Source organism: Streptococcus sp. HCA-5024, from assembly GCF_037890265.1.
Lineage (GTDB): Bacteria > Bacillota > Bacilli > Lactobacillales > Streptococcaceae > Streptococcus > Streptococcus lingualis.
On sequence record NZ_JBBKBR010000003.1, the window covers coordinates 57,672 to 115,342 of the forward strand.

Below are 57,671 nucleotides of genomic sequence, written 5' to 3' on the forward strand. Positions count from 1 at the left end.
AGGAAGAGCAAGAGCAGTTGGACGCCTTTAGCCAACAAAAGAATGCTTTCTTGCAGCAACTGACTTCCGATCCCCTCTTTTGCCAATACCTCCAAAACTGCCAAGCCTTATCGGGTCAGATCAGCGATGATGAATTGCTCAATGATCCCAAGTATCTCTCTGCTACCCTGATCTTTCTTCGAAGCAAGGGAATCGCCTTTCCCAAACGTTTCCAGGAGCTTTTAGGAGCCAAGAAACTACCTGCTTTCACCATGGACTGGCTTGAAATTCTCCTGCAAGGTCTGCTCTTTCAGGTGCCTCACTGGTACAATCTACCAGAGGAATACGAGAAGCAAGTCCTCCATGAACTAAAAGCAGCCAGCTTGATCGATCGAAAACAAGTTAAACTAATCCGCAACAAAAAACAAGACCTACTGCTCAACCAATCCCTCGGAAAACTCAATGTGGTTCGAGAGATTTTCAAGGCGGAATACCAAGCTCTTGGAAACCGACTGCGCCAACTGGTCTTAACAGACTATATCCGCCAAGATTTTGAAGTTCATCTCGGGGATAAGGACGCCCAATTTACTCAATTGGGAGTACTCTCTTATTTCGAATCCATTCGCAGGGAAAGCTTAGAGCAAGCAACTCCTCCTGCCATTGCTGTCTTGACCGGTAGCATCGTCATCATCCCGACAGTTGCTAAGCCAAGACTAGAAGAGCTACTTGGAGGGAATCGACTGACTTACCAAAACGTCGGCCAATTATCTCCAGATGACTTTCTCAAGGTTCGCTTGGTTGGTTCTCAACATGATTTGGTGACAGCCGTGACCCAGCTCTTTCAAGAAGGGCTCATCCAAGTCGTCATTGGAACCAAGTCCCTTCTAGGAGAAGGCTGGGATGCTCCTTGCGTCAATTCCCTGATCCTAGCGAGCTTTGTCGGCAGTTTTATGCTCAGCAACCAAATGCGAGGTCGTGCCATCCGAGTGTGGCCTGAGGATCCAGAAAAGACTAGCAACATCTGGCACCTGGTCTCCATCAATCTTTCCCTAAAGAAATGGTATGAAAAGTCCGATCTTGAAAAGGAAGAAATCGAAGCCATCACTGATCAGTTGAAAGAATACAGTCCTGATCTGGAGCTCTTAGAAAGACGGATGAAGCAATTTTTAGGTCTCCATTACAAGGAGCCCTTCATCGAATCCGGTATTGAGCGTCTAGCCTTTGACAATATCCGCTATACCAAAAAACAGTTGCAAAAACTCAATGAAGAAACCTTAGAGCGCTCCACCCATCGTCAAGAACTCCGAGACGGCTGGCAAAAAGCCCTGCCTATTCTGGAGAATATGGAGATTGCAAACGAGGTCCAAGTGGATAAACACTTCCTGCCCCTGGCCCTATTTTTTGACGCCAGGAAGCTAGCTCGTTGGCTAACGGCCGCCACTTTGACCGATGCTTTCGCCAACTTTATTTACTATTCATATAGAGGAGGATGGAATAAAGGGTCTCTTATTCTTCTATTCTTCCTAGCTGTTCTCGCACTCCTTGCCTGGCTCCGCTACTATCTTTATAAGAGCCCTTATAAACGGCTAGAAGTCTTTGGTCAGGCTATCCACCAAGCTCTGCTCCTCTTTGGGCATATTCAGACTCAAGAGACCCGTATCCAAGTCGTACGAGACAGAAAGGATGCCATCAACACGCTAATCTATATGAAAGGCGGAACCATGCGGGAGAAGGAACTCTTCTCGCAAACCATGATCGAGTTTTTCGCTCCAATTGAAAATCAGCGCTATATCCTGAAAGCACAGGAAAAAGTGTCCGATCAGACAGAATATTTCGCAGTACCAAGCCTCTTTGACAAACGGAAAGAGGATGCCCAAGCCTTTGTGGAACAAATCCGAAAGAGTCTGGGCAAGTATGACCTCGTCTATACCCGAAGTGCCGAAGGCCGTGCCATTCTCCTTGATGCGCGCATCAAGGCCCTAGCCAACAAACAAGAGCGCACCTTCACCAAGAAACAAGTGATGTCGGATTTGAAATAAGATTTTATTTCACTACAAAAAATTCTAGTAGACAGCCTCTACTAGAATTTTTTTGTTAGTCAAGTACAATCATAGCCTTAATAGTCTTACGTTCATCCATGTCCTTATAAGCTTGGTCGATATCTTCCAGTTTATAGCTTGAGGTAAAGACACGACCCGGATTGATATCACCATCAAGGACCGCTTTTAACAAAACTTGTTTGTCATAAGTAGTAACTGAGGCTGCTCCACCTGCCACTGAGATATTTTGAGCAAAGGTCGAACCAAGGGCACGGTTATTGTAATGAGGAACGCCCACAAATCCCATGCGCCCTCCATTATGGAGGACTCCGAGAGCTTGCTCAACAGCTGCTTCTGTACCGACACATTCGAGAGCTGCATCTGCTCCGCCTCCAAGGATTTCACGGACCTTGGCAATCCCTTCTTCACCACGCTCAGCCACAACAGCTGTCGCACCTGACTCCAAGGCCATTTGTTGACGGTCTTGGTGGCGACTCATAAGGACGATTTGCGATGCACCACGCATCTTAGCTGCAATGACAGCACATTGGCCAACAGCACCGTCACCAATAACGACAACCTTGTCACCTTTTTGCACATTAGCTACACGCGCTGCATGATAGCCCGTCGGCATGACATCAGCCAGCGTCAAGAAGGATTTGAGCATGGCTTCTGTATAATCAGATGGTTGCCCTGGAATTTTGACAAGGGCCCAATTGGCAAAGTGGAAACGGATGTACTCTGCTTGCACCCCGTCAGACCAGTTGGTGCCGATATGGCGGTCACAAGTCCCATCATAACCAGCACGACAGGCATCACACTCCCCACAACCATGGGTGAAAGGCGCGATAACAAAGTCTCCTGGTTTAACCGTTGTAATGGCTTCTCCGATTTCTTCGACGATACCAATAGCTTCGTGACCACTATTTTGATGACCTGCTTCAATATCAGGATTGCGGTAGCTCCATAGATCGGATCCACAGACACAGGTGCGAACGATACGGAGAATGACATCATCTGGCGCTTCGATCTGTGGACGTTCCACTTCTACAAGGCCCACTTGCCCAGCTTCTGTATAGACTGTTTTCTTCATAGGGACGACCTACTTTCTATTGCTTACTTATCTATAGTATACACTTTTTATCGAGCTTCTGCTCATACCAAGTCGTCATTAATGGTGGTGATGATCATGCCCATGACCTTGATCAGTTTCCAGGTCTTCGATATTTCTCTTGTGAGCTCGGTGGGTTGCCAAGTCTTCATCTACCTCAATGGTGACGTTTTGAAAACCGCAGTCTTTGAGCAAGTCTCGGATAGACTCTTTACAAACCTCCATGTGGTTGACATGCTCTAGACAAACATGGACAATGGCGTTTTTTTCCAGGCCATCCATGGTCCAGAGGTTTAGCTGATTGATACTAGCGACATGGTCCAACTGCTCCAAATCCGTCTTGATCTTCTGGATGTTCACCCCTTCTGGCACGGCATCGAGGAAAATCTTGAGCGTGCTCCAAAAACGTGGAATGGCTTTTGATAGAATAAAGATGGAAATAGCAAGTGATAAGAGAGGATCCAGAATATACCAATCGGTAAATCGGAGAACAATGGCCATTAGGATGACAGCCACCCAGCCCAGAGTATCTTCCAGAAAATGCAGGCTAAGAATGGATTCGTTCTTGGTTTGCCCCTTGCGAATGACCAGACTCGCTAGCACATTGATGCTGACGGCAATAATTCCAAGCCAGAGGATGCCCTCATCGTTGACAGGTTGTGGATGAAAGAGTTTCGTTATATTTTCCAAAATGACTAAAACGGATCCTGTCATGAGAATCACAGCTGTTACCATGGCCCCTAAAAGGCTAAAACGCTTATAGCCCAAGGTATAGTGGCTATCTTCTTCACGATTGGAAATACTCTCCAAAAAGGCGGAGATCCCAATAGCAATCGCATCCCCCAAGTCATGGACCGAATCCGCCAAGACCGCACTGGATCCAAAAATCCCTCCTGCAATAAACTCAACAATGGCATAACTCAAATTCAAGAAAAAAGCGATCCAGACCGCATGTTTTGTCTTCATAATCCTATTTCCTTTGTTATAATAGATTCATGAACATCATGTTCATTATCATTATCTAACATTCACAACAGAAAGGATAGGGGCAAACCGTTTAGGGTGTACGTTACTGAACAGTTTGTTCTAAGTGTCCATATGACAGCACAGGATCGTCGCATCACCAAAACTCGAAAAGCTATCTATCAGGCTTTCTTACACTTACTCAACCAAAAAGACTACGAGGCCATCACGGTTCAAGAAATCATAGACCTTGCTGATGTGGGGCGCTCGACCTTTTACAGCCATTACGAGAGTAAGGAGTTACTACTGGATGAACTCTGTCAAAAACTCTTTCACCATCTCTTTGAGCGTGCTGAACACCTCTCACCACAAGACTACCTGGCCCATATCTTTCAGCATTTCAAAAAAAATCAAGACCATGTGACCAGTCTCTTGCTCTCTAAAAATGATTATTTTATCCGGCAACTGCGAAAAGAGCTAGAACATGATGTCTATCCAATGGTGGCTGATGAACTCATCAAGACCCATCCTACTATTCCTCATTCTTATCTCAAGCACCTTGTCGTTACTAACTTCATTGAAACCCTCAGCTGGTGGTTGAAAAAAGGCAAGTCCTACACCGAACAAGAAGTGACCCAGTTTTATTTGGAGATTTTAAAAGTGGGGTCGAACTAGAAGGGAGTATTTTCAATGACCAGCGTACAATTTTACTTTCTATTTCCATCACTCTTCATGCTTCACGAACTGGAAGAAATCGTTTGGATGCCATCCTTTGTCAAAAAAATATCAATCCAGTATCCAAACAATCGAATCCTATCTTATTACACTCCTTTTGCTTTCAATGCCATTGTCTTGGAGCAATTTCTGATCCTAATAACGTCGCTATATCTTAGTTACCAGTTTAACAACTATAGCATTTACGCAAGCATCATAATCGCTTATATCTACCATGTCTTAGGACATCTGATTCAGACAGTCGTTATTCGAAAATATGTGCCTGGATTGTTGACGGGCATTTTAACGAGTTTGTTTGCTCTTTGCAATCTCAAAAATGAATTTCCAATTAAACTTTATGGTTACTCTCTTTTTACCTTATTGGTTATTATTTTAAATCTTGTAGTATCATTTATGATTCTTCATAAAATCAGTCATAAAAAATAGTACTCAGGCAATCATATCTTAGAAAGGAAACCCTATGTTCTTCCCCATTCTTCTCGGCTTTTTTACAGCCCTCTTTGCCCTTGCTTTTGTTCTTCTTCACTTATTGGCCTCCCTTTCAGAATTTAAAAAGGGAAATCACACTCTAGGAAATACATTTCTCCTCATCGGAAGTAGCCTTGCGACCTTATCTCTCACCCTCTACTTCTTTTTACCGATTGTCTCTCTAGTCCTTTGGTTGATCGGCTGTGGTTTGATTTGCTACGGAGCCTATTGGAATGGGAAACACAAAGGAAACTTCCATCCAGCCCACCACCTGATTCGGGTGGGCATCGCTCTGGTCCTTACCATCTTGTTAGCCTTGTTATAAGAAAAGCTCAAGTTTTTAAAAAACTTGAGCTTTTGTAGTTTCTATTTGTTAAGCCATCAACAGCATGAGAATAGGGATCACCACCATGGTTGCGAGGGTCGTCTCTGTCACCATGACAGCTGCATAATCACTATCAGCTCCGTAGAGTCTGGCAACAACTGGCGCATTGGTCATCACAGGCATGGCAGACTGGATGATAAATACTTGCTTCATCAGGCTTGGAAGAGGCATCCAGTAAACGATAGTCGCCATCAAAAGAGGGGCAACCAGGAAGCGACCTAGTAGAATCAATAGCTGATCTTTTCCCAGAACCAACTGCTTCACGCCTACATGAGACACCGACAAGCCGATGAATATCATGGATAAAGGGGTTGTTAAATTGCCCAGATACTGCAAATCACTGGCTAAAAAGGTAGGGAGCTTGATATGAAGGATCACCAAGACTAGCCCTAAGAGAAAGCCCATGAGAGGAGGAGAAAAGACTTTTTTCAGACTCGTTTTGAGATCAAACTGCGCTTCTCCCTCACCATCCTGCTGGATGAGATAAGTTCCCAAAGTCCAGAAAAAGGTCGTATTACACATGTAATAGATCAAAACATAGGGAATGCTGGCTTCTCCAAAGAGGGCTTGGTTAATGGGAAGCCCCACGAAAATCGTATTGGAATTAAAAAACATGGAAATAAAGAGGCCACGACGGTCTTGTCTTACTGCAAAGATCCTTGCTACTGCTGTCGCGATGCCAAGCAAAATAACCATAGACAGGGCAGGAAACTGCAAGGCTGGCAACATTTTAAGTAGATCTGCTGCTGTGAAGCGCTGCGTGATGGTGTAAAGCATATAGCAGGGAAGAGCAACTTGAGTGACCAATTTAGCAAGTAGGCCACGCGACATGTCATCGAACCAGCCTTTTTCACCAATGACAAAGCCCACTAAAATCATGCCCAGGATGACGAGGATACCTGATATACTCCTCAAAAAGATCTCCATGTTTTCTCCTTTTACTTCTTTGAAATGAGAGTTTTTCCACAAGGTCTCAAAAACTACTCTAGTATATCACAAAAAGAGGTGAAGCAACATGCCCACCTCTTGTATTTTATTGATTGTTACTAGTAGCCTTTCTTAGCTGCCTTACTCCATTGGTACCAACCAACGAGACTGTTGATAAGGTAAATCAAGAAAAACCAATAAAATGGTGGGGACTATGGCGAAAATAGATGATTCAGGTAAAAAGAAAGTTCCAGAATTGCGATTTAAAGGATTCGCGGATGAATGGGAACAGCGTAAGTTGGGAGACGAAGTTCGAATAGTGATGGGACAGTCTCCTAATTCAGAAAATTATACTGATGATCCTAATGGGCGCTAAAAATGCGAAGACCTATGAAGACCTATTTTGTATTAGTCAAACAAAAGATCCAAAAGAAATGGTATATGATTATGACCATGAAACAAAGTAAAATCAAACCGAGTGATCTGAGGAAGCACCCGATGATCATGAAACGTTATTAAACACAAAAGTCACCCATGTGAGTTCTTGCCAGAAGCTGAAGTTAATCCTTCAACCTGGAAAACCCGCAGAGGTGACTTTTTCTATACATCTCGATTTTTCTGGCAATAATCATTAACCGATAAATATGTCTGTGAATCACCCAACGACTCCGCTATGTCCATAATCCGCGGTGGTAGTAATCCCACTCGCTGGACAAGTTCGTGATCGCTGAACAATTCCCGTGGACTGCCGGCGAAGCCAAACTTCCCGTGTTCCATAACATACACCGACTCAAACTCGGCGGCGACCCAATCCATGTCATGGGTGATGGTCACAACTTGGTGGCCCGAATCAGCCAACTGATGGAAAATTGCGGTCAACTTGCGCCGGCTTTCCCAATCAAGCGACATCATCGGCTCATCAAATAAATAAATCGCCGGATCCACTGCCAAAACTGTGGCAACGCTTAACAGCTTGCGTTCCGACAATGACAGGTCATATGGACTTTCAGCTGTTTTATCATCCAAGCCAACTCTTTTTAGAGCCGCTAAAGCCCGCCTCGTAATCGTGTCGCGGTCATCCATGACCTGCGCGACACTCCACTCCACCTCTCGTTGAACGGTCGGGTTGAAAAGCTGATCGTCAGGATTCTGAAAAGTAATCCCAACCTTCAGTAACTTTTCGACTGGTTTAAGATCATTAAAATTTTCTCCATCGATCTTAATCACACCGGTTTGTGGTGTCAGCAAGCCCGTCAACAATTTGAAGAGCGTTGATTTGCCGGCACCATTTTGGCCGACAATCGCCACCATCGGATCGGCGAAGTGTTTGTCTTCAACATCCAAGCTAAAGGACCGTTCCGGATAAGTGAACGTCAGGTGGTTCAGTTCAATTGTGGGCATAAAAAACCTCCTTCAGTTCAGCGTCATTCACCGGATACCGGCCATCAGCCAAGTGCCAATCCATTTTTTGAGCAAGTTGCTGGATTGTCGGGGCTGGAATCTGCCAGTCAGCTGCCAAATGATTAAACACCTCACCCGGCCTGCCCTGGGCTACCATTTGACCCTCATGCAGCACCCACACAACGTCGGCGACTTCGCACAAATCGTCAATTTCACTGGTGACAATGAAGACAGTCGTCTCTTTGACTTGGGCCAGCCATTGGAAAAATTGTCGGCGGCCAAGGGGATCCATCTGACTGGTCGGATCATCCATAATCAAAACAGCCGGGTTAGTCGCAATCGCCGTGGCAATTGCCAACCGCTGGCTCTGACCACCGGAAAGGCTCTCGGGACGCAAATTCAACTGTTCAATCAGCCCCATTTGCGTGGCAACTTCTTCAACCCGTTTTTGAATCAGTCCTTCAGCCATTCCCTGATTAATCAAGTCAAAGGCAATTTCATCGGCAACCGTGTCTGCCAACCCGCTTAGTTGGCCAGCTGGATTTTGCAGTACAACTCCATTCATGGCATTATAAACGGACCAATTGTCGGACACTCGCTGGCCAAACATGTGCCAGTCGCCCTCAATCTCAGCAGACACCATTTTGGGAATGACCCCTGCCAGCACACGGCACAAAGTCGATTTGCCGGAGTGGCTATTCCCGATAATCCCAACCACCTGGCCGGTATGAACCTCCGCGTTAATCTGACGCAGTTGTGGTTGCTCAGTACCCGGATAACGGGTGGTCAAATTTTCAATTACAATCCGTTTATCTTCGTCCATATCTTCCACCCAATCAATAAAATTGCCAATCCAGTCAGACCAATGTGCAGCGTCCGCGACAGGCGATACTCGCGCTGGGAGGTTCTGACAGTCCGGTTGAGATTATCAAAACCTCTCAGCTGGAGAGAAATCGACCGCGTCATCGATTGATCCAAGGTCTTAATCACCAATGGAATTAGAACCGGCAGGACTGACTTTAATTTCTGAATCAACGTTTTTTGCGGATTGGTTCCGCGAACTTTTTGTGCCTGCTGGATTTTCCGCATATTGCGCATCATTTCCGGCAAAATATAACACACCGACATCAGAACGTAGACTGTTTTATAAGACAATCCGGACAGTTCCAAATAGGCCGCGTTTTCTGAAATACTCGTGGTCACCATAAAAAAGCCACTGGTCAAAATAATCACCAATACTCGACAACCCAGAGTGGTGGCGTAAATCAGGCCTTCTTTGTAGAACGACACCCCAAGCACAGAAAACAGCACAGTTTGATTCCGACTGTAAAATAACCCTTGGATGATCAGCATGGTGCAAATCATAAACAGGCTGAATCCCAGCGCCTTAAAGATGGTAGAACTCAATTTGGAAAATAACAATAGCAGTGTTGCGACAAGAATTAATCCGGCCTGAAGCAATAAATTCATACTGGAAAAGCTCAACAACGTCATGTCCAAGATGAACAAGAGCTTAGTAATCGGATCGATCACCTGGTACCACTTGAACTTGAGCCGTGGCGCTCCAGAAATCAATGTTTGATCAGTCATCATTTATCACCGCTAAAGAAGTGCACCATCCGCTTCGGCAGCTGACGATAGATGAAGAATGCCAGGTAGGCCACACAGACTTTATCCAAAATATCCAAGACAAACTCATCGGTAAATGATGCCAGCCACTTTGGTGCATGATTGGCAGACATTACCGCAAACAATGAGTCACCCCAAGCGATACCGGTCTGACCACCCCAAAAGATGACGTTGAGTGGCGTTGAAATGACAGCTGAAACGATGGCAATAATAATAGCAGAAACAAATACTCGTCGCGCTGACGAGAACCACCCATTGGCGTGCAAAACTCCGACAGCAATCCCAATTCCGATGCTGGTAATCGCATACACGGTTGAAATTGGCGATAAGGTCAGCCCATAGATCACGTTGTTGATGAAACCACTGATGGCACCGGCAACCGGCCCAGCCAACATGCTGGCAAGAAAGGTTCCCAAAGACCCCAGCCAAACGGGCAACTTTAACCCCTCCGCCAAGGCTTTGGCAACATAGTTAATCCCCACGGCAGCGGGAATCAAAGTCATGGTGGCAGCACTTAACTTAAATTTCCACATACTGGTACGATGAATCGGTTCTGTTTTCATAATTTTCTCCTTTTGTTTTTAAAGAGCCGTGTCTGTTTAGACTTTCGGACGCAACGCTCTATAGATTTTCGATTTGAACCGCTTCTCCTTTCACAGATCCCTTAGTCGACATCAGGGATTTTCTTGAAAATGATTGTTCAACAGTTCACAACTAATCATACTCCGATTTTCATAGAAGTCAAGAATTTTCTGAATTTTTTTTGAAAACGTTCGGGAATTAAAAAATAGAGCAAGCGCCCATGAGAATGATCGCAAGACAATTATAAGAGGCCACTATAAAAAAACAAACACCATCTCTGGTGTTTGTTTCATTTTATAAAGGAAGCACTAGCTTATTTTTTCTTTTTCTTCAAAATATAAGCTGCAATGCTTGCCAAGACAAAGGCTAAAACTAGGCTAATAATAGAGATGGTCGTACCTGTATTTGGTAAGAATCCTAAGATCTTGCCTGGTTTCTTCGGCTCTGGTTGGCTTGGTTTTTTAGGTTCAGGTTGACCCGGTTTCTTTGGTTCAGATGAACTTGGAGGAGTTGGTTGTTTTGGAGTTTCTTTTGGAACATGCTTGTTAGTAATCACAACATTTCCTTTACCATCCTCGTCGTTACGAGCTTCATAGCCCTTTGGAACACTGACTTCTCTCACTGTATAAGTGATGGTGTTTCCATTTGCTTTTTCATCTAAATCTGCAAAGGTATGGGTCCACTTGTTTTCAGCTGACAATTCTACTTCTTGACCGACTTTTTGATCATTGGCATAGAGTTGAACGTGAATACTCTTCGGACGAATTCCATCCTTGTCATTCTCATCATCCCACTTCTTAGTGACCGTGACGCTTGTCTTACCAGGTGCATGGGTGTTGGTAATGGTATAAGCAGCCTGATCAATTGTAGTCGTATATTCAGCTACCTTCTCTTCTTGAAGAGTATAGACGATTTCTTTTCCATCCTTGAATTTTGGTAGTCCTGTGAAGCTTTCTTTCCAATCTGTCGCATTCGTGAGTTCTTTTTGAGCAACTTTTTCACCATTGGCAAGAAGATTCACAACGATACTTGCTGGACGAAGACCATCTTGATTGTCTTGGTCATTCCAAATCTTGGTCACTGGAATATCGATCACCGCTGGCGTATGCGTATTGGTCAAGATCGTGTGAGCAGCATCAGAGGTATCCACAGTGACTTGGTAGCCTTCAGGAACAGAGACTTCTTCCACACGATAGCTGATCGCTTGGCCAGCTTTCTTTTCAGGCAACTTGCTGAAGGTGTGAGTCCACTTATTATCCGCAGACAATTCAACTGGGTCTCCTACTTTTTCATCCCCAGCATAGAGTTGAACCTTAATGGATTTTGGACGAAGACCATCTTGGTTGTTGGCATCTTCCCATTTCTTCGTGACTTTCATCTCTGTCAAAGCTGGTTCATGCGTATTGGTCAAGACAACATTGGCCTTGTCCTTATCATTTACCGTTACTTTGTAACCATCTGGGACAGTTACTTCTTTGACTGTATATGCAATTGCTTTTCCAGCTGCCTTGGCATCAAGGTTTTCAAATGCACCTTTCCAGTCATTCGCAGCTGAAAGTTCTAATACTTGATCGGTCGCAAGACCATCTTTGTACAATTGAACTTGAATGCTGGCTGGACGAAGGCCGTCTTGGTTGTCTCCATCTTCCCACTTCTTGCTCACTTCTACTTTGGTCTTTTCTGGTTCGTGCGTGTTGGTCACGACTACTTGACCTGGATTGCTTGCTTCGACGGCTTGTGTGTAGCCTTCTGGAACATCGATTTCTTTGACTGTATAGTTGATAACTTGGCCAGCTTTCTTCTCATCTAGGTTTGAGAAGGTATGGGTCCATTTGTTATCTGCTGACAATTCAACAGCCTTACCAACCTTTTGATCACCAGCATACAATTGAACCTTGATTGTTTTTGGACGAAGGCCATCTTGGTTATTGGCATCCTTCCAGTTTTTCGTAACAGTCAGGCTTGTCTTACCTGGTTTGTAAGTATTGGTAATTGTAGTGCCATCAATCTTAGTGGTGTAATTGTCCACTTTGTCTTCTGTCACTGTGTAGACAACTTTTTGTCCATCTTTATAGACTGGTAGATCTGAGAAGGTATGAGTCCATTCATCTCCTTCACCAGTCAGATCAAGAGCTTGAACCTCTGTTCCATTTGCCAAGAGGTGAACTTTGATGGTAGATGGGCGAAGACCATCTTGGTTTTGTGCATCATCCCAGACTTTCTTGACTGTAACCGTCGTGGTCTCAGGAGTGCGCTTGTTAGTGATGGTGGCTTTTCCATCTGTGAAGCTAGCTTCTTCTGTATCGACCGTATAATGAGTCGGAACTTTCACTTCTTTAACAGTGTAGGTATTGAGTTTGCCATCACTGTCTTTATCTGGAAGATTCGTAAAGTGGGCTTTCCAGTCTGTTGCGGCTGAAACCGTGACTGGTTTTCCTTGAGCTTTGCCATTCTTGTAGAGTTGGAATTCCACACTTGCTGGGCGAAGCCCTTCTTGGTTGTCTTGGTCATCCCAAACTTTTGAAGCTTCAAGATCGATATACTTGATATCTGCTTCATTCGCGATTTCTAGAGGAAGAGCTTTTGAGCCGACAGCTTTTCCATCCACCGTGACGTGGTAGATTTGCTTGTCTGCATCATAGGTCACAACCACTGCATGTTCTGTTTCATCCAACTTGTAATTTGCAGGTGCCTGTGTTTCTTTGAGCGTATAGGTTCCTTCTGTCAAGGTACTGAATGAAAGTTCCCCTTTTTTATCAGAAGTTGCCGTCGCAACAACCGCGCCATTTGCATCAGTTAAGGTAAATTCAGCACCTTCAAGAACTTTCTTAGGATCATCCTTGTCCACCTTCTTGACTTGGAAAGCAGCCGAGAAGATTTGTGCAGTTACGGTATTAGACTCACGATTTCCTTCATGACCTTTCGCCTTGTAACCAAATTGGTTATGGGCTTGGACTACACCTGAACGACCACCGTTGTCTTCATTATCTTTGGTGCGTTTTTGCATCAAGTCTTTGACGTCTTTGGTCAACTCCGTTGGATTAACAACTGGGACACCAAAGTTTGCTTCGCTACGTGCTGGGATCGTCGTTCCTTTATCCGCCACAAACTTGATACCTGTCACTTGACTGTAATCAGCTACGGCTGCCGTCCAGATATCCTTATCTGCTGCCTGCTCCATGGTGTCACTTGTGACACTAGGATCTGTCGTGTAGTAGACTGTCCAGCCTTCAGGAGCAGCTATAGGTCCACGGAGGCTAACCGTATATTCAGTCAAACGATTTGAACCATCTAGGGTATTGACATCGTGTACTTTTGGTAGAGCATCGTAAACAACCGCGTCTTCGACTGGCTTATCTGTATTGTTTTTAATGGTGATCTTGTAGTTAAAGGTTTCACCAGGCTTGAAGGTACGAGTAACAGTAGATGCATCGGATAGATCATCATTTTTAGCGATGTATTTGCGGGCATAGATCCCTTCAGCTGCGACAATTGTATAGTTTGATTGAGCATAAGGAATCTTATCCGTTGTTGAACCATTCCCGTTTAGGTCATACACGTCTTCGGTAACTCGATCAGGGTTGGCATTTTCAAGATCGTGGATTCCGTCTCCTGCCACATATACTTTATTGGTGAAGGTTCCACCGTCATCTTTTCCTTTTAAATCGGCCACGATAAACGGTAAACGCACACGATTAAGATCCATAAGAGAAGCTTTAATAAACTCTTTTTGGTCCAAATGCATCACAATAGCGGTTCGACCTGAATTGTGGTAATTTTCAATGACCTCGTAGCTCTTAAGGAATTTCATCCCTTTTTCACTAGAGGCAAGGTTTCTCTCAAAATCTTTAAAATCGACTTTAAGGGTATTCGGATCATAAAGATCAATAATCCGTAGGTCTCCATAATTCTTATCAGGATCTAAAACTACTTTGGTTGCCATCAAACCAAAACGAATATTTTGTCCATCAGTATAGCGAACATCATTGTAATCAGTCCTTTTTGCAATTTCAAAGCTTTCCTTCATAGGAACCAGCTTAAAGCTCCAATCTGCTGACTGATCTTTGGCAACGTTTGACTGTGTTTTATAAGTCACACGGCCTGTATTCTTGTAGACATTTTTGGTCGCATCGTTTTCATCATAACGCGTCTTTTCAGGATCCTTGAAGCTTGTATAGCTATTGAGGGTAATTCCCTGACCAGATTGAAGGACAAAATCATCCTTCATTTCCATCCGCCAGCCCACAACGGTTCCATACTTGGTCAAATCAATTAGACCGTTCCCGTCTTTATCTGCTTCTGACTGAATTTCTTTCGTACTACCATCTTCCATAGTCAGGATGATTCGTTTGACAATGGTATGGATTTGTTTCCCAATCCCATAGTTTCCTTCCATCAGGCGACTATAATCGATCCTGGTAAACTTCAAGCGAGGGTCCACAGTCTCATCGTAAAAAACAAAATTCTTCTGAGGTGAAGGGGTGTTATTATGAAATTTTAGAATCCACTTGTAATTAGCAGCCTTGTAGTCTGTTGAATCATAAACATCCCCATCCGCCCGTTTGGCAAAGCTTCCGGCTCCTTCAAGGTCACGTGAAGTCAAACGGAAAATAAGGGAATCTTCCGCTGTAATATCTGGTTCGCCCTCTCCACGGTTGGCAGGAATACCTACTAGACTACCCGTGTTGGTCAAATCCTTGATAAGGACGTCTTTGATAGTTTGGTCTTTTTCTAAGACCAAATCAGGGAATTTCAAGTAGAGGTAACTAGTATCCTTGATTTTGGTCATAAATTCTTGGTGATAAGCTGCTGGATTGTCGTTTGCATCCGCCTTGAAAGTCTTCGTAACGGTACCATCTCCATTGTCTATCCAGCCTTCAGACTTGGTTGTATCAAGAACAGCTGTGCGAGTCTTCCCACTCTTATCTGTATAGGTTGGTAACTTATCAGTGATCGTTGCTGATTCTAACTGACGGTATTGACCACCGTATTGACCACGCATTCCGTCCAATTGGAAGGCAAATGGGACAGAAGATGGTGTTTCAATATAGTTCTTTCCATCTGCACCTTTGACAATACCTGGCATTGCTTCCGCATAGTCCTTAGACATGGCTTCGTTCAAGTTTTGGTTGATGTACTTGGTGAAACGATAATCGTTGTACTTAGGCTTCCAAATGATATCATTGAGCGCTGTTTCTTGCCCATTGATGTTCAATGTTCCTGTGATATCTAGCGAGTAATTCGTCGGTGGATACCCGATTGTAAACTTCCCAATAAAAGGTAAGGTCAACACTTCTGATTTTTGGTAATTGCTAAAGTGAAGGGTGACTTGATAGTCATCACCAACTTTTGTTACCGTTGGTTTATCATGCTCTGAGGCACTATTAAAGTCTGGAATGCTGACTTCTCTGAGGTACTTGCCTGGTACTTTCAAAGTAATCGCGACATCGTTAATGTCGGTTGTCAAATTTTTTGGGGTAATCTGGATATAGCCAGACATGGTATCCCCTGTAAAATAGGACATGCCACCTGGATGGTCTTGTTTGTCCCCATACAAGAGGGTAACATCCAAGGCCCCGTTATCTCCAACTGCTAGCTGGTTGGCATAGGCAGTTACAGCCCCTTGACCAATCTGGCCTAGCATCATGAGAATCGTTAAAATGACAAAACCTTTGTTCAAAAAGTTTTTCCATAATAAACTAAGCTTTTTCATGTTTTATCTCCTTACTTTTCTTAGCCTTCCAAAAAGGCCCTCCCTTTAATTTTATCAATTATTTTTTAGAATATCTATTGCTTTTCAAATTAAATAATAAATATTTAATAATATAGACATTGTTTGCACTAATGTCTATATTATAAGTCACTATCTGGTAATGATTTCCCCGTCCTTCTATCCAAGGGCAATCAAATGAAACATCTATAAATGAGGTGAAGCAGGCCTAACAATCCTTATCCCCCCTTAATTTGTCCATACAAAAAACCTCAAACACAACTGTTTGAGGTTTGTACACCCTGCTATTGGTTGGTTATTTCATCTAACTCTTCACCATTTGAAGGAATCTTTTGTTTTTCCCTTCTATCTCGTACCCACAGCATGGCCACTCCAAAGAGATGGCTTCCAAACAAGGCCACCACAAAAATCAGCTTGCCCCTATCGGGATAAGAAAGAGGGAGAGTCCTAAAGCCATAGCGTGCCAACTCGATAAAGATCGGATGGGAAAAGTAAAGGGCCATACTCATCTGTTTTAAATACTGCAAATCATAGCTTTTCAAAAAGGACGATCGCAGGCAGGCATTGACAAAATAAACGGTCACAAAGGGAAGGAGAAAGAAAAAGTTCTTATCGATTCCTTCATGTTGAAAAATGATGATCCCTTCTAGACAGAGCAAACCAAAGGCAAGAGCTACTTTTTGCCAACGGTGAACCCTAAAGCTTGGTGAATCAAAATGATCATACAGATAATAACCCATAAAGATAAAAATAGGCGTATAGAAGAGACCATTTCGCGCTGTGAAAAATAGGTTGCTATAGAGCTGGTAGCCTTTTAGAAGACTCGTGGTGTCCAGATAAGCCGAATAGGTCTCGATCAAGCCCCAGCAATAAAGGAGCAAGGTGATCACACCCGTCCAAACCATACCTAGGCGTTTGACCAATTGATTGACCAAAAACAAGCCCAGCAAAAAGGCCGGGATATACCAGAGTTGGTAGCACATTCCCAGATAGATCAGTGCAATGAGAACACCTGCTGGAAAAAAATAGACAGGGAGTTTGAGGCTAGAAAAAAAGATCCAGGCATATGGTAAATAGACACAACTCCAAAATAGATAGGTTTTAACAATTTTGACCAGATAGGCCTTCATTTTCTTAGAATTCCCTAGGGATTGCTTGAGGAAAAAGCTGGCACAGACGATAAAAAATGGCACCGCTAGCCGGCCGAGCATACTCTTGAGACCAAAATGCAGTGGCTCATAAGAGGTTAAACGACCACTATGCACCAAAATCACTGCAATCGCAAAGAGGTATTGAAAAAAGCTGATACTAGAGGTGTTATAGAGGGGATTCTTTTGCATATTCCTACTCCTTGCCCAAAGCAGTTTCTATGGTTATTTTAGCATGAAAGGGAAGGCCAAGCAAGGAATCTTACATCCTTATCTACCTTTTTTCCTCTATTTTTGATATACTCAAAGCATGCATAAACAAACGATTATTGATTTTAAAGAGCTTGGATTGCGCCACCTTTTCACCAAGCCTATAAAGGAATTAAAAACTAGAAACCTCGACCAGGTAGAGGCTCTTCTTAGAGAAGTCGAAGCCTACCAGGAGCAAGGCTTTTATGCTGTTGGCTATGTCAGCTATGAGGCTACTCCTGCTTTTGAGAAGAAGTTTGCTGTCCATCCAGCACCTCTTATGGGAGAGTATCTCCTCTATTTTACGATCCACGAGGAGGTCGAAACCCTTCCTTTCCCAGAGCACTATGAAGCTGTGGATCTTCCAGCCAATTGGAAGGAAGAGGTAGAGGCGCCTGCTTATCAAGAAGCCATCAAGACGATTCATCACCATATCCGCCAGGGTGATACCTACCAGGTCAACTACACCGTCCAGCTTTCTCAAGAGCTAAAAGCAGATCCTTTGGCTATATACAATCGCTTGGTGGTAGAGCAGAAAGCCCATTACAATGCCTTCATCCAGCACGATGATGTCTCCATCCTCTCCATCAGTCCTGAGCTCTTTTTTGAGCAAGACGACCGGCTACTGACCACGCGCCCCATGAAAGGAACGACGCACCGTGGTCTCACCAACCAAGAGGATCTTCAAGAGGCTGCTTGGCTAGAAGCCGACCCGAAAAATCGAGCAGAAAACATGATGATCGTCGACCTCCTCCGCAATGACATGAACCGGATTTCGGAGATTGGAAGTGAGCAGGTGACCCATCTCTGCCAAGTCGAGCAATACTCCACTGTTTGGCAGATGACCTCGACCATTGAAAGTCGCTTACGAGCTGAAATCGACCTGATCCAAACCTTCCGAGCTCTCTTTCCTTGTGGCTCGATTACAGGAGCACCGAAGATCTCCACTATGGAAATCATCCAAAAGACGGAGAAGTCTCCTCGAGGTGTCTACTGTGGAACGATCGGCATCCTTCTTCCAAAAGGGAAACGGATTTTTAATGTAGCCATCCGGACCCTTCAAATGCAGGGGGATCAAGCCATCTATGGCGTGGGAGGAGGCATCACTTGGGACAGTAAATGGGAAAGTGAATACCAGGAAACCAAGCAAAAATCAGCTGTCCTTTACCGGCAAGAGCCTCACTTTGAGCTCCTGACGACCGGCCGCATCCACCAAGGAGAGTTGACTTTCTTAGACAAACATGTAACACGCTTGAGAGAAGCTAGTCGCTACTTTGCCTATCCTTATGATGAACCCAAACTCCTGAAAGAACTTCAAGAAGAGCTTGCTCATTTGGAATCCAACCTTGACTATCGTTGTCGGATCGCCTTGCAAAAAAACGGGACCTTTCACCTAGTAATCACGGAGCTGACAGACTTGCCCGCTAGCTATCTACAGGCCCAACTGACCGAGCAAAAGCTTGATTTAGCGACGCCATTTACTTATTTCAAAACGAGTCAGAGAGACCATCTCAGCCAGTCAGATCACGAGCAAATTTTCCATCTGCCAGATGGAAGCTTGCTAGAGACGACGATTGGCAATCTGGTGCTGGAGATAGAGGGACAACTCTATACCCCACCGGCTCACCTCCCCTTACTCGACGGGATTTACCGCCGCCATCTTCTTGAGACCCAGCAGGTTGAAGAAAAACTCTTAACTCTGAACGATTTAACAGACGCCGATCGTATTTATGCCTGCAATGCTATTCGTGGTCTCTACGAACTTGATTTTCAAAGAAAGGATTCCTGATGAAACTTATTTTTTTACATGGACTAGGGCAAGATGTCCTCTCTTGGCAAGGAGTCCAATTTGCACTTTCACCCTTGCACTCCAAAACTTTTGATATTTTCTCCCATCCAAAAGAAAGCTATCAGGAAGTTAAAGAAAGGTTGACGGAGCGCCTCCAGCAAGAAAGCGAACCCTTTATTCTGGTAGGACTCTCACTAGGTGGCGTGCTCGCTCTGGATCTCTCCAGACAAGACTTCCCGCAACTCAAGGGCTTGGTCCTTGTAGGAACACAATACAAACTCAACACCAATCCCCTCTATCGGCTCCAGATCCTTCTCTTTCGTCTACTTCCCAAGCATGTCTTTGAAAAACAAGATGCCAATAAACAACAGATGCTTCAAATCTTGACCGAATTAAAAGGGCTCAATTTAACCGATACCGCTAAAGCTTGCCCTCTCCCTAGCTTGGTGATTTGTGGTAGCAAAGATTGGGCCAATCAATCTTCTTCAAAAAAATTGGCCAAGCTCCTGCCAAAAGGTCGCTATCAAGAAATCGCAGACGGAGGTCATCTACTCAATACCGAGAAACCCTATGAACTCGCGCAAGCCATCAAAGAGTTTGTTGCTGAATTTTAAAATGAAGAGGCTAGCTTTAAAAACAGTTGCTCTTAATATAGATAAAGTATATTTTCATGTTACATAACTTAAAAAATCAAGAAATTTAAAGAAATGTTTATTTTTAAAGTTATGCATGAATTTCTTGAGGCTTTCCGCCGTGAGAAAAGTGCCTGAAACACAATTATTTCAGGCACTCGGGAGTTTTGAGACCTTAGACTCAAAACTAAGTCATGGAACTTCTTTGAAGTTCGCTGACGTCCGTACTCACCTAAGGAAAGCCTCTAGGAAAACTTAGTCTTAAAGTCACGGCTAACTTTTTAAAAGTTAGTCGTTTTTTTAGAAATATTTGAGAATTGCTTGATAGTTATTTGAAAAGCAAGCTGTATACTAAGAGTGTAAAGAAAACAACTAGTCATTTGGACGAAGGAGAAAACCATGGAAAAAGTATTAGAAATTTCCCATTTGAGTAAAAAATTTGGTCAACAATACGCCTTAAATGATGTGAATCTCACCATTCGCAAAGGCGACGTTTATGGCCTGATCGGTAAGAACGGGGCTGGGAAAACTACCCTCATCAAGATCATCACCCAGCTGATTCAAGAAACTGACGGAAGCGTCTCTCTCTTTGCTTCTACAAATCGCTCCCAGTGGACCCAAGCCTTGAAACGGGTTGGATCTGTCATTGAAAGTCCCGTGGCTCACAAGCATATGACCGCCTATCAAAACCTGGTCTACTATTGCAAGGCTCGCCATATTCCCAATCCCGACCAGGTCATCAAAGAAACCTTGAACTATGTTGGCCTGAATAATACGGGTAAGAAGAAATTCCGTGATTTTTCACTCGGGATGAAACAACGGTTGGGAATTGCGATTGTGCTCATTGCCAAACCCGACTTCCTCATTTTGGACGAACCCATCAATGGCCTTGATCCAGTCGGAATCAAGGAATTCCGTCAGATGATCAAACGCCTCAATGATGAACTCGGCATGACCATCCTCATTTCCAGTCACATCCTCTCCGAACTCTATCTGGTTGCCAATCGCTTTGGCATTGTCGACCAAGGACGCCTGATCAAAGAAATTAGCAAGGCTGAATTCGAAGAACAAGGAGAAGACTACATCATCCTCAAGACAAGTCAGCTAGCCCTTGCGAGTCAACTGATCCAGGATCAACTCCATCACCGCATCAAGGTCATCGATAAGGATGGAGAAATCCATATCTTCGGACAGACTCACGATATTAAAGTCATTGTCAAAACCCTCGTTCAAGCCGATATTGACGTGGACGAAATCTACTATGCCCGCCAAGATCTGGAAAAATTCTTTACGGACTTGGTAGACTAGTCCAATCACCGTCTTCCTCTATTACCTATCCCACATATTTCATTTAGGAGATTTATCATGTTGCATACCATTCAAGCAGATTTTTACAGACTTTTTCGCTCCAAAGGTTTTTGGATTACAGAAGCCATTCTCGTTCTCAACATCCTGTCTGGAGTCATCTTTGGAGCTACTGGCCACGTCGGCGTCAATACGGAATCCAAATTGCCCCAAGCGACCGAAGTTTGGACAGGCTTTAAAGCTTTGACCAACTACTCTTCCAGCATCAGTGTGACTATCCTCTTTACCATTATTGTCATCACCTTGGTCCTGGGAACAGACTTAACGCAAAACTTATACAAGAATAGTCTGGCCTATGGCGTTTCGCGCACCAGTTACTACTTTGCCAAAAGCGCCGTTGTTCTGACCATTGCTCTCTTCCAATTTCTTGTTTCTTATGGTCTCGTCTTCTTGATCGCGACGCTCTACAATGGACTTGGCACCATGCCAGAGCACTTCCTTGCTCATTTTGGACTGACCGTGCTGATTCAGTTCCTTTCCACCTTGGCTTGGGTCAGCATCATTTCCTTCCTTCTTTATGCCAGCCAATCCATCACCTTGGCCTTCGTTGGCTACTTCATTGGAAATATCCTCTTAAGCCTTCCTGCGCTCTTCCTTAAAGATATTGATATTCTCCACTATCTAAACTTGGAATTCCAATATTCCATGGTACAGAGCACAACAGCAACAACCAACACCCTCTCGATCGCCCTTGGATTCATCCTTGTTTTCGGCTTCCTAGGACTGGCTACTTTTAAACACAAAGATTTATAACAAAAAGACTTGAGCAGTGCTCAAGCCTTTTTTCTTAGTGTAATGGTCAAGATAAACCAGTCTGCCTCCGTTGCCAGTTGCAAGTCCCCGCCAAAGATCTCTACAAAATTTTGAATGATATAGAGACCCAAGCCAGATGACTCTTCTGTATCCGAGAGATTTTCAGAGTAGAATCGACTAGCCAATTGGTCTAAGTGCTGGATCGGTTGTTGCACAATATTGCGCAGCTCGACCCGAATCGTGTCTGCATCCGACATCAAGGTCAAACGGGCCTGCTCCTTTCCATGCTTGAGGACATTGCTGAGCATATTTTGCAAGAGGCGCTCCCAAAGCTCCGGATCCGTAGCATAATGAAGATGCTCCTCTATCTCCACTTCTAAGGCAATCCCCGCCTCAGACAAGCTATCATAATACTGGAACAACTGCTGGGTCAGGACTTGGCTGAGATTAACGTCTGTAAGCCGAGGCTGAATAGCTCCCTCCATCAAGCGTCTGTATTCCAAGAGAGATTCCAGGCGTTTTGAGACGACTTGAAGATTGGAAGCAATTTTCTTCAGCTTTTCCTCTTCCTGCGTCCCACCCTTGATGATTTGTTGGGTATAGCCAGATGCAATGGTCAAAGGTGTCCGAATATCGTGAGCAATATTACTGATGGCCATATCCAAGGTTTTCTTCTCTTGAAAGGCAATCCGATTGGTCCGCTCGATCTGATCAAAGAGATCACTGACCTGCTTGGTCAAGGCGACCAATTCTTTTTTTGAGACCTGAGAGGTCAACCGTACCCCACTCCCATTTTGGAGCTTCTTTTGAATTTGCTCCTGCAAATCTTTGAGAGCAGAGAGTAGGCGAAGGTAACCCAGTCCCAAGAGAAGGACAAGGACGACTAGAACTAGAACCAATCCCCACATTACTTGTCTCCTTTCAAGCGAACTCCCAAGCCCCAGACGGTTTCAATATAGTCCTCATCTGGATCGAGCTGGGCAATTTTCTTTCGGAGGTTGCTCAACTGGGCATTGAGCGTATTGTCTCCAGGCAGATAGACTTCTTCCCAGACCGCTTCATACAACTCTTCTTTGGTAAAAATCTTCTTTGGATGCGCCAGCAAGGTTTCAAATATTTGAAATTCTTTTTTGCCCAAGCGAAGCGTCTGTTCACCAGATTCCAGTTCAAATGTTTCTGGATTCAAGAGCAGATTTTTAAAGGAAAGCTTTTGCGACGCTTGAGATTCCTGTGCCGGAGAGACGTGATTTCGCAACTGCACCGTCACCCGAGCGGCCACTTCGTCCAGATTAAAGGGCTTGACAATATAATCATTGGCACCTGCAAGGAGGTACTGGCTAATGAGGTGTTTATCTCCAAGAGCGGTCATCATGATGACCGGCACCTGACTCTGCAAACGGATCTCCTCCAGAACCTGATCGCCATTTTTACCAGGAAGCATGATATCGAGAAGGACCAAATCAACAGCTTCTTGCTGGAAGAGCCGTAGCCCTTCTGTACCTGAAAAAGCCTGAAGGACCTCATGGCCTTCACTTAAGAGACTGTATAAAATTTCTTGGATATCATTATTATCCTCGATTAATAAAATCCGTGCCACTTGCCTCGCTCCTTTTTCATTTAAACTCCAAATCATTTCTATTTCTCTAGCCTATCAAATAAAGGGACCTTCGTCAATGAAAATCTGATAAAATTCTATTGTCCCCAGGTAGATCTGCATGTTAGGTCATCACAAGATGAACTTGACGATCCTTTCTTTCAAAGGGTATAATAGGACCAATGACACAATAGGGAGACTCATCTATGAAAAATAATGCTAAAACTAAAATCAGTCTTGTATCCATCCTTGTCATCCTGGGCGTTGCTGCAAGAATGATGCGAGTCATCCACCGCCAGCAAATCAGGGAGCAAAACAGACAAACCATTCAAACGACTAAAAAGGTTGCAGAGTTTCAGAAAACACTAGACGAGGAAGAAACGAAGAAACGGAACGAAACCTTCAACAAGATTTATAATGAATCCCTTGTTCGGAATAAGTTTGAGAATTGGCAAAAAGTCGATGAACTCCATGGTTTGGGACAAAGAACTGGGCAATTTTATATCTATAACTTTGAAAAAAAAGAAGAGATTCTCTTAGAGAATACTGATCAAGCATTTGTTCTACCTATTCGAGACAAGAGTGACAACGTCACATTTCAGGCTATCTTTGCCCACAAGGACGGTCAGTGGCACATCATGAAGCCAGACGGAAGTTCACAGTTGCAACTAGGAGCAGCCAACATTTCCGCTGAATCTAAGTTTGTCATCGAGAACAATGTCTTAGATTACGACCAGTAAATCCGTAAGGACTTGGCTAAACTACATACAAAAAGCTTAGGAACCCAGCTTGTGAGTGGGATTCTAAGCTTTTTCGTTTATAGGAGAGAGTCGGCCAGCAAGTACCGAAAACTTTTATTCTACAGAAGACCCATTGGTCGCAATGACTTCTTTGTACCAATAGAAGGATTTCTTACGGGAGCGATCCAAGCTTCCCTTACCTTCGTTGTCCCGGTCGACATAGATAAAGCCGTAGCGCTTCTTCATTTCTCCTGTCCCGGCAGAGACCAAATCAATACATCCCCAAGTTGTATAGCCCCAGAGGACAACACCATCTTCGTTGATGGCCTCCCGCATGGCTTTGATGTGGGCTGCGAGGTAATCAATCCGGTAGTCATCTTCAATCTCCCCGGCTTCATTTGGGGTATCAACGGCGCCTAGTCCATTTTCTACGATAAACAGAGGTTTTTGATAACGATCCCAGATGATGTTCAGCGTAATGCGGAGCCCAAGAGGGTCAATCTGCCAACCCCATTCTGAGCTTTCTAGGTAGGGGTTCTTCAGAGAGGCAAAGATATTGCTCGCTGTCTTCTCCCTTTCAGCTGGATCCCCTGAGGCGACCCGACTGGCATAGTAGGAGAAGGAAATAAAGTCCACTGTATGGTCTTTCAACAATTGCAGGTCCTGTTCCGTCATCTCGACTGTAATTCCCTGATGCTCCCACTCTTTCCTGGCATAGTTAGGGTATTCCCCACGCGCTTGCACATCGATAAAGAAATAGTTCTTGCGGTCTTCTTCTAAACCAGCCCAGACATCTCTCGGAGCACAGGTATGCGGATAGTTTTGCCCAGCTGCCAACATACAGCCCACCTTATTGTTAGGATCAATCTCATGGGCTAGCTTGGTAGCAATGGCTGAAGCGACCAATTCATGGTGAGCCGCCTGGTATTTGACTTGCTCCTCATTCTCCCCTTCTTCAAAGCATAGACCCGCTCCCATAAAAGGCGCATGGAGGATCATATTGATCTCATTAAAGGTTAGCCAGTAGTTGACCAAGCCCTTGTAGCGAGTGAAGAGGGTCCGGCAGAGACGTTCATAACATTCCAACATCTTGCGACTACGCCAACCTCCATACTCGGTAATCAAATGCATGGGACAGTCAAAGTGGGTAATGGTCACCAAGGGTTCAATGCCATACTTGTGGCACTCATTAAAGAGGTCTTCATAGAACTGTAGACCTGCTTCATTCGGCTCTAGTTCATCTCCTTTCGGGAAGATCCGAGACCAGGCAATGGACAAGCGATAGGTTTTAAAGCCCATTTCCCCAAAGAGCGCAATGTCTTCCTTGTAGCGATGGTACATATCAATGCCATCCTTAGCCGGATAAAAATAGCCCTCTTCAAAGTCGAACATCTTTTTCTGACCCGTAATAATGGCGTGACGGTCAGGACCAATCGGCACCACATCAACATTAGCCAAGCCACGGCCATCTTCATTATAAGCTCCCTCACACTGGTTAGCAGCCGTCGCACCACCCCAAAGGAAACCATCTGGAAATTGAAGTTTGTCGGTCATCTCTCTACCTCACTTGATTTGATAGTTCTATTATACCCTTCTCTAACCCAAAAGTCTTACAAGATCCTAGGAAAAACCGAACCTATTCTAAGGTAACGATCGCTTTCATGCAACACAAAAAGACCGGATGACTCCGATCTTTTAATAGTTCATATTCTGTTTTAAGAATAATTATGGTTAACTTCAAATGACTAAGCGCCCTTATTTCATTCTATAAAAATCAATGACTAGACCAGCAGGGCCTTTAACTAATAAGGACTCTGTTCCCCAATCCGTTTCACAAGGACCGTGTAAAATCTCAATCCCTAATTCTTTCAAACGCTTTTGATTCTGTTCCAAATCTTCAACTTCAATGTGTAGGATGATTCCTGACTGAAAATTTTCCAAAGGTATCAAATGATTCTCTGACAACATAAGACAGTGACTGCCAATCGTGAACTGAGCAAAACTATCATCAGCATAATCTGCCTTTTTATCCAAGATATGCTCCAAGTCAGCACAGACTTGGGGAACATTTGAAACGATGATATCTATTTGATTTAAATTCATTTCTTATCCTCCACAAAAAGACCGGATTGCTCCGATCTTTTTAAGTTCTGCTCTAAGAAAATCAAAGAATAAACAAGGCATCGAACCGCAGACAGTACTGGAGTACGGCAAGGTGAAGATAACGCAGTTTACATTTGATTTTCGACGAGCAGGATTATTTGATTGCGCGTGATTGCAACCCTTCTTCTTCCAAGAAGAGGCGGAATGGTACGAGTTCTTCTGCTTCGTATTTTTCCTTGAAGGCTTTGATCGCTTCTTCTGAGTGTTGTTTTGGATCCAACTCAAGAACTTCTACTGGAAGTGGACGGTGTTGCGTGATGCGAGCATCGATGACAACTGTCTTACCTTCTTTGTTCAATTTAACAGCTTCAGCAACGACTGCGTCGATGTCTTCGATACGGTCAACTGTAAATCCAATAGCTCCTTGAGCTTCAGCGATTTTCGCATAGTCAGCATTAGGGAAGTCACAACCAAACAAGTGTTTGTTTGTGTCTTCGTATTTGTCCTTGATGAAGGCATATTTACCATTTGAGAAGACAACGTTGATAACTGGAAGGTCGTATTGAACGTTTGTGATAACGTCTGGGTAGCACATGTTGAATGCACCGTCACCCATGATGTTCCATACTTGGCGATCTGGATTGTCTTTCTTAGCAGCGATACCACCAGGAAGGGCGATCCCCATTGTCGCAAAGAGTGGAGATGTACGCCACATGTTCTTAGGTGTCATGTGAAGGTGACGAGTAGATGTTTGAGTAGTGTCACCTACGTCGATTGAATAGATCGCATCTTGATCAGCATGTTTGTTGATGGCATTGTAAACTTGATACAATTGCAATTCACCCTCAGTTTTACCTTCGAGTTTGTTCATGTAATCACGCCAGTTTTGGTTATTCTTAACGTTTGCACGCCACCATGGAGTAGATTCAACTGGATTCACTTTATCAAGGATTGCTTTGGCTGCTTGACCTGCATCTCCAAGGATTGAAGCGTCAAGAGCATGGCGTTTACCAAGTTTGTAAGGATCGATATCCACTTGGATGAATTTTTCAGTGTTCTTGAAGGCTTCGTATACTTCAGCAAATGGGAAGTTTGAACCAAGGAAAAGAACTGTGTCTGCTTCAAAGACCACTTCGTTAGCTGGTTTCCAACCAACACGGTAAGCAGAACCTGTCAACCCTTCGTAGTCCCATTCGAAGGCTTCAAAGTTTTTACCAGTTGTAATGATTGGTGCTTTGATCTTACGAGACAATTCAGTGATCACATCACCAGCACCAACACCACCGAAACCAGCGTAGATCACTGGACGTTCAGCATTGTTCAAAATTTCAACAGCTTTGTCGATTTCAACTTCGTTCAAGGCAGGAGCGATAAAGTGACGTTCATAAGAACCTGATCCGTAGTAAGAGTTTTCGTCGATTTCTTGGAAACCAAAGTTTACTGGAATTTCAACAACGGCTGGACCTTTTTTAGAAACGGCAGCACGGCAAGCTTCATCGATTACTTTTGGTAATTGTTCTGCGTAAGCTACACGTTTGTTGTAAACAGCGATACCGTTGTACATTGGGTTTTGGTTCAATTCTTGGAAGGCATCCAAGTTCAATTCGTTAACTGGACGTGATCCAAGGATAGCAAGGAATGGAGTGTTATCCATAGCTGCATCGTAAACACCATTGATCAAGTGAGTCGCACCAGGTCCACCTGAACCAACTGCAACCCCGATAGAGCCACCAAATTTAGCTTGCATAACCGCTGCAAGAGCACCAGTTTCTTCGTGACGAACTTGCAAGAAACGGATATCTTTGTCTTCAGCCAAAGCGTCCATGAGTGAGCTAAGTGTTCCTGATGGGATCCCGTAGATGGTATCTACGCCCCATGTTTTCAATACGTTAAGCATTGCTGCAGATGCAGTAATTTTCCCTTGAGTCATTCTAACTCTCCTTTAAATCTATTTTGATCCTTTAAAAATGTAGCATAGCGCTTCTACTTCATCTTTGCGATCAGGTTTCGTTTTGAAAATGAGTTTTTTCTGACATTTCTCATGAAAACGATTTACAAAACGATTACAGTATTAATTTATCACAAAGAGATGCACATGTATAAGAATCTGCTCAGAGATGCTCAATCCCTATTACATAACAGATGCTCTTTTTTGAGAAAATTTCACAAACTATAGTAGAATAGAATATTTTATTATAATTTACATGCACCTCTAAGACTTGTAGCTGTAGGAAATCGAACAAAAAGTGATACAAAATTCTGTATCACTTTTTGTTCCCATTAATCAATTTTCGCAACATTGAGAAGCAGCGAGCTAGTCAAAACAGACAAAGAACTAAGGGCCATAGCAAGACCTGCTAGTTCTGGATTGAGGGTCAATCCCAGTCCTACAAAGACTCCAGCAGCAATTGGAATTCCAAGGATATTGTAGATAGAGGCCCAGAAGAGATTGAGTAAGATCCTGCGGAAGGTCTTTTGACTCATGTCAAAGGCGCGCACAACGCCAAGCAAATCATTTTGCGTGAGCACGATGCCACCGGACTCGATCGCAATATCCGTTCCAGATCCCATAGCGATCCCCACATCCGCGATCGAGAGAGCTGGAGCATCATTGATCCCATCTCCAACAAAGGCGACCTTGCTAGTTTCTTGCAGTTTTTGGATGGCGCTAGCTTTTTCTTGAGGAAGGACATCAGCAATGACGGTGTCAATTCCCACTTGCTTAGCAATAGCTTGGGCCACCCGTTCATTATCCCCCGTTAACATGACCGTTTTCAAGCCCCGTTCTTTGAGCTTTTTGATCGCTTCTTTTGAGCTGGCCTTCGGAGCATCTTGAATGGCAATCAAGCCAATCACTTGCCCATCCACAGACAAACCGATCACTGTTTTGGCCTGCTCTTGCAACTCTACCATTCGTTTTTCAAGCTCCGGATCCATCGCTGTCCCATCATGGAGCTTGCCATTTCCCAAGGTCACCAACTGCTGATCGATCTGACCTTGAACCCCTTTTCCTTCAATCGCTTGGAAGTTTTCCACAGGGGATAACACCAAACCTTTTTCTTCTGCTTGGGATAAGACCGCTTGGGCTAGTGGATGTTCTGAAAAAGTTTCAAGACTAGCAGCCAGTGTCAAGACACGCGCTTCATCTCCTACAACATCGGTTACAAGTGGTTGGCCAATGGTAATAGTCCCTGTCTTATCAAATACAACGGTTTGAATCTTTTGCACTTCTTGAAGAACTGTTCCATTTTTAATCAGAACCCCCATCTTGGCACTACGGCCGGTTCCGACCATCAGGGCTGTTGGGGTTGCTAAACCAAGGGCACAAGGACAGGCAATAATGAGGACAGAGACTGCATAGAGCATGGCCTCTTGAAGCGACGCGCCCAGAAGCACGGACCAAACCCAGAAAGTCGCAATGGCCAAAATCGTCACCACTGGAACAAAGATACCTGAAATCTTATCCGTCAGATCTTGAATAGGAGCACGACTGGATTGGGCCATTTTGACAAAGTCCACAATTTGAGATAAGAGGGTCTCACTACCGACTTTTTCAGCCTTAAAGAGAATGGTCCCATTGCTGTTGATAGTGGAGCCAATCACTGCATCACCAACTGATTTTTCCACAGGCAAGCTTTCACCTGTCACCATCGACTCATCAATGGTCGTACTTCCTTCTACAATCGTCCCATCAACCGCGATCTTTTCCCCAGGACGGACCCGAATCAAATCACCAATGTGGATATCTTCTGCCGCCACCTCGACATAGTTCCCATCACGAAGAACTTGAGCCGTTTTTGCCTGCAAATCCAACAACTTTTCCACAGCCTCGGAGGCATTGTTACGCATCCGTTCCTCAAAGACTTGCCCTAAGAGGATAAAGAAGATGATAAAACCCGCAGCCTCAAAGTATACTGGCTGACCAGTAAAGAGGGCAAATACACTATAGACATAGGCTACCAGAGTTCCCAGAGCTACCAAGGTATCCATATTGGAATGGTGCTTCTTAAATGAGGCCCAGGCACTCTTGATAAAAGGAACTCCTGCTACCAACATGATCGGCGTTGTCGCTAGAAAAGTCCCCCAGCGACTGACTTGATGGGATACAAATCCTGCCCACATCCCGATCATCAAGATCAATAAGGGAAGAGTAAAGATACTAGTAATCCAAAAGCGATCCCGTAAACTTAAGACACGACGGCGTTTTTCCACAACCGTGTAGGAACCCTTTTGCATCTTCATTCCACATGAAAACTCGAAGTCCCCTGTTTCTGTCGGGGTAAAGGATATCACCTTATCCACACCGACTTCCAAAGGCTCTAAAATCCCCTGATCTTCAAACAAAATTTCCTTGTAACAGCCGGAAGGATTGACCCGATGGAAGGTGATTTCAGCAGGGATCCCTTTTTGAAGTTGAAATTCCTTTGGACTATAGCCTTTTTCTGCTGTAATACGGATCTTTTGCACTCCGTTTTCCACAACTGCTTTTTGTTTTTCTACCATACCTACTCCTTTATTCCACAATCATGTGACCATGCATCATGTTCATTCCACATGAATACCCATATTCGCCCGCTTTTTCTGGCGTAATTTCAATGACATGTTTTTCACCTAAAGGCAAAGCTTCATGAACCCCAAAGTCTGGAAAGATCACTTGGTCAAGACATGAAGAGGGATCCTTGCGATTAAAGATGATCCGGGCTGGAACATTCTTTTTCAGGACAATGGTTTCAGGCGAATAGCCCCCCATGACTTCGACTTCAATTTCTTGATAACCTGATTTCTGACGAGCGTGGTCGCTTACCTTTTCATGCTCTGCAAAGAACCACCAAGCAATAAAAGCAACCCCAAGTAAACAAACAATACTAATTAACAATCCAAACATTGAAATTCCTTCTTTCTATTACATACAATTGCAAGGGACTGTTTCGACAGCCTCTGCTTTCTTTTCTTCCAGGACCTGCTGCAGCTGATTAAGATCTGCAAGCGTAAAGTCACTCTCCTGAATCAAGTTTTCAAGCACCTGGACAATTCTTTTTGAGCAAACCTTGTCCTTCACATCCTCAACCACCAAGTCTAAACTTTGGTCCTGCTTCAACAAAGCCGAGTAGACAAAGGCTTTGCCAGATTTTTCTCTAGTCAAGCACCCCTTTTCTACCAAGCGCGTCAAGAGGGTCTTGATGGTCGACTTGGACCAGTCAAAGCGCTCGGACAAGACGGCGATCAAATCCCTGCTGGTCTGCTTGCCTTCCATCCAGATAATTTTCATGATGCGCCATTCCGCATTGGAAATTTGCATGGCTTCTCCTTTCTAAATCTACATTTGTAAATCTTATGATGCCATTCTACTCCTAAGATTTACATTTGTCAACCAAAAAGACAAAAAAATTTCCTCTTGGAAATAGAGGAAGGTAGACAATCTGTTTTTACAAAAAATCATCTAAAGAAATCTAAAAAGAAATAGAATTGATTTCAATTATAAGAACCATTCAAATATTTCCTGAAACTTTCCGCCGTGAGAAAAGTGCTAGAAACACTATTGTTTCTAGCACTCGGGAGTTTTGGAACCTTAGGTCCAAAACTAAGTCATGGAACTTCAAAGAAGTTCGCTGACGTCCGTACTCACCTAAGGAAAGTTTTTAAGAAGACTTTATCTTCAATCTGAAATTTTTCTTTGAAGATTTGTCTAGTTGGGCTTTTTCGCTCCCTATTTTGTCTCTATAATGTCTCCTGCAGAGCTTGGGCTAGAACTCGGTAACCAGCCACACTTAAATGGAGACCATCTGTCGTATAGGCTTCTGCTAACTGCCTCTTTTCATCCAATAAAGACGAATACACATCAATATAGCTGACCTGGTGGTAGGCCTGGGCCAATTCTTGATAGGCTTGATTGAGGGCTTGAATTTTTTCATTGGTCCGCACATAGACCTTTTGTTTGTATCGCTCTTCTTGACTCACCGGTAGAACCGAGATCAGGTTGATGTGGGTCAGCGGAAAATCTCTCATAATTGCTTGTATGACCGCTTCTACATTGTCCAAGGTTTCCTTTTGAGGAATTTCTTTTCCGATATCATTGGTCCCGATCAAGAGAAAGATCTGATCCACCACCGTTCCAAAGACATGGGCGTCTAGATACTCACGAAGGAGATCCGTCTTATAGCCTCGTACTCCTCGATTGACCATGTGTTTGGGACTTTGTAATAGTTCATGAATGGGGAAATACTCCACGATAGAGTCTCCAATAAAGATCAAACCAGGCTCCTTCAGAGGGGCTTGATTGAGCTCCCGATAGGTTGTTACGATTTTCTCCTGCTCCTTTAAGAGCCAGTCTTCTAACAGTTGTACCGCCATCTATTTCTCTCCCTTCACTTGTTCCCAGGGGGTCAATCCTAGATACTCTTCGATCACCTGGTAGACAACACCTTCTTGATGGCTCGGTGCTAGGTGTTTGGCAACAGCTTTGACAGCTTCTTCTGCATTGGCTACAGCATAGGAGTGACCTGCCATTTCAAGCATTTCGATGTCGTTTCCACTATCACCAAAGGCCATGACCTGGCTGGCGTTAAGCTGCCACATCTCCATTAATTGAGCCAGTCCCCAAGCCTTGTGAATGCCAGCTTGTAAGAGATCCATGCTGCCAAAACCGCTCGAAACCGCCATCAGCTGATCTCCAAAAGCTTGTTGGACTTCCTGGCTCACTTGATCAAGACGATCCAAGCCTACCACCAAGCTCATTTTAAGCACCTGATCAAATAGATCTGCTGTCAATTCCGGAACAAACTTCATCCGCTTGTACAAGGCTTCAATCACTTCTGGCTGCATGAATTTCTCAACTTCTGTAAAGACCGTTCCTTCCTTGACAAAGCCACCATTGACAGCTGACACAACCAGCTGGTCTGAGATTTCCCGCCCCTTAAAATAAGCAAGAACCGCCTCTACTAGCTCTCGATCCCAGAATTTCCCAAGAATCATCTGATCATCCTCAAAAATCCGAGCTCCATTGGCTACGACCAGGGTCACCCGCTTGACCAAAGGACCCAAGAGCTGGCGCATGCGATGGATTTCATTTCCCGTCGCAATGACAAAGCGAATCCCTTTTTGATCCAAGTGGTCCAAGATCCTTTCCAGACGCGGAAGATCCACCTCTCCTCGCTCATCTAATAAGGTTCCATCCATATCTGTTGCAATCAACTTAATCATACAATCTAACCTTTTCCCTTTCAAAGGGTGTAAATTATCTGGTTCCATTATACCACAGATCAAGCCAGTCAAAACCACCCGTGAAAACAGGTGGCTTCCTCTTGGGTTGAAGGTTCCTACTGATGGCCAGGGGATCTTATGAATATAAGCCCTTTTCCACACTTTCCTGAATTAACTCTTCTGTCAGTTTCCATAATTCTTCCGAATCACTTTTTATGAACTTTTTCTTTTCTAATACCATCTCTGAACGGATATGATCAGGATTATAATTGACTTCTGACACTTCCAAGTGATTAATCAGTGGTACCAATGCGTCAATCACTCTTGCATATCTTGCCTCAGGACTCTGCCCTTTTTCAAACTCCAACCACGAATTTTTCATATTCACATATGTTGCTTCTGGAAGGAGGCTCATTGTTTTTTCTATAGATGCTAACTCTCTATCATGAGAATGAAGCTTTTTTTCATCATCAAACACCCAAGTATCTCCAGCATAAACCTCACCTAAATCATGAATCAATAACAGAAACATGACCTTTTCCATATTCAATTTTTCGGGATAATAATCTTGCAGAACCATCGCAGCTATCGCACCCTGCCAGGAATGCTCGGCACTATTTTCAAACCGTCCATCAAGAGTTCTATTAAACCTTGTTACTGACTTTAATTTCTCGATTTCTTTAATAAATTCAACTGTCTGATTCAAATCACTCATGGCGACTCCAACCTCCCTATTCGAAATTACGACTATCATACCAGAAATCCTGTTTTCCATAAATGAATTCCCGTATTTGCAAAAAAGATAATGTCCCTCCTTTTTGGAGCACCGCCATTTTTCTAACAAGAGCACAAGGACAAGCAAAAAAACTAACCAGTCTTTACCGGTTAACTTTAGAATGAGACAAACTATTTAAAAGTAAAATAAGTTAATCGATTCTAAAAGTAAGTAAAAATGAGTTCCTATTTTTAGAATGAATCAAGAAAATACAAAAACTTTCCGCTGTGAGAAAAGTGCCTGAAACAATACGTTTCAGGCACTCGGAATTATTGAGACCTTAGGCTCAATGATTAGTCATGGAACTTCTACGAAGTTCGCTGACGTCCGTACTCACCTAAGGAAAGTTTTTAAGTTGACTTTGTCTTAAATCTGAAGCTACTGCTTAGCTTCTATTTTTCACCCGACAAAAGCCCAAATAATGGCAATTAGCACTGCTGGAAGGAGATTGGCGACCTTGATTCGTTTGCCCCAGATGAGATTGATCCCTACACAGAGAATGAGGCTGGAGCCAACTAGGGACAGATTCGAAAGGGCTTGCGGAGTCATGATCGGTGCGATCAAATGGGCCAACAGCGTGATCAATCCCTGAAGGATCACGAGTGGAACCACCGCAAAGATCGCGCCCTTTCCTTTTGAAACGGTCAAGACCAGAACGATAACCATATCGAGAATAGCTTTGGCCAACAAGGTCGAGGTGTCGCCTGTCAGGCCATCCTGGACAGCTCCAACCACCGCCATAGCCCCGATACAAATGGTCAAGGCCGTGGTCATAAAGGCATCAACAAAACCGGTATCGCCTTGGTTGCCCGTCTTTTCCTTCAGCCAGGTTCCCAGTCGCTCAAAGCCCTCCTCAATCTTCAAGAGTTCCCCGATAACGGTCCCGATCACTAGACTCAGAATCAACATCATACTGCCGTGACTTTCTACATGACTTCCATGCACCACCAGCATCTTTTCCAAGGTCCCTGCGATGCCCAAGACAAAAACAGCAACACCCGTCACTTTCAGAAGGGTCTCATGAAAATCTTCTGACAAACGTTGACCGATGAGCAGTCCTAAAAGCCCACCAAATACGACCCCTAAGGCATTATAGAAGGTCCCTAAACCGATCATTTACAAACTCCTTTATTCATTTTCATTCTTTTTCAATCGCTTTCAAAGACCAGTATCCCGTCTCTTCATACTGGTCAATCAAGTCCTTGGCTGTTTGCGTAATCTCCTCTGGATAATGCAGGCTTTCTAGGGTATTGACCGCATTCTTGGTCACGGCTGACCCTGGTTTGATCTGGTAGTCAAAGACGATCTTGCCATCCACATAGCGACTATCAAAATGGTAATTATCATTGACCTCACCAGAAGCTGAGACCAGCTCAATATCATGACTGGAGATCATGTAGAGGCAGTTTTGGGCAGCCAACCAGCGGACAATCCCAAGGCCTGATCCGATCCGCTCGATAGTATTGGTCCCCTTAAAGAGCTCGTCAATAAAGAAATAGTGAAAACCAGGCTTTTTCAGATGCTGAATCATACGTAAAATAGCTTTACTCTCAGTGATAAAGTAGCTATCTCCAACTTCAATATCATCGCTCACATCCATAGCCGTTAGGACATGACCATAGGGAAGGGCTAATCTTTCGCCATAGGCAAAGCCTAACCCTTGAGCCAGAATGGCATTGATGGCGACAGTTTTCAAATAGGTCGATTTCCCGGACGCATTGTCCCCACTGATGACCATATTTTTTTGAAAATGCACATCATTCGCAATCGGATTGGACAGCAAAGGATGATAGAGCGTCTCGCCCTCAATGCCACCCGTCTCTGTAAAGACTGGCTGGCAGACCACTTCTAGATCCCGCTTATGGCGCAAGAGACTAATGGCGACTTCCATCTCTCCAAGGAGATCCAGAAGTTTCTGGGCCTCTTTTTGATGAGCTTTCACCTGATTGTAAATATAGACCTGAGCGATCTGCGGGAGTAAAAAGAGAACGTTGAGGTAGAGGAGAACAATTTCCATCTCAGAGGTCCCCGTTGGACTCTGCAAGACACTGGCAAGGATCCGCGTTTTCTTAAAGGGTTTGACCGCTTGCTTTAGTTCTTCTTGTTGTGGCAAGGCTAGATGGCTCAAGCGTTCTGCCGAAGCAAAGATGCGGACCAGATAGCTAACATTATCCAGACGGATTTTATTGGACCAATTGCGCAAACTCGAAAAGACAATATTAAAGACCACACTGATCACCAAGAGGGTAATGGCACCGACTGGCTCAAAGGGGATGGCAAAGAGACAGACAATGGGAAGGCAGGCCAAGGCTAGATAGAGGGGCAAACCTGCATAATGCTTGCCGGGATTTGCGACAATGCTCCGCGCCATGTTGTGGTTCTTCTTGCCCAGTTGGTTGAAAATGACCTGGACCTTGAGGCGCAAATCAGGATGCTCTTCAAAGAAGGCTTCTAAGTCATGAAGCTGGTCCTGAGGCTGGAATTCCAGCAGGCGCATTTTTTGATAGAGAGCCTCTGCTCCAAGGCTCGATTGGGTATAGTTGAGCTGATCAAAGACCGCATCCAAAGCCAAATCATGCCAGGTCTGATCATCCACTTGGCTATCGATCGTCTGTCCCTTAGCTGGATAAGTCAGACTATCTATCAAACTTTCTTCTGTGTCTTTCTTGCGAAAGAAAGGCGCTCCATCCCAAGCCTTCTTCAGTTTTTGCTTGAGGCGGATAGCCGTAAGAAATTTGGTTGCCCAAATCACCACGATCAATCCTAGGATCCCAAGCGGGATCCAGTTCACATTTCCTTCCATGCTCTATTCCTTTCCACTCTGAGGCCAGTCCAAGTGAACATGTTCCTTCATTTCTCGGTAAGCCGTGTCCACTCTCTCCTTGGTCTCCTCATCCAGCTTGTCGCGGTATTTGCCACCCTGGATAAAATCTTCCAAAATATAGGTCTGGTACTTGTACAAGTCATAGCCTTCAGGAGAATAGGTGCCCTTCGGAGTCCGACTGACCCAGGTTGGATGAGCAGTAGCCGTCTTAATCCGTGTCTTGCGACCAACCTTTTCGATGGTCACATCCATCAAGACTCCTCGCTCTGTCCATTGGGCAGTCTCCACATCTCCCATCGTTTCCAGACGCTGATTGGACAGGAAATTCCCCATCGAGTAGATGATGAGCTTGTTTTGACCATCTTTATTGACCACTTCAGCAGGCTCCACAACATGGGGATGCCCACCAAAGACGATATCAGCTCCCCAAGAAACCATCTTGTGGTAGAGCTCTTTTTGCTCTTCTGTCGGCTCCAATTGGTACTCAATTCCCATTTGGGGCATGACAATGGTGATATCGGCCTCTTGCTCTGCCTTTTGGATCTCCGCCTTCATCCGCTCTTCATCCAGATCAGACAAGACATCTGCTTGCTCCTCTGGAGTAAGGGTCGTTTCCATTCCATTAAACCCATAAGCGTAGGCTAGAATAGCAATCTTGATGCCATTCACTTCCTTGATCACCAAGGGGGCCTGGCCTCTCTTTTCATGCGTGTAAACACCGACAGGTGTGATGCCTGCATCTTCAAAGGCCTTAGCTGTCGAATAGACTCCTTCTAGACCTGAATCCAGGATATGGTTGTGTCCCAAATCCATGACATCATAACCAGCATCCTTGATGGCTGGTACGACTTCGCTCGGCGCATTAAAGAGAGGATAACCTGACAAATAGTAATTCGGGTTAATGGTTCCCTCAAAATCGCCCAAGGCTAGATCCGCCTTTTGCAGCCAGGGTTTGACATACTCATAATTTTCATGAAAATCATAGGTCCCATCTTCTTTTTGTGCACTCATATAGACTAAATCATGATAGAGCTGATCTCCATTGGCCATGATCCGAGCTGTATGAGGAATCTGATCAGCCGGTGTCTTGGCCTTGTACACAACCTCTGGTCGTTCCGTTGCGGTGATCGGAAATCCTTGGAACTTTTGCACCCACAAGATGGCATTGGCCACGATGAAAACAACAGACAAGAGCACATAGACAAACTGTTCATTGGTCAGCTGGATCCTTGAAAAGAGACGATCAAAAGCCCAGTCAAAGGCCGCCGATAGCTCTTTCCCCATCGTTTTGATGGTTCCTTTCACATTCTCCCACTTCTCTAACATTCCTACCTCTTCTTCGTACCTAGTTTCTCCAATGATCCGCCAACAAATTGAGCTGTCATTGAAATACTTTCTCTTCATTGTATCACAATTTTTAAGAAGAGAAAAAAGAGAGCAGGACAGAAGCGCCATTGTTTAGAAACGCTTCTTTGTCCTGCTCCTGCACAGTTATTCATGTAAATGATCGATCATCACTTCTTATTGTTTGATTTGGACAAGCTAATTGCAACCATAACAAGACTTAGGAAAAAGGCCGAAAGCAACCCTTTTGTCGTCCGATTCATAAAAGGTTGATGGAATACAAAATGATTATAGGCAGTAAATCCTAATCCAATCAGAGTTACCATAGCCGAAAATGAAAAAATCGTTAACCACAAATTTCTTTTTTTCATCATTAACTCCGTTTTTCGATCTACTAGAAAGGCCCTCTTATTTCAAAGCCTTTAACAAATAACCATAACCTTCTTGCTCCATTTCCTCTTTTGGAATAAAGCGCAGTGAGGCCGAATTGATGCAATAGCGAAGGCCACCTTGGTCTTTTGGTCCATCGGTGAAGACATGGCCTAGATGGGCATTGCCTGAGCGGGAACTAACTTCGATCCGCTCCATCCCGTGGCTATGATCCTGGTAATAGTGGACGACATCTTTGGCAATGGGACGAGAGAAACTTGGCCAGCCACAGCCAGACGCAAACTTATCCTTGGCAAAAAAGAGTGGCTCCCCTGTCGTAATGTCCACATAGATCCCCTCTTCAAAGGTCTGATCATAGGCATTGTAGAAAGGACGTTCCGTCGCACTTTCTTGGGTGACTTGGTACTGCTCTGCTGTCAGTTTCGCCTTTAAGGTTTCTTGATCTGGCTTCTGATAGGCTGCTGGATCAATCAAGGGCTGCTCAGCATCCGTCACATCGATATGGCAATAGCCTCCAGGATTCTTCTTGAGGTAGTCTTGGTGGTAGTCCTCAGCCAAGATATAGTGGCGCAAGGGTTCCAACTCAACCGCTATTTTGCGGCCCAGTTGCTTCTCTTCTTCCGCAAACACTTGGGCAATCACTTCACGATCTGCCTTGTCTGTATAATAGACACCGGTTCGATATTGGCGGCCTCGATCATTTCCCTGTTTGTTAATGGACAAGGGATCAATCACCCGGAAATAGTAGAGCAGAATCGCTCGTAGGGTGATTTTATCTGGATCGTAGATGACCTGAACAGTCTCTGAATGATCCGTTTCCTTGATCAGTTGGTAGTTGGTCGTTTCTACCTGGCCATTGGCATAGCCCACCGTCGTCTCTTCTACACCGGGGATCCGTGAAAAATATTCCTCTAAGCCCCAAAAACAGCCACCTGCTAGATAAATCTCTGCCATCTTTTTTCCTCGCTTCCTGCATTCCCCACAAGGAACGCTTCTTATCTATTAGCTCCATCATAATCCAAGAGCCTCAGATTTTCAAGGATTCTGCATCAAAAATCCCTTCTACTATATGTAAAAGGGATTCAATCCTTCTTATTTTTCAAATAAGAAAAAGAGCGAGTAATAGAAGTTCCAAAACGATAGGGTTAACTGATGTAGAAAATCATGAAGGACTACCATGACCAACACCTCCTCTGAATATCTGTGGACAAACTCAAGGCACATCAACTACAAAACCACCGTCGGTCCATAAACCTGTAACTGAGGCTTCACAACCTCGTAATGCCAGTGATCATAAGCTCGCCAAGCTTGAAAGGCCTCTTCGTTCAAAGCTAGCCCACCTAGACCAATCAATAGACTGGCGGTCTGATAAAACTTTTCTAACTCAATCAACAGGCGATTGTCTACCCGCCTAGCCTTCAATAAACCTTTCAACATCTGATCTAGATTTTCTCGAAATCGAAGGGCATCTAAACTGGGGGTGAATCCCTTAGAAAAGGCTGTTTGAAGAAGGGTGATCGTCGTTCTTGCCTCTTGAATCACATCCCTTTCTTCCATATAAATCGCCTTCCTTTTCACCTCCATTGTACACCTTTTTCTCTCTATAAAAATGGAAAATTCCTAAAACTAGGAACAGAATGAGGTTGGGTCAAAAGTCCTAGCCTCTCAATTATTTTTGGATTGTCGAGCAAGACGCAGTGGTTGAGTGGGCTCTACTACGCTGATTTCATCAGCTTTTACAGACCTACTCAACTGTGCGGAGGTGGGACGACGAAATTGAATTCTAACGAATTACCGATTTCTGTCCCACTCTCATAAAAAACTTCCCCAAGTTTCCACTTGAGGAAGTTCTTTTCGAAAGATTAGTCAATGTAATGCAATTTCCCACGGAAGTCTTCTAGGCTTTGGTAGCCTTTTTCTTCCATGATGGCTTTGAGCTCCGCAGTGATGCGTTCAAAAGCTCCTACTCCTTCTTTATGCAGCGTCGTTCCGATTTGCACCATACTAGCCCCACAAAGGATATGTTCAAAAGCATCGCGACCAGTCAAGACACCACCTGTTCCCACAATCTGAATTTCTGGGTTCAGACGTTGGTAAAAGGCATGGACATTGGCGAGAGCCGTTGGTTTGATGTATTCTCCACCAATCCCACCAAATCCGTTCTTCGGACGAATCACCACGGATTCATCCTCGATGTAGAGGCCATTTCCGATCGAATTGACGCAGTTGACAAACTTGAGCGGGTATTTGTTAAAGATCGCTGCTGCTTGGTCGAAATGAACGATATCAAAATAAGGGGGCAACTTGATCCCTAGAGGTTTTGTGAAATAGGCAAAGACCTCAGACAAGATCCGATCTGTCGTATCAAAATCATAGGCAATCTGAGGTTTCCCAGGGACATTGGGACAAGATAGGTTCAATTCTGTCAAGCCTTTAAAGTCACTATCTTGCACCTTTTTCAAGATGGTATGAGTTTCTTCAGGAGACATGCCGACGAGAGATAAGAAGAAGGTCCGGTCAGGATCCGTTTCTTGCAACTCCAATAAGTAATTCAAATAATAGTCCAACCCTTGGTTAGGTAGCCCCATCGAATTGATCGAACCAAGCGGCACATCTTGGTAGCGTGGCTCTGGATTACCAGCACGGAATTCTAAGGTCGCTGTCTTGGTCACAAAGGTTCCCGCAGCTGAGTTCTTCACTTCTTCTAATTCCTCAGTGGTCATACAGGCTACACCTGCCGCATTCATCAAGCAGTTGTCAAATTCAAAACCAGCAATTTGCGTCTTTGTCGATACCATCTTGTACTCCTTTTTTGAAACACCACCAACAGAATCGTTCGGGATGCTCTATATTTTCTTCTTTCATTATACCATCACTTGGAAGCTTCCGGACAATCAAAGCTAAAAATTCTTCCAAACATTCGGACTTTCCTAGTCACGATAAAATTTTCAGAAAATTCAACTTTTTTCTTTACAAGCCAAAAAAAGTCTGCTATAATGATCCATGTAATAAAACGTGACATTGTTTGTCAACTGTCTCAAAGCCAATCCCCTAGCGGGTTTGCTGGTTTTCGTTTCATTCACAAAGGAGAATTAACATGACAACTGCTAAAGAATATATCCAAAGTACCTTCGAAACTGTAAAAGCTCGTAACGGCCATGAAGCTGAATTCCTTCAAGCTGTTGAAGAGTTCCTCAGCACTTTGGAGCCTGTATTTGAAAAACATCCAGAATACATTGAAGAAAACATCTTGGCCCGTATCACTGAGCCAGAACGCGTGATTTCCTTCCGTGTTCCTTGGGTTGACCGTGAAGGAAACATCCAAGTAAACCGTGGATACCGTGTTCAATTCAACTCTGCTGTAGGTCCTTACAAAGGTGGTCTTCGTTTCCATCCAACTGTTAACCAAGGGATCTTGAAATTCCTCGGATTCGAACAAATCTTCAAAAACGTCTTGACTGGTCTTCCTATCGGCGGTGGTAAAGGTGGATCTGACTTCGATCCTAAAGGAAAAACTGACGCTGAAGTGATGCGTTTCTGCCAAAGCTTCATGACTGAATTGCAAAAGCACATCGGTCCTTCTCTTGATGTCCCAGCTGGTGATATCGGGGTTGGTGGACGTGAAATCGGATACCTTTACGGTCAATACAAACGCCTTCGCCAATTTGATGCTGGTGTCTTGACTGGTAAACCTCTTGGTTTTGGTGGTAGCTTGATCCGTCCAGAAGCAACTGGTTATGGTTTGGTTTACTACACTGAAGAAATGCTCAAAGCTAACGGCGACAGCTTTACTGGTAAGAAAGTCGTGATCTCAGGTTCTGGTAACGTTGCCCAATACGCTCTTCAAAAAGCAACTGAACTTGGTGCAACTGTTATCTCTGTATCTGATTCAAACGGTTACGTGATCGACGAGAGCGGTATTGACTTCGACCTTCTTACAGACGTGAAAGAAAAACGTCGTGCTCGTTTGACTGAATACGCTGCTGAAAAACCAACTGCTACATACTACGAAGGTTCTGTATGGACTTACGCTGGTAACTATGACATCGCTCTTCCATGTGCAACTCAAAATGAAATCGATGGCGATGCTGCTAAACGTTTGGTCGCTCAAGGTGTGAAAGTTGTCTCTGAAGGAGCAAACATGCCAAGTAACATCGATGCCATCAACGTATACAAAGAAAATGGTATCCTTTACGGACCTGCTAAAGCAGCCAATGCTGGTGGGGTTGCTGTATCTGCTCTTGAAATGAGCCAAAACAGCCAACGTCTTTCATGGACACGCGAAGAAGTGGACGGACGTTTGAAAGACATCATGACCAACATCTTCAACACTGCTAAAACAACTGCAGAAACTTACGGACTTGGTAAAGATTACCTTGCAGGTGCCAACATCGCTGCCTTTGAAAATGTCGCAAACGCGATGATTGCACAAGGTCTTGTATAATCAATCGATATTTTTCTTTGAGACCTTCGGGTCAAAGCCTCTCAACTCCTGAAACCAGTGTTTTTCAGGAGTTTTTTGTAGCTACAGACCTCTGTCAAGACACCCCGTCCCAAGTGAGAAAAGCCATTTTTTAGATAAGGGACTCGACTGTCTCTAGTGGGGAGATGTGAGCCCTCTCTTTTTCTGTATCTTTTTCTAAAAAAATTTTATTTTTTTTACTTTACCCCCTTGCATTTTTAATAAATTAGTATTAAACTATAGCAAAAGGAGGTGTGCTTATGTTTCTTTTAGCTCAAGAAAAATCAGATACGATCGAATTCCTTAAGTCTGAATTGGTCCAATTACTCTCCAATATGCGACAAGAAATCGCAGCTAGCCGTCAATCACAGACCGGTGCAGCTTGCCATCATATTGAATATTGCATGGACAAGATCCAAAGGGCAAAAAGTTCCGTAGCCATTGCCCTCCCCATCGAATCCTTAAATCTCGAAATCACGACGATGTTGCGCCAGCAACTCATCGTCTTGCCACCAGAGGCTCGAAAAAATTGGGACCAGATTAAAAAGCTGGATTTCAAATACTGCTACTTAAAATAGAGAGTGGGACAGAAATCGGTAATTCGTTAGAATTCGATTTCGTCGTCCCACCTCCGCACAGTTGAGTAGGGCTGTAAAAGCTGATGAAATCAGCGTAGTAGAGCCCACTCAACCACTGCGTCTTGCTCGACAATCCAAAAATAATTGAGAGGCTAGGACTTTTGTCCCAGCCTCTTTTTTCTTTGAAACAAAGTATAAATTTCTAATTATCTTTTTATATTTTCTTAAATGCTCGTAAAGCCTTATTCTATGTGCTTTCGAGTATTTTTACTGTAGGAAGATACTTCACGTTTCTTTGCATATTTCCTCATGTCTTAGCTGTCAGAAGTGGTAAATAAGTAGTAAATTCATTTGTACTACTAAGCAACAAGACGCTCCTGTTGCTTCTCTTTATTCAAGCGTTTCATTTCTGCCATTGCAGAATCGAATGTTGCATGTGCGTAATAGTTCAGCGTCATGGCTATATTAGCATGTCCCATAATGTACTGTAATGCCTTTGGATTCATTCCTGCATTTGCATAGTTGGTACAGAATGTATGTCGCAAACTATGTGGAGTGATGTGTGGCAATTTATCCTCGTTATACTTATTGTATTTCTTAACAAGACCTTTCATCATGCCGTTGTAATCACTTGCCACTTTTGGATAGTTCTTTCTATTAAGAAAGAGGAAATCACTATATCCATCAATCTCAACACGCTTATCATTCTTTCGATTCGCTAACACTCGCTTAAATGCTTGATAGGCTTCTTCAACCATAGGAACTTGACGTTCGCCACTTTTGGTCTTTGGTGTTTCAATGTAGTACCCAATTTCAGTATCTCTCAATAGCTGATGGTCTATATTGACAAGACGATTCTCAAAATCTAAATCTGGAAGTGTCAAACCACCAAACTCTGAAATACGAAGACCTGTTTTTAAGAGTATCAGAATTTCATCATAATTTTTGCTGTAGGTTTTATCAGCTTTTGCAAAGGCTAACAGTTTTTCTTCCTGTTCTTCTGTTAGTACGGTCTTAGGGACAGTATCATCATCAAGAACTGCTTTCAGTTGAAAGTCAAATGGATTCTTCCGAACACAATCATCTTGTATAGCAATATAGAATGAAGCCTTTAAAGAACGTTTGTAGTTATTGATGGTTTGATAAGCATAACCATTTTCACTCATTCTAATAGCCCATTCTTTAGCGTCTGATGGCTTAATACTGTCAATACTTCTTACACCTAACTTGTCTTTCTTCAAAATATCCATAAGATATTTGCGTCCAGTTTCAGTGTTTTTTCTAACCTTTGGTCTTTGAGCGTTCTGTTTTGCGTAAAGCTGGCAGAGTGTCATTTTCTTTCCTACAACATCAATACCATCATGAATGTCTTTCTGTAACTCTGCGATTTTCTCTCTAAGTGAGATACAATCACGCTTTCCTGCTGGTACTCGGTCTGTAGCCACAAGTTTCCACGAGTAAACAAATTGCGGTTCTCCAAATGAATCTATATATTTGTATAAGTATCTTCCGTCTTTTCGTTGGCTCTCTCCAGTCTTTAAGATTCGACCTTTATTGTCACGTCTTTTTTCTGACATGGCATTTGCTCCTTTCCTTTATGGAAAGAGCCTTGATACGACTTAATACTATTTTATCATATACAAGACCCTTTGGCGACGCTAGATTGCGTCCAATGTATCTATAATTTTTTCAAATTGTTTTCGTTTAATCTGAATACGATTGCCATTCATAATCAGCCAATTTGCATTTTTATTTTCCTCTGCCAAGCGTCGTAGCTTGTTTTCGCCAATACGAAAATATTTTGACGCTTCTTCAATGGTTAGGGTATAACGTTCCCAAATAGGAATGTCAGTCTGCTTCATAAAATCCTCCTTTCCAAATCACTTATTTGGATTTCATAAAAGTTGTTTTACCAGCAATCGAACAGCTTTAGCAAAGCTCACGGGAGTTCCACCCCTGCATGGTTCTCATGTAGCCATACTCATTGCCTGCGACGGTTTTATCACGCTCGGACTATTGACTGTATGGGAGTATCATTATCACGATAAGAATGTCGTTGCAGGCAATCCTGCTAAAGATTGCTTCTCGGATCACTAACATGAATCGCTCGCTATCTTTATAAGATAGGTCATGGCGGTTAGTTCCGTTGGCTCTTTTCTTATCGAAACGTATTCGATTACTTTTATTCAGTTTTCAAAGAACAATGGCTCGTTAGCCTATCAAAACACATTGAAAGCTCAATATGCTTTGGTGGAATAACAAACCTCCCTGTTCGGGAAGCGTGGAATGGTTTAGCACGCTTCCACGAAAGGAGAGAGGATATTACTTAATTTCAAATGACAAAATCTTTGTAATCAGTCTGGTTTCCATTCTTCCACGTAAGACTTCATCAACGACCATACTTTGATTGCCATATTCATCTTTCATAAGTCGTAGGGAACGCTTCGTTATGTACCCTCTGTAATGATGTAGAATCTGGTTAATCGCTTCGGTATCGCCATCTGTTGCCTTTACAATGAGAGGAAAGGGAATCATAGGATATTGTGTTTTCATTCTTCAAATTCCTCCATAAACTTTTTAATTAAGGCTAGTCCACTGGTTCTATGCCGATAGACAGTAGAACGGTTCAATTTCAACAGGTCTGCAATTTCTGAATCGCTCATGTCCATAAAGTAAAACAGCAGTAGAATTTCACGTTTCTTGTCTGGCAACTCACGTAATGCTTCACTCAACAAATCATTTTCAACGCCTACTGATAACCCATTGAGTGTAAAAATCTGAAAGTCAGTTGAATAGTTATCTGTTGTCGCAAACTGGCTAACAAGATAATCGCCAACATCCGAAAAGGACACCTCACGCTTTGCAATCCTTGAAAGATAAAGCATATAATTCTTTCGCTCGTCTTCCATAGCACGTTTACAGATATAGTCAAACTGATTTTCTATTGTGGTCTGAAAAGAAGATGGTTTCATGTTTCTCACCCCCTTTCTGTCTAGGAAAGGAAGTGAGCCTTGCTCGTTTATCTCCTTTCACTCTTAGTCCCAATGTGAAAGGGGGATTTGTTGCATTACTGATAAATAAACTTTGTAAAAAAGTTCTGAATAGCCAAAAAAGCATATAAACAGATTTATTTCTCTGTTTACATGCTTCTGTTATTCTATCTATATGATTTATAAAACCACATTGGTGGACGTACTTATCTATTGCAGATAGACGACTTTTTTTGAAAAGAACCCAATGTAAGGAAATTTATTGTATATGATGTACTTCATGGCGACGTTGACCTCCAACAAACCGCCATTTGGAAGTAATATACAATATTTTAACAGCGTAAATAGCACTACCATATAACGGTTTTTTTTATTGGCGTTTAGTAGTGCTTTTTATTAAATATAAACCTATAAACCATATAACACGTTTTTCTATACCTGTTTTTAATTCAGTAGGAACAATAAAATGTATAGAGGTGGTCTACTATGCGTAAAAAAGAAGATAAATATGATTTTAGAGCCTTTGGTTTAGCCATTAAAGAAGCTCGATTGAAACGAGGTTTAACTCGTGAACAAGTGGGAGCATTGATTGAAATTGACCCACGGTACTTAACTAATATTGAAAATAAAGGGCAACACCCCAGCATACAAGTTCTTTATGACCTTGTATCGTTACTTCATGTTTCCGTTGATGAATTTTTCTTACCTGCTAATAACTTGGTAAAAAGCACCCGACGATTACAGATAGAGAAATACATGGATAGCTTTACAGACAAAGAACTATCCTTAATGGAATCTTTAGCCAGCGGTATCAACGAAGCAAGAAACATCGAAGACTAATTAAAAGAATCCATACATAACGGAAAGAGCCGATAAAATGAGATTGTATTAATCTCATTTTATCGGCTCTGCGTCTTTGCGTCTGGCTCTGTAATCACAGTTACTTTGAACTGCTTTATTTCAATTAAATTTTCTTGTCTGCATTTCGGACAATAGAGGGGGAATTTTTTTAATTCAGTATCTTCCCTTATCTTTAATCGTGTTTTATTTCCACATACAGGACACAATATCCACTTGTAGTTTATAATAACTATCTCCTCCTTTACACTTTAATTCAAATCTTTATTAAAAAATATTTCATCTTATTTAACAAGAAACCATATTTATATAACAACATAAAATACACTAAGTTATTTTATTGAACATATATCGTACTTTATCTATCCGACTATTTGGACGACGGGGCTGGCAAACAGGTTCACCGGTAGTAACATGGTACCCTTTTAACTCTGTTAAACAAACACTACGTCCATTTGTAAAGAAAGTTAAATCACTACGATATTCTTGAATACACCGAGCAGGGATTTCTCCACTAAGAATGACCTCATTATTTTTCAATTGAGTGTCTACGATGTTCGCACAATATTTAGGAGCATCGTTGTATGCTCGTGAAAGATATTCCTGTGGCGCATAAATTTTAAAACTAAGATATGGCTCTAACAATTCTGTTCCAGCTTTTTTTAAGACTTGTTCCAATACAATAGGAGCAAGCATCCGAAAATCTGCTGGGGTACTAACAGGGCTATAGTATAAGCCATACTTAAAACAGATTTTACAGTCCGTCACATTCCAACCATATAATCCTTGTTCGCAACCATAGCGTATCCCTTCCATAACTGCATTTTGAAATGATTGATTTAAGTATCCAAGAGAAACCGAGCTCTCATACTGCATTCCACTTCCCAACGGAAGCGGTGATACAGATAAACCAATGGAAGCCCAGAAAGGATTTGGCGGCACTTCGATGTGAATGGTATATTCTGCATTTTTTAACGGTCTCTCCATATAAATGACTGTAGGCTCTTTTAGTTCTATCTCCACATGATACTTTTCTTGCAACAGTGCACTAATCACTTCCATTTGTACTTTCCCTAAGAAAGAAAGTATAATTTCATGTGTCGTAGAATCCACGTAATATCGTAGAAGCGGATCACTATCTGAGATTTCCAAAAGGGCATCAAGCAACATTTCTCTCTGTTCAGGTTTACTCGGTTCAACAGTTGTTTGTAGTAGAGGGTGCGGATTTTCAATCTTTTTTCTCTGTGGCAATAGTTTTGTATCTCCAAGAACACTATTTAACTTCAAAAACTCATTTTGCAAAATAACAATTTCTCCAGAATAAGCTCTATCAATCTTACATAATTCACCATTTATTGAAGTATACATTTCTGTAACTTTTATTTTTTCTTTTTCTGATACTCTAACCGAATCTCGTAAATGTAGTACTCCACTATAAAGGCGTATATATGCAAGACGTTGTCTTTTTTTTGTATATTCAATTTTGAAAACATTTCCGCAAAGTTCAGACGGACCTCGATGTGTTGATGAATAAAATTTATTAGTAATAACTTCTATAAGGTTATCAATCCCTATATTACTTTTTGCACTTCCATGATAAAGAGGGAACAGAGAACAATTCTGAAATCTTATGCTTTCCTCTTGTTCGAGTTCCAATGCTTCTAATGATTTACCGGACATATATTTCTCTAAAAGGTCATCGTTTCCCTCTATTACCGTATCCCATTGTTCAGATTCGGTAAAGTTCGTCACACACATATTAGGATACAGTTCTACCTTCTGTTTGATTACAATTTCGGCAGAAAGTTTCTCTTTAATATCCTGATAAACCGTTGATAAATCAATTCCATTTTGGTCAATCTTATTGATAAAAAAGATTGTGGGAATCCCCATTTTCCTAAGTGCATGAAATAATATACGAGTTTGTGCTTGTACGCCATCTTTTGCAGAAATCAGTAGAATTGCCCCATCTAAAACTGATAATGAACGATATACTTCTGCTAAGAAATCCATATGTCCTGGCGTGTCTATGATGTTCACCTTCGTATTTTCCCACTGAAAAGAGGTTATTCCTGTCTGAATTGTAATTCCTCTCTGACGTTCTAAAAGCGTATTATCCGTCCTCGTTGTACCTTTGTCCACGCTTCCTAATTCTGTAATCGCTCCACTGTTATATAATAAGCTTTCTGTTAAGGTAGTTTTTCCTGCATCAACATGAGCTAAAACTCCAATATTAATAATTTTCATGTGATTTTCCTCCATTCAAAAACCCAAAAGGGCATAAAAATCCCAGTGATAAATACTTTTATCACTGGGATTTTTATGCATAACCATAGGTATACAAAGCATACAGATATTCTCTGGATACTTTAGAATCACATGATAAAGGTATTCTTAAACTGGGTACAAAAAACTAAGCCCTCCTAAAAAAGGACATCCAATTATTTGTTCCCACTATCAAATTGACAGTTTATTTAAGAATACCTTGCCGCATATTTATTAACTCCTTTTAAATAGATACTTAAATAATAGCACGTAAGAGCATATTTGTAAAGGAATCTCCAATTTTTTATCAAAGAGAGTACGTGATTACAAAATAGCTGTAATAATGTACCAATATTTGTTATTCTATAATCTTCCAATTACTCCCGTTCTTTTCAAGTACCAAATCAAATTGAGATACCTGCGTTGCTTTGGTCTGCTGGTCGATATACTCCACTGTCAGCGATACCGTGACTTGATTATCCTTACGATTGTGAATAGGATTTACCAGTTCTTGAAAGATGTACTCTTTTCCGATTGGTTTTAATATCCCGTCATTCACATAGTAGGAAAGTTCACTGGCTGTCGCTGTAGGATAGAGCTTGAAGAACGTCGTTAAAAACTCATTGATTTCATTGGTTGTAATGGAATCAACCGTCCCCTCACTTTCAATGGCTTTTGGTTTATAACTTGATTTCTTAGGTATGTTGGTAATGGTCGGATTCTTAACCAGTACCATATTTCCAGAACCATCTACATAGACACTCACTATATAAGCAGAGTGGACGGTCTTTGTATTTTCTCCCTCTGTAATGAGCTGGTCTACACTGTAGGTTACATTAAACTCATTGTCGCCAGTTGGCTCTACCGTCCATATCTGAAATCCTCTTACAGAAGACGATACAGGAATATCTTTGCGTACTGTATCAACATTGAGAGCTTGAAGTTCATCTGTCAGATAGCCTTTTAGACTTTCCATTCGATTATCAATGGACTTATCGGATTGCTCCCATGAATAGTAGACTTTCGCAAAGTTCTCTACAAAATTTTCTACATGATGAGTATCAACGTATTCCTTTTCTATGATAGTTGTTTCGTGAATAGTATGAGTATCTATAGCTGTAAAGTGCTTGAATATCGCAAAGCTGAAACTAAGCCCTAAAAGTACCCACAAGGCAATCACAACCTTTTTATGAGGATTGACCTTATAGTAGACACGAGGTTTCTTTTCCTTTGGTATCTGTTTTTCTTTATTCTGATTTTTTCTAAATTTCATCATTAAATCTTCCTTTCTCATTGTTTGATTCGTCCTGCTCCCACTAAATGCTGTTGCCAGTAGGGGCTTGTTAAGTCGGCATAACCGATTGGGTCGCCTGCATGAAACATACGGTTATTGCCAAGGTATATCCCAACATGAGTAATATAAGAGCCAGCGTTATAGGTAGAATGAAAGAAAACCAAATCGCCAGCTTGTGCTTCCGATAGTGGGATATGCTGGGTCACATCATATTGCTGTTGTGCGGTTCGTGGTAAGTTAATTCCAGCTTTTCCATACGTCCATTGTGTCAGTCCGCTACAATCAAAAGAAGTAGTCGGGGAAGCTCCACCGTAAACGTATCGCCAGCCCTCATATTTCAGTGCTTCGTCCATGATGGCTTGTACCGTATTATCATTAAATTGAGTTGTGACAAGATACTGCGTAACAAGCTGAACATAAAACATATTGCCATAGTTATATCGCCAGCCCCCATTGATGGGTATGGCTATTGGATTGGGATAGGACACTTTTTCGCCATCTGAATATTCCTTAGAGAAACTTTGAGCCAGTTCAAAGGTATATTTGTTTCCACGATTAGCCACATACCCTAAGAAGCCACCGCCATAATTGTAGGACTGGATAACCGATTCCAAATCCACACCGAGCCTATCTCTACTGGCTAATAATTCACTGAAATACTTCACACCTTGCTTGATGGATTCTTCTGTACTCAATGAATTGGGTGGTAGACCAAGGGATTCCGAGGACTGCATAACATCTTCGGCAGTACCGCCCGATTCCACCTGTATAATCGCAAGAAGTATGTTGACATATTCTTCAACGCCATATTCTTTGGCATATTTTTCTACCATAGGCTTATGAGCCAGCACTTCTGCGGAAACATTCACACCTCCATAATGAATATTGGAAATTCCGCTGTCCTGTTCATCTGAAAATAAAATGGCAACAAACAGAAGCAGTGAGAAGACCATCAAGAATAATCCAGAACCACCAATCACTAAAGTTTTCAACTTCATGGTTTCTTACCGACTTTCTTAATGGTGGCGGTTTTGATTGGTGGTCTACTTCTTGTATTTTGTAGTGGTACTCTTTGAACAGTAGACGGACGTTCTTTTGTGATTGGACGTTGTGAAGTTCTATCTGCTGTAGTGGTTGAAGTTGCTGGCTTTTGAACGGTTTTTTCTTGAACGGTATTGCCTTGGCGTTCCACTTTTGGACTTGAAAAATCGGACTTAACTGCTGGACGCTCTTGTTTGGCTTGTTGAGATTCCTTATATGAAGTCTGAATATTAGACTGTTTTGAGGTCTGTTCATCATGATATTGTTCTTGTCTTGTAGTCGGTCTTTCATGAACAGAAGAAGCAGGCTGTTTTTTCTGTTTGACCTGTTCCATTTCAGAGCGACGCTTCGCAATGGTTTTTCGCCTTTGTTCCTGCTGTTCCTTGCGTCCACTGGCTCTGTCCGCTTTGGTTTGAGAAATACTACTGGTTAAATCACGGACATTCTCTTTTACTTTGGATTTTCCTTGATATACTGCATATCTTGCATTGGTCGGCAAATCTTTAACCTGTTCTTTCAAACCACTAGCAGTGTCTACCATTCTGTCTTTGGTATCAGCTACTGTACCGATGGTTTGACCGATACGTTTTCCAAGTGTTGATTTTTCCTTTCCGTCTGGTCGGGAGTGATCTGCTTGTGTCCTTGCAGAACTCCCCGAACCCGACTGTCCTTTTTTACCTGTAACAATGGCAGACCCAGCCCCTAGAGTAGTCATGGAACGTCCAAGTTTCCGCTGTAGACGGTGCATGTGAGCGTGCATAAGCATACGAGGTTTTCTCATCACACGACTTCCCACACTTTGAGAATCGTTACTCTGTAGAGAAAACATACTCATTAAATCGCCCAGCTTGAAGTAGATTCCTGCAAAGGTCACAATCTGTAGAAAAGCAATCAAAAAGAACGGATAACCAGCCGATAAGGTATAGAGCATGGTTGAAATACTAAATGCTGTCGTAATAATCAATGTGATTCCAGCTCGTGTCAAAATGGTATTAAAGAGCTTTGTTATGGCTCGTTTTGACATACCATCAAATGATGGAATCATGCTTAAAATAAAGCTCACAGGCAGAAACATAGCATAGATGATAAAAAGTACCTGCGAGAAAATCATGATTCCTGTTAATAGGAATACAAATATGGAAATCCCAATATTGAAGACAAATAGGAAGAAGACTGTACCTAAACGGTTAATGGTCTTTGTAATGGTTAGATTGGTATTGCTTCTGTCTTCAATTTCTTCCGCAACAATTTTTTCTCTGTCTTCGCCATTGTTGGAATCTGGGCTGGTGGAGAGCAGGCTTTCCACACGGTCAATACCGATACTTTCAATGTCTGAACTGTTGTATTGAAGCAGTAGCCACGGTTGCTGAACCTGTATGGAAAACAGGCTATCTCTGATTAAGTCCACGCTGTCCTTGCCTTGACTATCGGAATGGGGCATGACAATCTTCGTGCCAAGTGATAAACTGGCATTACTGATGTCTGATGAAAAGTCATTGATTTTTTTAATGTAGTCGGGAGCGTAGGCAATAAAGGAAGCCGATAGGATAAACACCAGCACAAAATTCATAATGGCATGAATTGCCTTTGTGGTTTCTCTCTTTATCAGTCCCGTATAGGCAACATAAACCCCAAGAACCAAAATCAAGAGTAAGAGGAATCCAACATAGAAACCCTCTGTTGAAAATCCGTTTGCACTCACACCAGCTAAGGTCTGCATATTCTTACCAATGGAATCTGCTGTAGCGGAAATGAAGTCTAAGGAATAGGCTTCCTGTACTAAGTAACCTGTCGCATTGGAAACATACAAACTGATTGTCCAAATAAAATTGGTAATGGCATATAGTCCATACATGACCTGTTTTCCAATCCCGTCCGACCAGTTCCACGGAAGCCAGCCCCAGCTATTATCCACATAAAAATCCAGTTGATAGTTTTCAAGTGGGTATCGGCTGTATTCATTTGCCACATTGACCGTATCATCTACCAAGCCCGCAGCTTGAACCACCGTTCCCAGCATGGCTAAAAGAAAAATGGCAATCACAAGTGTGAAAGCCACTGTCATTGCCACTTTACCTAGACGTTTCAGCGTCCAGTTTGATTTTATTCTGTTTACTATTGATGGTTTCACATTTACACCTCTTTTCGCACAGGTGGTCTGGTATCAAAGGCATGGAGCAGTTCTTCAAATACAGGGTGGAACTGTATCACACCGACACGACCATATAAATCACTGATAAGGCATTGCCCGTTTTCCAAATCACGCAATCGCTTCTGATTGTTTTCGTCCTCTGGGTCTACACCAAAAAAGGCTAAGGTCTTTTTAATCTCGTTAAGGTCAGTGGAACGAAATGCAAATTTTAAGCCGAGGTTATTTTTCAGTTTTTCATCTAAGAGGTCGTCTGTATTTTGGGTCACGAAATATACCCCAGCGTTCATAGCACGACCAGCCCGAACCAGCTTCATAGATAGTGTTTTTCCTTGTGCTACCTGTAAAAAGCTCCATGCTTCGTCTAAATCTACAATCTTGAAAATGCTTCGGTCTGTATGGATAAAGTCTAAAGCAAAGGTACTAATGACAATCAGCATAGCAACGGATAAAAGCTCCATAGTGGTATATTCCTCAAAGGAAGTTTCCTTGTCGGGAAGTACCAAGTCCGCAACCTGTATAATGTTCAGTTGTTTTTCTAAGCTGATAGACTGCTCCACATAACCATTACTGAATAATAAATGTGCAAAGTCATAGTCTGTAAAACTTTCGATATGGTCGGCTATACTGGTACTTAGTGGCGTATTCTCAACCCGTAATTCCTCAATCACTTTCATCAACCCTCGTACTTCACTATTGGTTACTGCACGAATGGCTTTTCTAAGGATTGGGAAGCGTTCCCCATCACGAGAGGAAATCCCCGTAAGGAATGTCAGAATATCAATAGCCAGTGATTCAGAATCTTTGGGATTTTTCATAATCACATAAGGGTCAAGTAAGCCTTTGTTTTTCTCATCAGAAGTCAGAGTGACGATATTGATTTCATGGGAAATCTCTGGCAAGGTTTCTTTCCATCTGCCACGTTCTGCTTTTGGGTCTACAATCACTGCTTGTGCCCCATAAAGCACCGCATAATAGACGATAAGGTTATTCGCAAAGGATTTACCACCACCCAGCGAACCAACAAAAGCCGACGCTAACGCATTGGTTACTGAACCCTTAACCCCTTGACTGGCAAGAGCAGGTTTCAGATAGACATTGCGTCCAGTATCTAAGCTGTAGCCAACATAAATCCCCTCATTTTCCCCCAGCATTTGAGTAGCACCAAAACCTAAACCAGCGAGGAAATCAGAGGTCACGTATTGAATATAATCATTCATATAACGCTTGCTGGCAGGTAAAAATTCTTCATGTAAGCCGAGCATATCCCCAAATGGTCGTACCAGTTTTACGCTTAAATCGTCATAAAAATCTTTCACTTCATTACAACGACGTTTGAGTTCGTCAAGATCATTTGCTGATACCCTTACCACATAAGACAGCTTGTACATAGATTCCTTGCTTTGGTCTAAATTGGTTTCCAGCTCATTCACACTTTCCAGAGCTTCCGCCACATTGGAGCTGGTTTCATTATCACTTTGCCAAGCGTGGTTATCCAAGTCTTTCAGTTCTTTCTTTTTATTGCGGACAGTAGATAGGGCTTTACGATTCGCTACAATTTCCACATTCATTGACGTATCAATCGGGAATGTAAATTGCTGTTGCTGGTAGTAGAAGATTTCAGAGGACGGGAAGTCCAGTTCTCCGACAATGCTGTTAATGGTAAAGTAAGCTACATAGACGGTTTCATCTTCCTGCTGGATTTTCAAATATCGCTGTTTTTCTTCCACCAAACAGCGAGTAGGCTTAATCAAGTCATAGTATTTAATCAGCGTTTCATTATCCAGCTTTTTCTTTGATAGATGGTACTCATACTCTTCATAGGCAGTGCCTGTCTGTCCGTAAAGGTGTTCAATCAGATAGCCGAAGTCGTCCTTATCTAACCTGCGGATTTTGAAACGACGAGAGATTTTATTTTCTAAGAGCTTTTCCATCTTCTGAAAACGCAGGATTTCATCATTACTCATACTAACAAAATCGCCCATCAGCTTATGGTTCACATCATAGACAAAATCAGACAAAGCATTTTTTGCTTCAACGGTAAGACTTTTCATAGAAAACTCCTGATCGTTGAGAAGCAACTTAAAGCCGATAAAGAAACGGTAGTTCACTTGATTTTCGCCAATCATGGATATTAAAGCGTCTGTCTGTTGGTCGATTTTGTCATAGGCAACCGCTTTGAGCTTGCCAGTGACTTCATTTTTGGAACGCTCTTGTGCAGAACGTATGCTGGATTCTGTACTGATTTGTAAAGCATGAATTTTGCCATCACGATTTTGTGCGATAAGCTGTCTGAAAGAATCATGCACTTGTATTTTCTGTTCTGGACTTAGAAATGAGTAATTGTAAGGAACAAGCTCATAGTAAGCATAACATTCCCCGTCTTTATTCCAGACGAGATTGTTTTCAATGTATTTAATTGGATATGCCATAAAATTCACTCCTAACTGCTGTAATGGCTTCTTGTGGCTGGTTTCTGCCAAGCGTTACTTTTTTTCCTGCATAGGTCAGCTTTGGTCGCAGTGCATAAGCAATGACAGACTTCAAAAATCCATAAGGCTTTTTACCATCAAAAGTTTTTGTAGACATAAACCATGTGAAAGCCACAGGAATCCCAAAGTATTTGAGAAATGCTCCCTCTATCATGGAAAGAGGGGGCAAGTTGCCAAGTATCATCACTGCAAAGAGTGACACGACAAACCATGTCATTTGCGTAAAGGTTATGGGAAACGGAAGTCTAAAATCATTGATAGAATACAGTACCTTTTCCACAGACCAGATACTGGTATAGCTTCGTATTTTCTTCATGTAATCAATCCTTTCATAAAAAATAGGGGTAGCTGATTGAGCCACCCCGTAAAATAGAAAATCTGCCAGTAGTAATGTACCGACAGATTTAATAGACGATTTCAAAAATCCCATGATTGGTTGAGATAAACGTTCCTGAAAGGTCTAAATCCCGACCATAGGCTTGATAATCAATATAGTTTTGAAGACTAGCTGGTACTTCGCCTAAAGCACCCGTTTCTTCAATGTAGTAGCGTGCCACGTCATACATATCATCACAATCGGAATGAATGATAATATCCTCTTGATGTTCGCTTAGTTCTTCAATGCTTGAAAAATGAGTGAGCAGAGCAGATAGCTCCGATTGTAATTCTTCGGGTAATTCCGATAC

At 42.8% G+C, this 57,671-nt stretch carries 53 protein-coding genes and 1 pseudogene (2 of these 54 cut by a window edge); 14 read left to right on the top strand and 40 right to left on the bottom strand.

Annotated features, from left to right (window positions below):
• On the top strand, window positions 1–2,018 hold the 3' portion of the coding sequence (locus WKT08_RS06045) for a DEAD/DEAH box helicase family protein (RefSeq protein ID WP_340280798.1). It extends 697 nt beyond the left edge of the window; only the last 2,018 of its 2,715 coding nucleotides appear in the window; its start codon lies off the left edge, out of view; its stop codon occupies window positions 2,016–2,018.
• A gap of 55 nt (window positions 2,019–2,073) precedes the next feature.
• On the opposite strand, the gene WKT08_RS06050 is transcribed toward WKT08_RS06045, so the two are convergent.
• Together WKT08_RS06050 and WKT08_RS06055 are read right to left on the bottom strand one after the other, a co-directional pair.
• Window positions 2,074–3,111 (bottom strand): zinc-binding dehydrogenase, encoded by a 1,038-nt coding sequence (locus tag WKT08_RS06050; RefSeq protein ID WP_340280800.1) that lies wholly within the window; start codon window positions 3,109–3,111, stop codon window positions 2,074–2,076.
• Between the two features lie 78 nt (window positions 3,112–3,189).
• Window positions 3,190–4,095, bottom strand: coding sequence for a cation diffusion facilitator family transporter (locus tag WKT08_RS06055; RefSeq protein ID WP_340280802.1), 906 nt, complete (start codon window positions 4,093–4,095; stop codon window positions 3,190–3,192).
• A 132-nt stretch (window positions 4,096–4,227) separates the two neighbouring features.
• Between WKT08_RS06055 and WKT08_RS06060 the strand changes: the two genes are divergently transcribed.
• From WKT08_RS06060 to WKT08_RS06070, 3 genes are read left to right on the top strand one after another with little or no spacing between them, the layout of a single operon-like run.
• Window positions 4,228–4,767 (top strand): TetR/AcrR family transcriptional regulator, encoded by a 540-nt coding sequence (locus tag WKT08_RS06060; protein WP_155200358.1) that lies wholly within the window; start codon window positions 4,228–4,230, stop codon window positions 4,765–4,767.
• Window positions 4,768–4,782: 15 nt separating this feature from the next.
• Window positions 4,783–5,253 carry an HXXEE domain-containing protein gene (locus WKT08_RS06065; RefSeq protein WP_301362555.1) on the top strand — a complete coding sequence of 157 codons (471 nt, stop codon included), beginning with the start codon at window positions 4,783–4,785 and terminating at the stop codon, window positions 5,251–5,253.
• A 34-nt stretch (window positions 5,254–5,287) separates the two neighbouring features.
• The gene (locus WKT08_RS06070) at window positions 5,288–5,620 is read left to right on the top strand and encodes a glucuronide permease (protein ID WP_340280806.1); all 333 of its coding nucleotides are present in this window, start codon (window positions 5,288–5,290) and stop codon (window positions 5,618–5,620) included.
• Window positions 5,621–5,668: 48 nt separating this feature from the next.
• Here WKT08_RS06070 and WKT08_RS06075 read toward each other — a convergent pair whose 3' ends face one another.
• Window positions 5,669–6,607 (bottom strand): AEC family transporter, encoded by a 939-nt coding sequence (locus WKT08_RS06075; protein ID WP_340280808.1) that lies wholly within the window; start codon window positions 6,605–6,607, stop codon window positions 5,669–5,671.
• 214 nt (window positions 6,608–6,821) lie between these two features.
• Between WKT08_RS06075 and WKT08_RS06080 the strand changes: the two genes are divergently transcribed.
• The gene (locus WKT08_RS06080; RefSeq protein ID WP_340280810.1) at window positions 6,822–6,983 is read left to right on the top strand and encodes a hypothetical protein; all 162 of its coding nucleotides are present in this window, start codon (window positions 6,822–6,824) and stop codon (window positions 6,981–6,983) included.
• A gap of 14 nt (window positions 6,984–6,997) precedes the next feature.
• The gene (locus WKT08_RS06085; protein ID WP_002878297.1) at window positions 6,998–7,126 is read left to right on the top strand and encodes a hypothetical protein; all 129 of its coding nucleotides are present in this window, start codon (window positions 6,998–7,000) and stop codon (window positions 7,124–7,126) included.
• A gap of 81 nt (window positions 7,127–7,207) precedes the next feature.
• On the opposite strand, the gene WKT08_RS06090 is transcribed toward WKT08_RS06085, so the two are convergent.
• The 6 genes from WKT08_RS06090 to WKT08_RS06115 all read right to left on the bottom strand — a co-directional run bounded on the left by WKT08_RS06090 (window position 7,208) and on the right by WKT08_RS06115 (window position 17,290).
• Window positions 7,208–8,008: an energy-coupling factor ABC transporter ATP-binding protein gene (locus tag WKT08_RS06090; RefSeq protein WP_340280812.1), complete on the bottom strand. Its 801-nt coding sequence runs from the start codon at window positions 8,006–8,008 to the stop codon at window positions 7,208–7,210.
• Window positions 7,995–8,831, bottom strand: coding sequence for an ABC transporter ATP-binding protein (locus WKT08_RS06095; RefSeq protein WP_340280814.1), 837 nt, complete (start codon window positions 8,829–8,831; stop codon window positions 7,995–7,997). The genes WKT08_RS06090 and WKT08_RS06095 overlap by 14 nt, the downstream gene beginning before the upstream one ends.
• Window positions 8,807–9,598 carry an energy-coupling factor transporter transmembrane component T gene (locus WKT08_RS06100; RefSeq protein WP_340281035.1) on the bottom strand — a complete coding sequence of 264 codons (792 nt, stop codon included), beginning with the start codon at window positions 9,596–9,598 and terminating at the stop codon, window positions 8,807–8,809. Before WKT08_RS06100 ends, WKT08_RS06095 begins: the two co-directional genes overlap by 25 nt.
• Window positions 9,598–10,200, bottom strand: coding sequence for an ECF transporter S component (locus WKT08_RS06105; RefSeq protein WP_320909745.1), 603 nt, complete (start codon window positions 10,198–10,200; stop codon window positions 9,598–9,600). The genes WKT08_RS06100 and WKT08_RS06105 overlap by 1 nt, the downstream gene beginning before the upstream one ends.
• 332 nt (window positions 10,201–10,532) lie before the next feature.
• Complete coding sequence (locus WKT08_RS06110; protein WP_340280818.1) at window positions 10,533–15,932, bottom strand: Cna B-type domain-containing protein; 5,400 nt, start codon at window positions 15,930–15,932, stop codon at window positions 10,533–10,535.
• A gap of 302 nt (window positions 15,933–16,234) precedes the next feature.
• On the bottom strand, window positions 16,235–17,290 hold the full coding sequence (locus WKT08_RS06115; protein WP_340280820.1) for an acyltransferase family protein: 1,056 nt from the start codon (window positions 17,288–17,290) through the stop codon (window positions 16,235–16,237).
• Between the two features lie 118 nt (window positions 17,291–17,408).
• Between WKT08_RS06115 and pabB the strand changes: the two genes are divergently transcribed.
• The 4 genes from pabB to WKT08_RS06135 all read left to right on the top strand — a co-directional run bounded on the left by pabB (window position 17,409) and on the right by WKT08_RS06135 (window position 21,886).
• On the top strand, window positions 17,409–19,136 hold the full coding sequence (pabB, locus tag WKT08_RS06120; protein WP_340280822.1) for an aminodeoxychorismate synthase component I: 1,728 nt from the start codon (window positions 17,409–17,411) through the stop codon (window positions 19,134–19,136).
• On the top strand, window positions 19,136–19,750 hold the full coding sequence (locus WKT08_RS06125; RefSeq protein WP_340280824.1) for an alpha/beta fold hydrolase: 615 nt from the start codon (window positions 19,136–19,138) through the stop codon (window positions 19,748–19,750). Before pabB ends, WKT08_RS06125 begins: the two co-directional genes overlap by 1 nt.
• 417 nt (window positions 19,751–20,167) lie before the next feature.
• Window positions 20,168–21,076, top strand: coding sequence for an ABC transporter ATP-binding protein (locus WKT08_RS06130; protein ID WP_340280826.1), 909 nt, complete (start codon window positions 20,168–20,170; stop codon window positions 21,074–21,076).
• A 57-nt stretch (window positions 21,077–21,133) separates the two neighbouring features.
• Complete coding sequence (locus WKT08_RS06135; RefSeq protein WP_006595651.1) at window positions 21,134–21,886, top strand: ABC transporter permease; 753 nt, start codon at window positions 21,134–21,136, stop codon at window positions 21,884–21,886.
• Window positions 21,887–21,906: 20 nt separating this feature from the next.
• Here WKT08_RS06135 and WKT08_RS06140 read toward each other — a convergent pair whose 3' ends face one another.
• Both WKT08_RS06140 and WKT08_RS06145 read right to left on the bottom strand, forming a co-directional pair.
• Complete coding sequence (locus WKT08_RS06140) at window positions 21,907–22,794, bottom strand: sensor histidine kinase (RefSeq protein ID WP_340280828.1); 888 nt, start codon at window positions 22,792–22,794, stop codon at window positions 21,907–21,909.
• The gene (locus tag WKT08_RS06145; protein WP_340281037.1) at window positions 22,794–23,483 is read right to left on the bottom strand and encodes a response regulator transcription factor; all 690 of its coding nucleotides are present in this window, start codon (window positions 23,481–23,483) and stop codon (window positions 22,794–22,796) included. Before WKT08_RS06145 ends, WKT08_RS06140 begins: the two co-directional genes overlap by 1 nt.
• A 203-nt stretch (window positions 23,484–23,686) precedes the next feature.
• Between WKT08_RS06145 and WKT08_RS06150 the strand changes: the two genes are divergently transcribed.
• Window positions 23,687–24,220 carry a hypothetical protein gene (locus tag WKT08_RS06150; protein WP_070586881.1) on the top strand — a complete coding sequence of 178 codons (534 nt, stop codon included), beginning with the start codon at window positions 23,687–23,689 and terminating at the stop codon, window positions 24,218–24,220.
• 114 nt (window positions 24,221–24,334) lie between these two features.
• On the opposite strand, the gene WKT08_RS06155 is transcribed toward WKT08_RS06150, so the two are convergent.
• The 16 genes from WKT08_RS06155 to WKT08_RS06230 form a co-directional block, all read right to left on the bottom strand.
• Entirely contained in the window at window positions 24,335–25,774 is a 1,440-nt protein-coding gene (locus WKT08_RS06155) for a 6-phospho-beta-glucosidase (RefSeq protein ID WP_340280831.1), read from the bottom strand.
• A 201-nt stretch (window positions 25,775–25,975) separates the two neighbouring features.
• Window positions 25,976–26,323 (bottom strand): VOC family protein, encoded by a 348-nt coding sequence (locus WKT08_RS06160; protein WP_070505278.1) that lies wholly within the window; start codon window positions 26,321–26,323, stop codon window positions 25,976–25,978.
• 154 nt (window positions 26,324–26,477) lie between these two features.
• Window positions 26,478–28,253: a pyruvate oxidase gene (spxB, locus tag WKT08_RS06165; protein WP_340280833.1), complete on the bottom strand. Its 1,776-nt coding sequence runs from the start codon at window positions 28,251–28,253 to the stop codon at window positions 26,478–26,480.
• A gap of 350 nt (window positions 28,254–28,603) precedes the next feature.
• Entirely contained in the window at window positions 28,604–30,826 is a 2,223-nt protein-coding gene (locus WKT08_RS06170) for a heavy metal translocating P-type ATPase (protein WP_340280835.1), read from the bottom strand.
• A gap of 10 nt (window positions 30,827–30,836) precedes the next feature.
• On the bottom strand, window positions 30,837–31,208 hold the full coding sequence (locus WKT08_RS06175) for a cupredoxin domain-containing protein (RefSeq protein ID WP_023919099.1): 372 nt from the start codon (window positions 31,206–31,208) through the stop codon (window positions 30,837–30,839).
• An 18-nt stretch (window positions 31,209–31,226) separates the two neighbouring features.
• Window positions 31,227–31,622, bottom strand: a complete 396-nt coding sequence (locus tag WKT08_RS06180) for a CopY/TcrY family copper transport repressor (protein WP_045759854.1) — start codon at window positions 31,620–31,622, stop codon at window positions 31,227–31,229.
• Window positions 31,623–32,041: 419 nt separating this feature from the next.
• Entirely contained in the window at window positions 32,042–32,674 is a 633-nt protein-coding gene (locus tag WKT08_RS06185) for an SGNH/GDSL hydrolase family protein (RefSeq protein WP_150906542.1), read from the bottom strand.
• Window positions 32,675–33,523: an HAD family hydrolase gene (locus WKT08_RS06190; RefSeq protein ID WP_340280840.1), complete on the bottom strand. Its 849-nt coding sequence runs from the start codon at window positions 33,521–33,523 to the stop codon at window positions 32,675–32,677.
• Between the two features lie 136 nt (window positions 33,524–33,659).
• Window positions 33,660–34,238: an HD domain-containing protein gene (locus WKT08_RS06195; RefSeq protein ID WP_049483044.1), complete on the bottom strand. Its 579-nt coding sequence runs from the start codon at window positions 34,236–34,238 to the stop codon at window positions 33,660–33,662.
• Window positions 34,239–34,697: 459 nt separating this feature from the next.
• Window positions 34,698–35,414, bottom strand: a complete 717-nt coding sequence (locus tag WKT08_RS06200) for a DUF554 domain-containing protein (protein WP_049483042.1) — start codon at window positions 35,412–35,414, stop codon at window positions 34,698–34,700.
• A gap of 22 nt (window positions 35,415–35,436) precedes the next feature.
• Window positions 35,437–37,101, bottom strand: a complete 1,665-nt coding sequence (locus WKT08_RS06205) for a MutS-related protein (RefSeq protein ID WP_061591440.1) — start codon at window positions 37,099–37,101, stop codon at window positions 35,437–35,439.
• Between the two features lie 3 nt (window positions 37,102–37,104).
• Window positions 37,105–38,448, bottom strand: a complete 1,344-nt coding sequence (locus WKT08_RS06210) for a CapA family protein (RefSeq protein ID WP_061591441.1) — start codon at window positions 38,446–38,448, stop codon at window positions 37,105–37,107.
• A 188-nt stretch (window positions 38,449–38,636) separates the two neighbouring features.
• Window positions 38,637–38,840, bottom strand: a complete 204-nt coding sequence (locus WKT08_RS06215; RefSeq protein WP_439144694.1) for a hypothetical protein — start codon at window positions 38,838–38,840, stop codon at window positions 38,637–38,639.
• A 34-nt stretch (window positions 38,841–38,874) separates the two neighbouring features.
• Complete coding sequence (msrB, locus tag WKT08_RS06220) at window positions 38,875–39,810, bottom strand: peptide-methionine (R)-S-oxide reductase MsrB (RefSeq protein WP_340280845.1); 936 nt, start codon at window positions 39,808–39,810, stop codon at window positions 38,875–38,877.
• A gap of 273 nt (window positions 39,811–40,083) precedes the next feature.
• Window positions 40,084–40,440 (bottom strand): hypothetical protein, encoded by a 357-nt coding sequence (locus tag WKT08_RS06225; protein WP_003008774.1) that lies wholly within the window; start codon window positions 40,438–40,440, stop codon window positions 40,084–40,086.
• A 278-nt stretch (window positions 40,441–40,718) separates the two neighbouring features.
• Complete coding sequence (locus WKT08_RS06230; protein ID WP_049474144.1) at window positions 40,719–41,654, bottom strand: dihydroorotate oxidase; 936 nt, start codon at window positions 41,652–41,654, stop codon at window positions 40,719–40,721.
• Window positions 41,655–41,953: 299 nt separating this feature from the next.
• Between WKT08_RS06230 and gdhA the strand changes: the two genes are divergently transcribed.
• Complete coding sequence (gene gdhA / locus WKT08_RS06235; RefSeq protein ID WP_049485485.1) at window positions 41,954–43,300, top strand: NADP-specific glutamate dehydrogenase; 1,347 nt, start codon at window positions 41,954–41,956, stop codon at window positions 43,298–43,300.
• A gap of 278 nt (window positions 43,301–43,578) precedes the next feature.
• Window positions 43,579–43,896, top strand: coding sequence for a hypothetical protein (locus WKT08_RS06240; protein WP_049485484.1), 318 nt, complete (start codon window positions 43,579–43,581; stop codon window positions 43,894–43,896).
• A 359-nt stretch (window positions 43,897–44,255) separates the two neighbouring features.
• Here the strand turns inward: WKT08_RS06240 and WKT08_RS06245 are convergent, their stop codons facing one another.
• The 4 genes from WKT08_RS06245 to WKT08_RS06265 form a co-directional block, all read right to left on the bottom strand.
• Entirely contained in the window at window positions 44,256–45,473 is a 1,218-nt protein-coding gene (locus WKT08_RS06245; protein ID WP_001291561.1) for a tyrosine-type recombinase/integrase, read from the bottom strand.
• Window positions 45,474–45,554: 81 nt separating this feature from the next.
• The gene (locus tag WKT08_RS06250) at window positions 45,555–45,758 is read right to left on the bottom strand and encodes an excisionase (protein WP_000814511.1); all 204 of its coding nucleotides are present in this window, start codon (window positions 45,756–45,758) and stop codon (window positions 45,555–45,557) included.
• 460 nt (window positions 45,759–46,218) lie between these two features.
• Entirely contained in the window at window positions 46,219–46,449 is a 231-nt protein-coding gene (locus WKT08_RS06260) for a helix-turn-helix domain-containing protein (RefSeq protein ID WP_000857133.1), read from the bottom strand.
• Window positions 46,446–46,868 carry a sigma-70 family RNA polymerase sigma factor gene (locus WKT08_RS06265; protein WP_000804885.1) on the bottom strand — a complete coding sequence of 141 codons (423 nt, stop codon included), beginning with the start codon at window positions 46,866–46,868 and terminating at the stop codon, window positions 46,446–46,448. The genes WKT08_RS06260 and WKT08_RS06265 overlap by 4 nt, the downstream gene beginning before the upstream one ends.
• A gap of 504 nt (window positions 46,869–47,372) precedes the next feature.
• On the opposite strand from WKT08_RS06265, the gene WKT08_RS06270 reads away from it, so the two are divergent.
• Window positions 47,373–47,726: a helix-turn-helix transcriptional regulator gene (locus WKT08_RS06270; RefSeq protein ID WP_001227347.1), complete on the top strand. Its 354-nt coding sequence runs from the start codon at window positions 47,373–47,375 to the stop codon at window positions 47,724–47,726.
• 59 nt (window positions 47,727–47,785) lie between these two features.
• Here the strand turns inward: WKT08_RS06270 and WKT08_RS06275 are convergent, their stop codons facing one another.
• The 9 genes and pseudogenes from WKT08_RS06275 to WKT08_RS06315 form a co-directional block, all read right to left on the bottom strand.
• Window positions 47,786–47,971, bottom strand: a complete 186-nt coding sequence (locus WKT08_RS06275; protein WP_011058338.1) for a cysteine-rich KTR domain-containing protein — start codon at window positions 47,969–47,971, stop codon at window positions 47,786–47,788.
• A 100-nt stretch (window positions 47,972–48,071) separates the two neighbouring features.
• A complete protein-coding gene (tet(M), locus tag WKT08_RS06280; RefSeq protein ID WP_000691736.1) occupies window positions 48,072–49,991 on the bottom strand; it encodes a tetracycline resistance ribosomal protection protein Tet(M) in 1,920 nt (639 codons plus the stop codon).
• Window positions 49,992–50,006: 15 nt separating this feature from the next.
• Window positions 50,007–50,054, bottom strand: a pseudogene (locus WKT08_RS10485) (hypothetical protein); the annotation flags it as partial.
• A 313-nt stretch (window positions 50,055–50,367) separates the two neighbouring features.
• A complete protein-coding gene (locus tag WKT08_RS06290) occupies window positions 50,368–51,303 on the bottom strand; it encodes a conjugal transfer protein (RefSeq protein ID WP_001224320.1) in 936 nt (311 codons plus the stop codon).
• Entirely contained in the window at window positions 51,300–52,301 is a 1,002-nt protein-coding gene (locus WKT08_RS06295) for a bifunctional lytic transglycosylase/C40 family peptidase (RefSeq protein ID WP_340280863.1), read from the bottom strand. Before WKT08_RS06295 ends, WKT08_RS06290 begins: the two co-directional genes overlap by 4 nt.
• On the bottom strand, window positions 52,298–54,475 hold the full coding sequence (locus WKT08_RS06300; protein WP_000804748.1) for a CD3337/EF1877 family mobilome membrane protein: 2,178 nt from the start codon (window positions 54,473–54,475) through the stop codon (window positions 52,298–52,300). The genes WKT08_RS06295 and WKT08_RS06300 overlap by 4 nt, the downstream gene beginning before the upstream one ends.
• Before the next feature lie 2 nt (window positions 54,476–54,477).
• Window positions 54,478–56,925: a conjugal transfer ATPase TcpF gene (gene tcpF / locus WKT08_RS06305; protein WP_000331160.1), complete on the bottom strand. Its 2,448-nt coding sequence runs from the start codon at window positions 56,923–56,925 to the stop codon at window positions 54,478–54,480.
• Complete coding sequence (locus tag WKT08_RS06310; protein ID WP_000723888.1) at window positions 56,909–57,301, bottom strand: conjugal transfer protein; 393 nt, start codon at window positions 57,299–57,301, stop codon at window positions 56,909–56,911. The genes tcpF and WKT08_RS06310 overlap by 17 nt, the downstream gene beginning before the upstream one ends.
• A gap of 88 nt (window positions 57,302–57,389) precedes the next feature.
• Window positions 57,390–57,671: the 3' portion of an antirestriction protein ArdA gene (locus tag WKT08_RS06315; protein ID WP_000342539.1), read on the bottom strand. 216 nt of this gene lie beyond the right edge of the window; only the last 282 of its 498 coding nucleotides appear in the window; its start codon lies beyond the right edge, outside the window; its stop codon occupies window positions 57,390–57,392.

Coding starts and splice junctions, on each gene's coding strand:
- WKT08_RS06250 (WP_000814511.1), bottom strand. CDS start 45,758: ATGAAGCAGACTGACATTCCTATTTGGGAACGTTATACCCTAACCATT.
- WKT08_RS06310 (WP_000723888.1), bottom strand. CDS start 57,301: ATGAAGAAAATACGAAGCTATACCAGTATCTGGTCTGTGGAAAAGGTA.
- WKT08_RS06290 (WP_001224320.1), bottom strand. CDS start 51,303: ATGAGAAAGGAAGATTTAATGATGAAATTTAGAAAAAATCAGAATAAA.
- WKT08_RS06110 (WP_340280818.1), bottom strand. CDS start 15,932: ATGAAAAAGCTTAGTTTATTATGGAAAAACTTTTTGAACAAAGGTTTT.
- WKT08_RS06130 (WP_340280826.1), top strand. CDS start 20,168: ATGGAAAAAGTATTAGAAATTTCCCATTTGAGTAAAAAATTTGGTCAA.
- WKT08_RS06140 (WP_340280828.1), bottom strand. CDS start 22,794: ATGTGGGGATTGGTTCTAGTTCTAGTCGTCCTTGTCCTTCTCTTGGGA.
- WKT08_RS06075 (WP_340280808.1), bottom strand. CDS start 6,607: ATGGAGATCTTTTTGAGGAGTATATCAGGTATCCTCGTCATCCTGGGC.
- WKT08_RS06170 (WP_340280835.1), bottom strand. CDS start 30,826: ATGGTAGAAAAACAAAAAGCAGTTGTGGAAAACGGAGTGCAAAAGATC.
- WKT08_RS06215 (WP_439144694.1), bottom strand. CDS start 38,840: ATGATGAAAAAAAGAAATTTGTGGTTAACGATTTTTTCATTTTCGGCT.
- WKT08_RS06135 (WP_006595651.1), top strand. CDS start 21,134: ATGTTGCATACCATTCAAGCAGATTTTTACAGACTTTTTCGCTCCAAA.
- WKT08_RS06050 (WP_340280800.1), bottom strand. CDS start 3,111: ATGAAGAAAACAGTCTATACAGAAGCTGGGCAAGTGGGCCTTGTAGAA.
- WKT08_RS06080 (WP_340280810.1), top strand. CDS start 6,822: ATGGCGAAAATAGATGATTCAGGTAAAAAGAAAGTTCCAGAATTGCGA.
- WKT08_RS06085 (WP_002878297.1), top strand. CDS start 6,998: ATGAAGACCTATTTTGTATTAGTCAAACAAAAGATCCAAAAGAAATGG.
- WKT08_RS06155 (WP_340280831.1), bottom strand. CDS start 25,774: ATGACCGACAAACTTCAATTTCCAGATGGTTTCCTTTGGGGTGGTGCG.
- msrB (WP_340280845.1), bottom strand. CDS start 39,810: ATGGCAGAGATTTATCTAGCAGGTGGCTGTTTTTGGGGCTTAGAGGAA.
- WKT08_RS06260 (WP_000857133.1), bottom strand. CDS start 46,449: ATGAAAACACAATATCCTATGATTCCCTTTCCTCTCATTGTAAAGGCA.
- WKT08_RS06230 (WP_049474144.1), bottom strand. CDS start 41,654: ATGGTATCGACAAAGACGCAAATTGCTGGTTTTGAATTTGACAACTGC.
- pabB (WP_340280822.1), top strand. CDS start 17,409: ATGCATAAACAAACGATTATTGATTTTAAAGAGCTTGGATTGCGCCAC.
- tcpF (WP_000331160.1), bottom strand. CDS start 56,925: ATGGCATATCCAATTAAATACATTGAAAACAATCTCGTCTGGAATAAA.
- WKT08_RS06125 (WP_340280824.1), top strand. CDS start 19,136: ATGAAACTTATTTTTTTACATGGACTAGGGCAAGATGTCCTCTCTTGG.
- WKT08_RS06210 (WP_061591441.1), bottom strand. CDS start 38,448: ATGTTAGAGAAGTGGGAGAATGTGAAAGGAACCATCAAAACGATGGGG.
- WKT08_RS06200 (WP_049483042.1), bottom strand. CDS start 35,414: ATGATCGGTTTAGGGACCTTCTATAATGCCTTAGGGGTCGTATTTGGT.
- WKT08_RS06295 (WP_340280863.1), bottom strand. CDS start 52,301: ATGAAGTTGAAAACTTTAGTGATTGGTGGTTCTGGATTATTCTTGATG.
- WKT08_RS06160 (WP_070505278.1), bottom strand. CDS start 26,323: ATGAATTTAAATCAAATAGATATCATCGTTTCAAATGTTCCCCAAGTC.
- WKT08_RS06150 (WP_070586881.1), top strand. CDS start 23,687: ATGAAAAATAATGCTAAAACTAAAATCAGTCTTGTATCCATCCTTGTC.
- WKT08_RS06190 (WP_340280840.1), bottom strand. CDS start 33,523: ATGATTAAGTTGATTGCAACAGATATGGATGGAACCTTATTAGATGAG.
- WKT08_RS06245 (WP_001291561.1), bottom strand. CDS start 45,473: ATGTCAGAAAAAAGACGTGACAATAAAGGTCGAATCTTAAAGACTGGA.
- spxB (WP_340280833.1), bottom strand. CDS start 28,253: ATGACTCAAGGGAAAATTACTGCATCTGCAGCAATGCTTAACGTATTG.
- WKT08_RS06065 (WP_301362555.1), top strand. CDS start 4,783: ATGACCAGCGTACAATTTTACTTTCTATTTCCATCACTCTTCATGCTT.
- WKT08_RS06205 (WP_061591440.1), bottom strand. CDS start 37,101: ATGGAAGGAAATGTGAACTGGATCCCGCTTGGGATCCTAGGATTGATC.
- WKT08_RS06070 (WP_340280806.1), top strand. CDS start 5,288: ATGTTCTTCCCCATTCTTCTCGGCTTTTTTACAGCCCTCTTTGCCCTT.
- WKT08_RS06195 (WP_049483044.1), bottom strand. CDS start 34,238: ATGAGTGATTTGAATCAGACAGTTGAATTTATTAAAGAAATCGAGAAA.
- WKT08_RS06115 (WP_340280820.1), bottom strand. CDS start 17,290: ATGCAAAAGAATCCCCTCTATAACACCTCTAGTATCAGCTTTTTTCAA.
- WKT08_RS06270 (WP_001227347.1), top strand. CDS start 47,373: ATGCGTAAAAAAGAAGATAAATATGATTTTAGAGCCTTTGGTTTAGCC.
- WKT08_RS06060 (WP_155200358.1), top strand. CDS start 4,228: ATGACAGCACAGGATCGTCGCATCACCAAAACTCGAAAAGCTATCTAT.
- WKT08_RS06240 (WP_049485484.1), top strand. CDS start 43,579: ATGTTTCTTTTAGCTCAAGAAAAATCAGATACGATCGAATTCCTTAAG.
- WKT08_RS06100 (WP_340281035.1), bottom strand. CDS start 9,598: ATGACTGATCAAACATTGATTTCTGGAGCGCCACGGCTCAAGTTCAAG.
- WKT08_RS06185 (WP_150906542.1), bottom strand. CDS start 32,674: ATGGCGGTACAACTGTTAGAAGACTGGCTCTTAAAGGAGCAGGAGAAA.
- WKT08_RS06225 (WP_003008774.1), bottom strand. CDS start 40,440: ATGGAGGTGAAAAGGAAGGCGATTTATATGGAAGAAAGGGATGTGATT.
- WKT08_RS06095 (WP_340280814.1), bottom strand. CDS start 8,831: ATGGACGAAGATAAACGGATTGTAATTGAAAATTTGACCACCCGTTAT.
- WKT08_RS06055 (WP_340280802.1), bottom strand. CDS start 4,095: ATGAAGACAAAACATGCGGTCTGGATCGCTTTTTTCTTGAATTTGAGT.
- WKT08_RS06175 (WP_023919099.1), bottom strand. CDS start 31,208: ATGTTTGGATTGTTAATTAGTATTGTTTGTTTACTTGGGGTTGCTTTT.
- WKT08_RS06180 (WP_045759854.1), bottom strand. CDS start 31,622: ATGCAAATTTCCAATGCGGAATGGCGCATCATGAAAATTATCTGGATG.
- WKT08_RS06265 (WP_000804885.1), bottom strand. CDS start 46,868: ATGAAACCATCTTCTTTTCAGACCACAATAGAAAATCAGTTTGACTAT.
- WKT08_RS06105 (WP_320909745.1), bottom strand. CDS start 10,200: ATGAAAACAGAACCGATTCATCGTACCAGTATGTGGAAATTTAAGTTA.
- WKT08_RS06090 (WP_340280812.1), bottom strand. CDS start 8,008: ATGCCCACAATTGAACTGAACCACCTGACGTTCACTTATCCGGAACGG.
- gdhA (WP_049485485.1), top strand. CDS start 41,954: ATGACAACTGCTAAAGAATATATCCAAAGTACCTTCGAAACTGTAAAA.